Origin of the sequence: Undibacterium sp. Di26W (genome assembly GCF_049340265.1) — a bacterium.
Lineage (GTDB): Bacteria > Pseudomonadota > Gammaproteobacteria > Burkholderiales > Burkholderiaceae_D > Undibacterium.
In genome coordinates, this window is the sequence record NZ_JBMPOR010000004.1 from 172,058 (window position 1) to 229,105 (window position 57,048).

Here is a 57,048-nt window from a genome sequence, read left to right on the forward strand (position 1 = left end):
TTGAGCGCGGCAGTGTGGATGTCTGGGCCATCTGGGATCCGTATTGGGCGGCGATAGAACAAAACACCCCAGTCAGGGTGGTGGCCACCGGCAAGGGCCTGGTCAACAATCTTTCGCATTATCTGTCGTCGCGCAGCTTTGCCGACCGCTATCCGAAAGTGATACAGCTGCTGTTTGAAGAATTGACGCGCAGTGACAGCTTCGTGCAGAAAAACCGGGATGAAGCAGTTGCCATTATCGCTGCCAGCACCGGTCTGGACAAGCCGACTATTGCCAGTTTTCTGGAACGCAGGCCGCGTTCACCGGTGGTTTACCTGACGCAGAACATTATCGATGAACAACAACGCGTTGCCGACAATTTTTATCAGCAGAAATTGATACCCAAGGCGGTCAACGTCAGAGACGCCGTCTGGCTGCCACCGGCGGCCAAAATCGCAGTGAATCAGTAAGCACAAAGGAAGCAAGATGAGCTTGAACATATTCTGGTTTATTCCTACCCACGGCGACAGCCGTTATCTGGGCACGACCAAAGGGGCGCGCCAGATCAATTATGATTACCTGCGCCAAATCGCCGTGGCGGCTGACACCCAGGGCTATGACGGTGTGTTGCTGCCGACCGGACGTTCTTGCGAAGATGCATGGGTAGTCGCATCCAGCCTGATCAGCGCCACCACCAAATTGAAATTTTTGGTAGCGATACGCCCCGGCCTGAGTACACCGGGTCTGGCAGTACGCATGGCGTCGACTTTTGATCGTTTATCGAAAGGTCGCTTGCTGATCAATATCGTCACCGGCGGTGACCAGGGCGAACTGGAAGCAGACGGCCTGTTTGCCGACCATGAAAAACGCTATGAAATCACGGAAGAATTCTTGCGCGTCTGGCGCGCTTCCCTGGCGGGCGAAGGTGGTGATACCGGTTATGATTTTGAAGGCAGGCATATCACGGTCAAGGGGGCCAAGACCTTGTTCCCGCCTGTACAAAAGCCATATCCACCTTTGTACTTTGGCGGCTCATCCGAACCTGCACATGAACTGGCGGCTGAGCAGGTCGATGTCTACCTGACTTGGGGAGAGCCACCGGCCGCAGTGGCAGCCAAGATCGCCGATATGCGCGCCCGCGCCGCCCGGCATGGACGTACCTTGCGTTTTGGCATACGCCTGCATGTGATCGTGCGTGAAACCAATGATGAAGCCTGGCAGGCGGCAGAAGACCTGATCCGTTACGTCGATGATGATGTCATCGCCAGGGCGCAAAAAGCCTTCGCCAAGATGGATTCTGTCGGCCAGCAACGCATGGTGGCCCTGCACGGCGGCAAACGCGACAAGCTGGAAGTATCGCCTAACCTGTGGGCCGGTGTTGGCCTGGTGCGTGGCGGTGCCGGTACAGCCCTGGTGGGCGACCCGGAAACCGTGGCTGCGCGTATCAAGGAATATGCAGCGCTGGGTATCGACACCTTCATCTTCTCTGGCTATCCGCATCTGGAAGAGTCGTATCGTTTTTCCGAACTGGTATTTCCATTGATAGGCAAACAGGTACCTGACGTGTCCAGCAGCCTGACCGGGCCATTTGGCGAAGTCATGGCAAACGGTATCGTGCCCAAGGTGTCACAAAGCTAGGAGCGTATATGGGTCCCATCATCACCGAAGTCGCGCAATTTGCCGAGTTGCCGGGACATCCGCGCCAGGGTGGCGGCGCTGTGCCTGAAGGAATATTCAGCGGTATCGCATGGCGTCAGCTTGGTGTGCAACTGTTCAGTAAATTATTACCCTGGGCCCTGCCCCTGGCGCTGACACTGGTATGGCAGATTGCCGCCCAAACGGGTTATCTGTCCAGCCGTATTTTGCCTGAACCGCTGGCCGTGGCGCGGGCTTTCTGGACTCTGGGTGTGTCAGGTGAAATCTGGATCCACGCAAAAACCAGCCTGTGGCGTGCGATTTCCGGCTTTGCTGTTGGTGGCGGGCTGGGCTTGTTGCTGGGTTTGCTGACTGGCAGTTTCCGGTTTGCTGAAACCCTGCTTGATACCACGCTGCAAATGATCAGAAATATTCCGGCGCTGGCCCTGATACCGCTGGTGATCTTGTGGTTTGGCATTGATGAATCGGCGAAACTGTTTCTGGTATCGGTCGGTGTTTTTTTTCCGGTGTACCTGAATACCTTCCACGGCATCCGTACGGTCGATAAAGGCTTGATAGAAATGGCGCAAAGTTATGGCCTGTCTGGCTGGGCCCTGTACCGCGATGTGATCTTGCCAGGCGCATTGCCATCGATACTGGTAGGTGTACGCTTTTCGCTGGGTCTGGTGTGGGTATTGCTGATTGTTGCCGAAACCATTTCGGCACAGGCCGGTATAGGTTATATGACCATGAATGCCCGTGAATTTTTACAAACCGATGTGGTGCTGGTGGGAATATTGCTGTATGCCTTGCTGGGCAAGCTGGCAGATGTGTTGTCGCGGGCGCTTGAACATTATTGCCTGCGCTGGCATCCGTCTTATCAAAGGAGGGCATGAACATGTATCGGTTCCCTGAATTTCCACTGAGTGCCGTGGCAGAAATTGCTGCCTTGCGTGAAGAACTGGATGGCGGTTGGGAAACCACCGCTGCCGGCGAATGGGGTAGCGCGGCCAGCGACCAGGTCGAAGCCGGGCGCGGGGCTTCGCTGGACTTGCGTGTCATACAAAAATCCTATCAGGGGCGGCAGGTATTGAAAGCACTGAACCTGCAAGTGCAGGCTGGCGAATTCGTGGCCGTGATCGGTCGCAGCGGTTGTGGCAAAAGCACGCTGCTACGCCTGATTGCCGGTTTGGAGCAGGCCGATAGCGGCAGCCTGGAATTCAATGCAGATCAGACCCAGGGGCAGCCCGGTAAAAAACCGGATACCCGCGTAATGTTTCAGGATTCGCGCCTGCTGCCATGGAAAACCGTGATTGATAACGTGGCACTTGGCCTTGGCAGTGATCAGTCCGCCCGCCAGGCCTTGCAGAAAGTCGCGCTGGCAGAGCGCGCTGATGAGTGGCCATCTGTCCTGTCAGGTGGCCAGCGTCAGCGCGTTGCGCTGGCAAGGGCCCTGGTACATGAACCAGCCTTGCTATTGCTGGATGAACCTTTGGGTGCACTGGATGCCCTGACCCGTATAGAAATGCAGAACCTGATTGAAAACCTGTGGCAACAACGCGGCTTTACTGCTGTGCTGGTGACCCATGATGTACAGGAAGCGATAGCCCTGGCGGACCGTGTGATTCTGATAGAAGATGGTCAGATCACCCTGGACAGCAGGATCGATTTACCCAGACCACGTTCACGCGGCAACCCCAGGTTTGCCGAACTGGAAGAAAGCATATTAAGGCGGGTACTGCAAAAACCGCCTGCAGAACTGGATACCGAACTTGGTGATATATCACTGTTGAGAACCGTAAGCCAGGTCACCTGGGCGATTTAGAGGACTGCGACACATGCATATGCATATGCAGCGCGCATTGCAGGTAATTTATATTTTAATTTTTTAAAGGAAGCATCATGAGCATACAAGCCATCAACGTCCGCAACCAGTTCCGCGGCAAAATCAAAGCCATCATCGAAGGTTCAGTGGTATCTGAAGTCGATGTGGAAACACCGGCTGGTATCGTGACATCGGTTATTACCACCCGTTCCATCAAGGACCTGAACCTGGTCATTGGTTCTGAAGTTGTGGCACTGGTCAAGGCAACAGAAGTGTCGATTGCAAAATTGTAAAAACATGACTGTTATCGAAGTGTGAGGCCTGCATGCACTATCCCGCATTGCAAAACTATCTGAGCCGCCTGCAAAGTACGCTGGCCACCACCAATCTGTGGCTGGACGAGCAGGGGCGTGCCCGTGGGCGTTATTTTAATTCCACCCTGACCAGTGCTTTCCAGGCGATACGTTCCGGCGATGACGGCCGTGTTGTGGCCTATGAAGCCTATGCACGCAGTTATGCCAGCGATGACCAGGGCTTGAATATCTGGAAGCTGCTGGAAAACGCCGCCAACGATGATGAGTCGGTCGAACTGGACAGACTCTGCCGTCTGCTGCATACCCTGAATTTCTATCGCCAGCCTGAAAGCGCACATCTGGACCTGTACCTGAGTGTGCATAGTCGTCTGTTGGCCGCAGTGGAAGGAAATCACGGCATGGCTTTTCGCCGTATTCTGGATGTGCTGGAATTACCGCATCATCACATCATCCTGCAATTGCCGCAGATTACACCTAGCCAGCGCTGGGTATTTACCCATGTGGCAGAAAATTACCGTCGCAATGGCTTCCGCATCGGCCTGCATGCCGCCAGCCTGGAGCAGGCCGGTGATTTGCTGGACCGCATACGGCCTGATTCCATCAAGGTCGATATCAGTTTGGCCAATGATGCAGAAGCACAGATTCGTTTGCTGGAACAGGCTGATCGTGGCAATTGTCATGTGATTTTCCGCCGTATTGAAAATCAAAAAAGGCTGCAGGCATTGCGTGATGCCAACCAGACCGCCAGCCCTTATCTGATACAGGGTTTTCTGTTTGACTTGCCGAAAGCCGGTTTGCTGAGCCGGGCGGAACACCAGCAAGCAGTGGTGTTTGAAGATGCGGTCAAATTTGCATATTGATCAGTATATGTATGGTTAATTGCTAAAATATTACCAAAAAAATCGACAAAGGCGATAAAAAAAGCTGGTTTTTGCTGCTCCATATGCGAAAAACGAATTTAGGAATAAGAAAAAATTCGTTTTCTATATAACTAAAAACTGCCAATATTACTCATCAATAGTCGTATCTGTAATAAGGGCTGCATATGGCAAGGTTTTTTGGTAACAATCCACAAGTCAGGCGCGTCATCCCGGGGTTTCATCTTTCCCTGGGATTTACCGTGTTTTATCTGGGCCTGATCGTCCTGATACCGCTGTCGGCGGTTTTCCTGAAGACCTTTACCATGACCTGGGAGGCATTCTGGAATACAGTTACTTCTGACCGGGTTATCGCTTCCTACAAACTGACTTTCGGCGCTTCCCTGCTGGGTGCGCTGATCAATGTGTTTTTTGGCGGCATTGTCGCCTGGGTGCTGGTGCGTTATAAGTTCCCCGGCAAAAAACTGGTGGATGCCCTGGTCGATCTGCCATTTGCCCTGCCGACTGCGGTGGCTGGCATCACCCTGGCGACCTTGTATGCACCGAATGGCTGGCTGGGCAAATTGCTGACACCGCTGGGTATCAAGGTTGCTTACACGCCGCTGGGGGTACTGGTTGCCCTGACTTTTATTGGCCTGCCTTTTGTCGTGCGTACCGTGCAGCCGGTACTGGAAGAGGCTGAAAAAGAATTGGAAGAAGCCGCCGTCAGCCTGGGTGCCAGCCATTTCCAGACTTTTGCACGGGTCATCTTCCCTAGCATTTTGCCGGCCTTGATGACCGGTTTTGCGCTGGCGTTTGCCCGCGCCACCGGTGAATACGGCTCGGTCATTTTCATCGCTGGCAACATGCCCATGGTTTCTGAAATCACACCTCTGTTCATGATTACCAAACTCGAACAATACGATTACGCCGGTGCAACCGCGATAGCGGTGGTGATGCTGTTACTGTCCTTCAGCCTGTTGCTGTCCATTAATGCCTTGCAGGCATGGACCCGCAGCCGACAAAACGCAGGGAGAGAATAATGACTGCCATCACCATCAATGCACCTGTGGCAGCACGCCGGTATGAACCCGTCATCACCCCCGCTGCCACCATAGAACCTTTGTGGGTGCGCATCGTTTTATCGGTGACGGCACTGGCTTTCCTGACGCTGTTCCTGTTCGTGCCACTGGCTGCGGTGTTTTCTGAAGCGCTGAAAAAAGGCTGGCAAGTGTACCTGGCTGCCATCGTCGAGCCAGACGCCTTGTCCGCCATCAAGCTGACCCTGATTGCGGCTGGCATAGCCGTGCCGCTGAACCTGGTGTTTGGCGTGGCTGCGGCCTGGACCATCGCCAAATTTGAATTCCGTGGCAAGAATATCTTGCTGACGCTGATCGACCTGCCGTTTTCGGTATCGCCCGTCATTTCCGGTTTGATTTATGTATTGCTGTTTGGTGCCCAGGGCTGGTTTGGCGAATGGTTGCGCGATCATGAAATCAAGATACTGTTTGCCGTGCCGGGTATTGTACTGGCGACGATCTTCGTCACCTTTCCCTTTGTCGCGCGTGAACTGATACCCCTGATGCAGGCGCAGGGCAGTGAAGAGGAAGAAGCGGCGCTGGTGCTGGGTGCATCCGGCTGGAAGACTTTCTGGTATGTGACTCTGCCGAATATCAAATGGGGTTTGTTGTATGGCGTGATCTTGTGTAATGCCCGTGCCATGGGTGAATTTGGTGCGGTGTCGGTAGTGTCTGGCCATATCCGTGGCGAGACCAATACCATGCCCCTGCAAGTCGAGATTTTATATAACGAGTACAACTTCACTGCTGCCTTTGCGGTCGCTTCGCTGCTGACTTTGCTGGCTTTGCTGACGCTGGCACTCAAATCACTAGTCGAATGGCGTACCAATGAAAACCGTCAGTTGCCACAGGAATGAAGAGAAATAAGGGAGTTCACCGTGAGTATCGCTGTTAATCAATTACAAAAGCGCTTTGGCAATTTCACTGCACTGGATAAGGTATCGCTGGATTTCCCAAATGGCGAACTGACCGCCTTGCTGGGCCCGTCGGGTTGTGGAAAAACCACGTTGTTGCGCATCATCGCCGGTTTGGAATATGCCGATAGCGGGCAGGTCTTGCTGGATGGCCAGGATGCATCAGCCCAGCATGTGCGCGAACGCCAGGTTGGTTTCGTATTCCAGCACTATGCGCTGTTCAAGCATATGACCATCTTTGAAAACATCGCTTTTGGCCTGCGTGTCAAACCGCGTCATCTGCGCCCGAAAGAAAGCGAGATCAAGGAAAAAGTCACCAAGCTGCTGGAACTGGTGCAGCTTGACTGGCTGGCCGATCGTTATCCGCCGCAGTTGTCTGGTGGCCAGCGTCAGCGTATTGCGCTGGCGCGTGCGCTGGCGGTAGAACCGCGCGTATTATTGCTGGACGAACCCTTTGGTGCACTGGATGCCAAGGTGCGCAAGGAATTGCGCCGCTGGTTGCGTCGCCTGCATGATGAATTGCATGTGACCAGTATCTTCGTCACCCATGATCAGGAAGAAGCGCTGGAAGTGGCTGACAAGATCGTACTCATGAACCATGGCAAAGTGGAGCAGGTAGGGGCGCCGGCCGAGGTTTATCATCATCCTGCCACGCCTTTCGTGTATGGTTTCCTGGGTAATGTGAACCTGTTCCGTGGCCGTATCCATGAAGGCATACTGGATGCAGATGGCGTACCGTTTGAAGCACCAGGTCATGCCGATACGAGGGACGCCTTCGGTACCGGTTATGTGCGACCGCATGAGCTGGAAATTGACCGCTATTCACCGGGTGCTGCCGGGCTGGTCGTGCAATTGCGCCGTGTGCACAGCATAGGGCCACTGGCACAGCTGGAACTGGAACGGGATGACAACGGTGAACTGGTGGAAGCCATGATTTCCAGCGAACGCTATGAACAACTGAAACTCAAAGTCGGTGAAGCACTGGTAGTACGCCCCAAGCGCCTGCATGTATTCGTCGATACTCAATAAGGTAAGCCATGAATTTCCAACAATTACGCTCCATCCGTGAAGCTTCGCGCCGTGGTTATAACCTGACGGAAGTCGCCAATGTCTTGTTTACCTCACAGCCTGGCGTCAGTCGTCAGATTCGTGAACTGGAAGAAGAACTGGGCGTCGATATTTTTGAACGCAACGGTAAACGCCTGACCGGGCTGACCGAACCTGGCCGCGACATTCTGCCCATCATAGAACGTCTGTTGCTGGAAGCAGAAAACTTGCGCCAGGCAGGCGAAGATTATTCTGACCAGACCAAGGGCACGCTGACCATCGCCACTACCCATACCCAGGCCCGCTACGTCTTGCCGAAAGTGGTACAGGGTTTCCGTCAGGCTTTCCCGGATGTGCGCATCGCCCTGCAGCAAAGTTCACCTGAACACATTGCCGAATGGGTCTTGTCTGGCAAGGCGGACATTGGTATCGCGACGGAAGGTTTGTCGCAATTCAAAGACTTGGCCTCATTTGCCTGCTATGAATGGAACCACGTGGTGGTGGTTCCCGAAAATCATCCCCTGCTGAACAAGGACGTGCTGACGCTGGAAGACCTGTCGAATTACCCGCTGATTACCTATGACGTAGGATTTACCGGTCGTGGCCATATCGATGATGCCTTCCGTCTGGCCGGTCTGCGTACCGACATTGTGCTGACAGCCATGGATTCTGATGTGATCCAGCAATATGTGGCATTGGGTCTGGGCGTGGGTCTGGTTGCCTCGATGGCGATAGAAGTGCAGCGTGCACATGGTCTGCGGACGATAGAGGCGAGCCACCTGTTTGCGTCGAATGTAACGCGGCTGGCAGTCAGACGTGGCGCTTACCTGCGCAGTTATACCTTTGAATTCATACAGCAGTTTGCCCCGAATCTGGACCGTGAAGAGGTCAGGCAGGCAATCAGCGAAAATGACATCGGTTGAGCTAGTGAACTTGCACTGGAGCTACTTATTGGCAAAATAAGGCTTGTCGTGAAGCCGTCACATCTCTCTGGTAAAATTAGGTAAAAGATTCTAATTTTTGCTATATCTATCAGAGGTTCACCATGCTTTACCCTGAATTATTCAAGTCTCTGGAGCAAGTGCGCTGGAATATGGAGTCAGATATCCCCTGGGATAAATTTGACGCCAGCAAGTTGACGCCAGAGCAGGCACAAACCATCAAGATGAATGCCATCACTGAATGGTCGGCCTTGCCTGCGACGGAAATGTTTTTGCGCGACAATCGCGGTGACAGCGATTTTTGTGCCTTCATGTCAATCTGGTTTTTTGAAGAGCAAAAACACTCGCTGGTATTGATGGAGTATTTGCGCCGCTTTCATCCAGAACTGGTACCGACAGAAAAAGAACTTGATAACGTGCGTTTCGAGTTCGACCCGGCACCGCCACTGGAAACACTGATGCTGCATTTCTGTGGAGAGATACGTTTGAATCACTGGTATCGTTGCGCATCTGAATGGCATACCGAACCGGTGATTAAGCATATTTACAAGATCATCAGTCAGGATGAGGCAAGACATGGTGGTGCCTATCTGCGTTACATGAAAAAATCCCTGGCCGAAGCCGGCGATGTGGCACGTGCAGCGTTTTCCAAGATCGGTGTCCTGATGGCATCGGCCAGACGCACGGAAAAACCCTTGCATCCTACCAATCTGCATGTCAACCAGGCCCTGTTCCCGAACGACACCATACAGTCGCGCCTGCCAGACCCGGACTGGCTGGAACGCTGGCTGGATGGCCAGATCAAGTTTGACGGCGTATGGGAAAAGAAAGTCGTTGACCGCATCCTGCATAATATGTCGCTGTTGTTTGAACGTACATTTGAAACCGTGCAAGACTTGAACCGCTACCGCAAGGAAGTGGCGCAAAGGCTAATTATTCTGCCAGGCAGTTTGCCAAGCGCAGCATAAAGCTGGCTTGAACCTGTACAATCGCCGCTATTATTAGCGGCTTTTTTATTTCTTACATCAAGACCTCTCAACACAGAGGCACGGAGACACAGAGGAGCACAGAGAAAAGCATAGAGAAAACCGAAATCGTATTTTCTCGTAGGTTGGGCTACGTTTCATCAGCCCAACACTGTGCATTTGATAAGCAAATACCTTATTTAGATGCCGGGTGTTGGGCTGGTAATTCGTAGCCCAACCTACAAATTTGCAATCATTCGCGTTTATATACTCTTGCACTTCTCTGTGCTCCTCTGTGTCTCCGTGTCTCCGTGCCTCTGTGTTGAGAGGTCTTTTTCGTCAATCATCCATATTCATCATGCCAGAATTCGAAAAAAAAATTACTACACGCAGCGAATTGGCTGAGCGTGTTCTTGCGTTGCCGAAACCGGTGGTCATGACCAATGGCGTGTTTGACATTCTGCATCGCGGCCATGTCAGTTACCTGGCAGATGCGCGGGTGCTGGGGGCGTCGCTGGTGGTGGCGGTGAATACCGATGCCTCCGTCAAACGCCTGGGCAAGGGCGACGACCGTCCTGTGAATACTTGCGAAGACCGCATGGCAGTGCTGGCCGCGCTGGAAGCGGTCAGCTTGGTAGTTGAGTTTGATGAAGGCACCGCCTCGCAGGCAGTGTTGGCCGCACATCCGGATATCTATGTCAAAGGTGGTGACTACGATATGACTACCATACCCGAAGGCCAGGCCGTGCTGGCATATGGTGGGCAGGTAGCAGCGATTGAGTTTGAACATGACCGTTCCACCAGCAAATTGCTGGCCAAAGTCAGGTCAGCTGGCTGAGGATTTTTGTTGTTGCAGCAAGAGTTCAAATTCTTCTGGTGGCAGCGGTTTGGCAAACAGATAGCCTTGCGCAAAGTCGCAGGCAGCCTGTTCCAGCAACTGGCTTTGCTGTACCGTTTCCACCCCTTCTGCGACCACTCTCAACCCCAGTTTGTGAGCCATCATGATGATTGCTTCGGATAAGGCGATATCGCTGGAACCATGAGCCAGATTGCGGATGAAGGATTGGTCTATCTTCAGGTAATCGATATCGAATTTCTTCAGGTAAGACAGAGAAGAATAGCCGGTACCAAAATCATCCAGCGCCACCTGTATGCCAGCATCGCGGAACTGCAACAGCTTGCTGGTGATTGTATGGCTGGCATCCAGCAGCAGGCCTTCGGTAATTTCGACGATGATGGCCTGGCCCGGCAGGTCCTGGTTTGCCAGATGCTGTATCCAGTTCACATAGCGTTCCTGATCCCCCTGAAATTCCATCGGTGACTGGTTGACGCTGATCTGGAAGTCAGGATGGTAGTCGCGACGCCATTGCTTCACCCATTTGACTGATTCACGGAACACCAGGTCGCCGATCGCCAGGATCATGCCACTGGTTTCTGCAATCGGTATGAATTCCATGGGGCTGATGAAACCCAGTTGCGCATGCCGCCAGCGTACCAGCGCCTCGGCCTTTTGTATGCGGCCAGTGTGGAGGTCGACGATGGGCTGGAAATAAACTTGCAGATGTTGCTCGGCTATCGCCACCCGCAGATCATTGGTCATGCGCAAACGTGCCAGTGCCGCAGTCTGCAGACTGGGCGTGAAATAACTGAAGCGGTTGCGGCCCTGGTCTTTGGCGGCATACATGGCCTGATCGGCATGTTTGATCAGGTCATCCAGGTTGTCGGCATCACGCGGATAAATGGTGATACCCACGCTGGCCGACAGATAGATTTCTTCACCCGCAATCTGGAACGGGGTAGACATGGCGCGGATGAGATTTTGCGCGACGACCTCGGCCCTGTCCTGCTCCCGCATTTCTGGCAGGGAAACGGTGAATTCATCACCGCCCAGGCGGGCCACCGTATCACTTTCCCGTACGCAATTGCGCAGGCGCTGACCGGCTTCCACCAGCAGGATGTCACCAGTGGCATGGCCCAGGGTATCGTTGACTTCCTTGAAAAAATCCAGATCGATGAACAATACTGCCAGCGATAATTTGCGTCGCTTGCTGAGTTTCATGTCGTGGTCCAGCCTGTCATAAAACATGCGGCGGTTAGGCAGACCCGTGAGCGTATCGATATTCGCCTGTTGCCAGATCAGTGCTTCGCTTTTTTTCTTTTCCGTGATGTCGAGTACCGTGCCCAACATGCGAAGTGGCTTACCGTCGCTATCCCATTCGACAACGGCCCCGACTGAAAGTATCCAGCTCCAATCACCTGTTGCTGTTCTTTGCCTGAACTCGACACGATATTCCTTGGTCCGGCCTTCCAGGTGACTTCTGTAGGCGCGCTCAGCCACCGCGAAATCGCCTGGATGCAAACGGGCTTCCCAGTTATTCCTGTTTTCCTCGAAACCCTGGTGGGCATAGCCCAGCATATTTGCATATTCGGCGCTGACGATGGCTTCGCCAGTCTGTACATTCACGTCATACAGGCCCTGGTTGGTGGCCGACAAGGCCATGCGCAAGCGTTCTTCGCTTTCACGCAAGGCAACTTCAGCCTGTTTCCGTTCGGAGATATCGGTGTGGGTGCCAATTACGCGTGTGGGTTTGCCGGCAGCATCTCTTTCGATGACGGTACCACGCGTCAATATCCACTTCCAGCGCCCATCCTTGCATTGCACCCGGTGTTCATTGATATAGATAGGTGTCTGTCCGTCAAAATGTGCCTGCCGGTCACGTTGCATTTGCAGCCGGTCATGCGGATGTGTGCGACGATCCAGTTCTGCCGACAGGTCGGCAATGTCATCCTTGCCGTAACCATAGATTTCTTTCAGACGATCCGACAGAATTTCCACGCCGGTTTGTGGATACCAGTCCCAGACGCCATCGCCCGACCCTTCGAGTGCCAGTTTCCAGCGTTCTTCGTTGAGATGCAATTGCTCTTCATCCTGCTTGCGCTTACTGATGTCAACGACCATGGCATAGCAGCCACGCACCTCCCCCTGCTTGTCGAACACGGGAAATAACTGGGCCGCAATATCTTTGTTGCCATGTTTATAGGGAATGCTTGTTTCATAGGAGACGGCATGGCCGCTGAATGCCTGATCCAGGTGAGAGCGTACATGTGCAAAGGCATCCTTGCCGATGACATCGATGACATGCCGACCGAGAACTGCCGATCTGGGAAGTCCAAACCAGTCGATGTACACGGCATTGATGAACTGGTAGCGGTATTCCCTGTCCACAAAAGAAATGCACACCGGCAGGGCATCGATCAAATGCTGCAGTTGCTGAAGATCATCCCCAAATGCGTCGCCGGGAGAATTTGGCACGTTGTGGTCTTGGTTTTCCACGTTATTATAGGAATAGAAGGACGCTTTTTGAATCGTCCAGAATCAGGATGTGATATATGAATCCTAAAGGATGTTCTGGAGAATTAAATAAATTTCCATTGCTGATGTGGTAATTACGGTAATCGGACCTCCGCTGTATTGCTGTCTGCTGTGTCGTTTGTCGTGTTGTGCTTGGGGTGGTGCTTAGTGTGCTGCTCAACTACCGCCTGCAAAACCGTTTTGTCTCCATGCCTCATACACGACCACTGCCACGGTGTTGGACAGGTTCAGGCTGCGGTTGTCTGGCCGCATCGGTAGGCGTATACGCTGTCCAGGCGGGAATGATTCGCGCAATGCAGGTGCCAGGCCGCGTGTTTCAGCGCCAAACACAAAATAATCACCCGGCTGGAAAGCCAGGCTGGCAAAGGTCGAGGACCCATGCGTGGTCATGGCGAACATGCGTTGCGTGTCTGGTTGTTCCGCAGCCAGGAAGGCCTCCCAGTTTTTATGCACTTTCATGGTGGCATAGTCGTGGTAATCCAGACCCGCGCGCTTCATCTTGCTATCGTCCAGCGGAAAGCCGAGGGGCTCGATCAGGTGCAGTTGCACCCCGGTGTTGGCGCACAAACGTATGATATTGCCAGTATTTGGTGGGATTTCCGGTTCAACCAGGACGACGTGAAACAAGGTATTTCCTTCATTAAGTGTGGGGAAGGGTGCGGGCAAACACGTAAGTGCTGACTTTGGCCGCGCCAAAACGTTTCAGCATTGTAGCGATTTCATGCATGGTCATGCCAGTGGTCATGACATCATCGATGATGCCGATGTGCAAGTCCTTCACCGTATGCTGTGCATGTTCGTCAAGGCTGAAGGCTTGTCTGATATTGCGGGCGCGAGCATCAATCGGCAGGCTGCTCTGCCTGGCTGTCTCACGGCTGCGATGCAAAAGTTTCGTGTGCAGCGGTACACCCAACTGCCGTGATAGCGGGCGGGCAATTTCCAGCGCCTGGTTGAAGCCGCGCTCGGCCAGTCTTTGCGCACCCAGTGGCACGGCACACAGGTAATGGGGTAATTCAAAAGCGGGCCGACGCAGAATACTGTCGCGTAACATGGCAGCAAACCACGGGGCAAGTGCTAACTCATGGCCAAATTTAAGCGCCAGTATCAGTTGATCTTGCGGGGCGGCGTAGTCACAGACGGCGACCGTCATGTCAAACGCGGGCGGATTGCGCAGGCAATCGCCGCAACGCAGGCTGGCGGCATTGGCGGGCAGGGGCAGGGCACATTGCAGGCAGCGTTCCTGGTGTTGTTCAAAATAGGCGTGGCGACAGCCCGTGCAGACGGCCATGTCGGCCGGTTGCCGGCACAAGGCGCAACTGCCGGGGAGCAGTGTGCTGACACTATGTTTAAGGTGGCGCAACAGGGTGCCGGGTAAGCCTTGCATGAGTTTATCTGTGATGAGGGAGGCAAGCTGGTAAGCAAGCGTGTAAACTGCCAGCTTATCGCATGTTCAGTGTTGTTAAAATCATTATTTGCTTATGTTGAGTGCCCCCATAGATTTGCAACTGGTTCGTCGCCTGTTTGCCCAGCCAGAAAAAATCCGGCCATCCGCCTTCCTGCGACGTGAAATTGCCAGCCGCATGCGGGAAAAACTGGAACTGGTGAAAATTCAGCCGCACAGCCTGCTGGATGCAGGCTGTGGCGAAACCGATGATGTGGCCGAGTTGCAAAAAAATTATCCCGGCGCGCTTGCCTACGGCGTCGATGCTTCTTTATCGATGTTGCAGGCAGGCTTGCAAAAACAGCAAGCTGCTCTGTCTGCAGTTGGCCGTTTGCTGGCGAAATGGACACCGGGTGTATTGCGGCAAGAGGCAGCCCAGCAATTATTGTGCGCCGATTTCGCCCGCTTGCCACTGGCGAATGCGTCCATGGATCTGATCTGGTCGAACCTGGCCTTGCACTGGCATCCACAACCCGATCTGGTATTTGCTGAATGGCGTCGGGTATTGCGTACTGAAGGGTTGCTGATGTTTTCCTGCTTCGGCCCGGATACCCTGATCGAGTTGCGCCAGGCTTTCGCCGGTGTTGATGAATTGCCGCATACCATTCCTTTTGTCGATATGCATGATTTTGGCGATATGCTGGTGAATGCGGGATTTTCCACGCCGGTCATGGATATGGAAAAAATTACTTTGACCTATATGGATGCGAATAAACTCTTGCAGGATGTGCGTGCCATAGGCGGTAATCCTTTGATGACGCGCCGTCAGGGTCTGTTTGGTCGCAGTGCCTACCGCAAGTTGCTGAGCGGGCTGGAAAAGCAGCGCAATGCGCAGGGACAGTTAGTGCTGAGTTTTGAAATTGTGTATGGCCATGCATTCCGTCCGGTATCCAGAAAAACTGCAGCAGGCGAAGCCATTATCCGCTTCGATCCACACAAAAAAGGGCTTTAACTCACGTCAATGAATAGGTGGAAAGCTGGATTTCCTGGCATAAATCTTTGTGACATTTGAGCCAGATCATGGCTAGCCACTATGTATTCTGCTTGATATCACCCTGCTTTACGCCTTATACTCTCGCAGTTGTGGAAGTTGCCGGTACGCATTTGTAATTTTTGAATCTGTGTCCCTGGCGCTCTGTTAAAAGAATTCTAATCGGGTTTTGGGGAAATTCATGAAACATGCTAAGCGATTAAAGTCGTTCATGCTGGGTGCTTCGCTGTTGGCGGCTAGTCTGCCGTCTTGGGCGGTGGTGAATGGTCCGGCTGTTGACAGCCAGGGCGGGCCGGCGATAAAGCAGTTAAATCTGCAACCGCCTGTCACACAAATTGCAGAGCAAATCTATTCCATTCATAACCTGATGTTGGTTATCTGTCTGGTGATTTTTGTTGCAGTTTTCGGGGTGATGTTCTACTCCATATTGAAGCATCGCAAATCTGTTGGTCACAAGGCTGCCACTTTCCATGAAAGTACGGCAGTTGAAATTGCATGGACTATTGTTCCATTCATTATCGTTATCGTCATGGCTTTGCCTGCAACCAAAACGGTTGTGGCAATGAAAGACACGTCGAATGCCGACATCACCATTAAAGCCACCGGCATGCAATGGAAATGGGGCTATGACTACCTGAAGGGTGAAGGCGAAGGCATTTCCTTCCTGTCCACACTGTCTACTCCTCGTACGCAAGTGGGTGCGCCAGGTGTTGAGCCGACTGAAAAACGCGGTGACAACTATCTGCTGGAAGTGGATAACGAAGTGATCGTGCCGGTCAATAAGAAAGTCCGCATCATCACGACAGCGAATGACGTCATCCATTCCTGGACTATTCCGGCTTTCGGCGTCAAGCAAGATGCGATCCCTGGTTTTGTGCGTGATACCTGGTTCAAGGCTGAGAAAATCGGTACTTACCGTGGTCAATGCGTGGAATTGTGCGGTAAAGAACATGCTTTCATGCCTATCGTGGTCAAAGTGGTTTCTGATGACGACTACAAAAAATGGGTAGACGTCAAGAAAAAGGAAATGGCTGCCAAGGCAGATGATCCTAGCAAAGTCTGGACGATAGACGAGTTGAAACAGCGCGGCGAAAAAGTGTATGCAGCGAACTGCGTGGCCTGCCATCAACCAACGGGTAAAGGTTTGCCTGGTGCTTTCCCTGCACTCGATGGTTCTGCTGTTGTCACCGGACCAAAAGAAGCGCAGATTGGTATTGTGCTCAATGGTAAAGGTGGTATGCCAGCCTGGAAGGCAACTTTGTCGGATACTGAAATTGCAGCGGTAATTACTTACACACGCAATAGCTGGTCCAATAAAGCCGAACAAAACATCGTCCAACCGGCTGAAGTTTTGGCTGCGCGTAAGTAATAAACAGGAAGAACAGGAGAAAAGATGAGCACTACTACAGCTGATCACGCTCACGACCACGCGCATGACCATCCCCATGGTTGGCAGCGCTGGTTGTTTGCAACCAACCATAAAGATATCGGTAGCCTGTATCTGTGGTTCGCTTTCACTATGTTGCTGGCCGGTGGTGTCATGGCTTTGGGCATTCGTAGCGAATTGTTCCAGCCAGGCTTGCAACTCATGCAGCCTGAGTTCTTTAACCAGTTGACCACCATGCATGGTCTGATCATGGTGTTTGGCGCGATCATGCCGGCTTTCGTTGGCTTTGCCAACTGGATGATCCCGCTGCAAATCGGCGCGTCCGATATGGCATTTGCCCGCATGAACAACTTCTCGTTCTGGCTCATGCCACCGGCAGCGCTGTTGCTGTTGGGTTCCTTCTGGGTACCTGGCGGCGCTACTGCTGCCGGCTGGACTCTGTATGCGCCATTGTCGACACAGATGGGCCCTGGTATGGACATGGCGATTTTCGCTGTCCACATCATGGGTGCATCTTCCATCATGGGTTCGATCAACATCATCACCACCATCCTGAACATGCGCGCTCCTGGCATGACACTGATGAAGATGCCGATGTTCTGCTGGACCTGGTTGATTACAGCTTACCTGCTGATCGCTGTGATGCCGGTTCTGGCTGGTGCGATCACCATGACTTTGACTGACCGTCATTTCGGTACGTCCTTCTTCAATGCTGCAGGTGGCGGTGACCCTGTCATGTATCAACACATTTTCTGGTTCTTCGGACATCCAGAGGTGTACATCATGATTTTGCCGGCCTTCGGTATTGTTTCACAGATCGTTCCTGCATTTTCCCGCAAGCCTTTGTTTGGTTATGCATCGATGGTGTATGCAACAGCATCCATCGCGATCCTGTCCTTCATCGTCTGGGCGCATCACATGTTTACAACCGGTATGCCAGTGACGGCACAGTTGTTCTTCATGTATGCCACCATGCTGATCTCGGTACCTACCGGTGTGAAAGTGTTTAACTGGGTAGCAACAATGTGGAAAGGTTCGATGACTTTCGAGACACCTATGCTGTTTGCTGTCGGCTTCATCTTCGTATTCACCATGGGTGGTTTCACAGGCCTGATCCTGGCGGTGACACCGATTGATATCCAGTTGCAAGATACTTACTACGTGGTTGCTCACTTCCACTATGTATTGGTGGCGGGTTCCCTGTTTGCTCTGTTCGCCGGTTATTACTACTGGAGTCCGAAGTGGACTGGTTTCATGTACAACGAACTGCGTGGCAAGATCCACTTCTGGGGTTCGCTGATCTTCTTCAACGTGACCTTCTTCCCTATGCATTTCCTGGGTCTGGCAGGTATGCCACGTCGTTATGCCGACTACCCTGCGCAGTTCACTGATTTCAATCAGCTTGCAACGATAGGTGCATTTGGTTTTGGCTTGATACAGGTGTACTTCATCCTGGCAGTGGTGATCCCGTCCATCAAAGGTGGCCAGCCAGCACCTGCGAAACCGTGGGATGGCGCTGAAGGTCTGGAATGGACAGTGCCTAGCCCTGCACCTTTCCATACGTTTGAAGAACCACCAGAATTCAAATAATAGCAGTACGGCTTAGGCTTGCTCCGGGTATACCGGAGCAAGACAAAAAATGAGTAATCAAAAAAAACCGAACAACTTGCGAACAGCCATCATTTTGTTTTCTGTGGCGCTGGTGTTTTTTGCCGGCGTCATCATCAAGCAGACCTGGTTACGCTGATAGGGATAGTGCATGTTGCAAGATGAACCCGACGCAGGCGGCAGGCGCAAGCTGAATGCAAAAATGCTGGGCAAGTTGCTGGTGATTGCAGTCTTGATGTTCGGTTTCGGGTATGCGCTGGTGCCTGTCTATAAACAGATTTGTGAATTGACAGGGGTAAATATTCTGACCCCCAAGGATATTTCGGTAAAAGAAATATCGAATTCACAGATCGACAGAAGTCGTGAAGTCACCATAGAGTTTGATGCGAATACGCAAGGTCCATGGCGTTTTCGCCCAACCGTGGCAAGCATGAAAGTGCATCCCGGTGAGATGACGCAAGTCGTCTACGAAGTAGTCAACAAGCAGGCTTACAAGATGGATGCGCAGGCAATACCAAGCTACGCACCACAACAGGCCAGCGGTTACTTCAAGAAAATGGAATGTTTTTGCTTCAAGCAGCAAACGCTGGGGCCGAATGAAGCGCGGCAAATGCCGGTGGTGTTTTATATAGACCCGGCCTTGCCCAAGGATGTAAAGACGATTACCTTGTCTTACACCTTCTTCGAAGTCGGCGGTAAACCGCAGGCGGCAGCGGGAGAAGGACAGGGCAAGTCATGACAGATTTAAAAGAAGCAAGCAAGCGCAAGGCTTCGTTTTTAGCAACAATGAAAGCCGTATTCTGGTCTTTTTTAGGGATACGCAAGAAAAATGATTATGAACAGGATGCAGCGCAGTTGAATCCTGTTCACGTGATAATTGCCGGTATCATAGGCGCGTTGATTTTTATCGCAACGCTGATTGTGATCGTGAAGCATGTTGTCGCCAAATAACAATTCAAGTAGTAAATTAAATTGCATCGGGAGATGGAAATGAGTTCTCAACACGCTAAAGTGCCCTATTATTTTGTGCCAGGCCCATCCAAATGGCCTGTTCTCGCTGGCACCACCTTATTGCTGACCATGCTTGGCGCGTCGGCCTGGGTCAATGGTCAGGCATGGGGTTCTTATCTGAACTTTGCCGGTATCATCCTGACGCTGGTCGTGTTGTACAACTGGTTTGGTGATGCGATTGCCGAATCCGAAGGCGGTAAATACAGCGCACGTATTGACGTATCCTTCCGCTGGAGCATGAGTTGGTTCATCTTCTCTGAAGTGATGTTCTTTGCAGCTTTCTTCGGCGCCCTGTTTTATGCACGCAGCATCAGTATGCCTTGGCTGGCTGATCTGGATCACAAGGTATTGTGGCCTGATTTTGCTGCCAACTGGGGTAACACCGGTCCGGCTGGCACCATCGAAGCCTTCAAGACCATGGGCCCTTTCCCTATCCCTACCATCAATACAGCACTGTTGCTGACTTCTGGTGTAACGCTGACGATTTCCCATCATGCACTGCGTGAAGGCCATCGCGCGAAAACAGCAATCTGGTTGTTTGCTACCGTATTGCTGGGCGCCGTGTTCATGGGCTTCCAGGCTTACGAATATATCCATGCTTACCATGAACTGAACCTGAAGCTGACTTCCGGCATCTACGGTTCCACATTCTTCATGCTGACTGGTTTCCATGGCTTCCATGTGACCATGGGTGCGATCATGTTGTCCGTGGTACTGTACCGTGTGTTGAAGGGCCATTTCACACCTGAACACCATTTCGCATTTGAAGGTGCCGCCTGGTACTGGCACTTTGTCGACGTGGTCTGGCTCGGTCTGTACGTGGTGGTATACTGGCTGTAAGCGTTCATAGCCACTTGGTAGCTATGGCATAAAAAAGCCGCACAGATAGTGCGGCTTTTTTACATATATAAATAAGACTTACGCAAGCCGGCACTGGCTGCGTTGCAGCCTATCTGCCGGGTGCCGCATATTAAGGTACGGTCACCGCGGACACCTTGCCAGGACGATTTTGCGTAGTCCTCAAAGTGCTTTATTGTTTGGATTGGATTCAAGGATTCGCTGGGCAGAATTGCTGTAGCCAGATTCACCTGATGCCGGTCGGCTGTATCAAGCCAAAATGATTGGCCAGCAGGATCAGCAAAAACAGGGTGATGGAAAATCCGACACGAAATGCCAGTGCTTTGACGGTGCGATTACTTTTTCCCTTGTCTTTCATCAGATAGACCAGGGCAGATCCCAGGCTGAAGAGGATGAGGAAAAACGCGATGGCGACAAGAATTTTCATACTGAGCTATTGTTGATGCTGGTTTAACTGATGTTCTCATTGTAATACCTTAATACCTGAATGCCTATTTCCTTCCGTTTTCGCCCCATCCCTTTCATTGCCTGCCTGCTGTTGGTCAGCCTGGGCATTGCGTTGGCACAATGGCAGACGCGACGCGCGCAAGAAAAGGAATTGATTGCCGCGCAGATGGCCGAGCGCCTGCACTTGCCAGCGCTGGCATTGACGGCAGCGACACCGGCAACACAGATATTGCCATTTCGCACATTGCAGTTGCGCGGCCAGTTCATCAATGAATGGCCGGTTTACCTGGATAATCGCCCCTTGCAGGGCAAGGCCGGTCTGTATGTGCTGATGCCCTTCAAGCTGGCAGGCGGTAACCGTTATGTGCTGGTGGCCCGGGGCTGGCAGCAACGCGATGCACGTGATCGCATGCATGTGTCAGCCGCACCTGCGCCGACAGGCGAGCTGGTGCTGGAAGGCATAGTCAGGGATCAATTGGACCGCGTCATGCAACTTGGCGCAGTGGAAACCGTCAAACCTGGCAGTATCGTGCAGAACCTGGAGCTGGACGGACTGGCGCAGCAGACTGGATGGAATTTCTATCCTTTCGTACTGGAACAAACCTCCGCCACTCAGGATAACTTGTCACGTGACTGGCCTTTACCATCTGCCGGTGCCGACAAGCACAGAGGCTATGCTTTTCAATGGTATGCCCTGGCCCTGATGGCTTTTGTATTTTTTGTTGTTACTGGATTTCGTCGTGGAAAAAATAGATAAACAAACTTCGGGTGGTCGCTGGAAATTACTGACGGTGCTGGCAGTCTGTGCGGCCCCCATGGTTTTTTCTTACCTGGCTTACTACGTCATCAAGCCTGGCGGTCGTACCAATTATGGCAGCATACTTGATCCGCGCAATTACCCCATGCCGAAAATAGCCGGCCATCCACTAGGCGCTTCCGCGACGGATCCTGTGGTGGGGCTGGATGCCTACAAAGGTAAATGGATCATGTTGCAAGTCGACAGTGGTGCCTGTGCTGAAGCATGTCAAAAGAAAATGTATGACATCCGCCAGTTGCGTGTGGCACAAGGCAAGGAAATGGACCGGATAGAACGGGTCTGGCTGATCACGGATGACGTCGCCATCGATACCGCATTGATACGCCAGCACGATGGTGCGCGCATGCTGAAAGTGGATCCGGCAGTGCTCAAGTCCTGGTTGCCGACCGAAAGTGCTACCCAGATCAGCGATCATATCTACATGATTGATCCGCTCGGTAACCTGATGATGCGTTTCCCCAAAGATGCAGACCCGAACAAGATCAAGAAAGACCTCAGCAAATTATTGCGTGCTTCAGCGATAGGGTGATGTATGTGGTTGCAACTTGTACTGACAGGTTTGATGGTGGCGGTGATCCCGCTGACTCTGGTGGTTTTTTCCAGGGAAAAAAATAAATACCGCAAACTGATCGCGGTCACCGTGGCGCTGACCTTTGAGTTGATCATGTTTGGTGCCTTCACACGCCTGACCGATTCCGGCCTTGGCTGTCCGGACTGGCCGGGTTGCTATGGCCAGGCTAATCCCCTGCAATCACATGCAGCCATCAAGGCGGCAGAAATTGCCATGCCCACCGGGCCGGTAACTTTGCAAAAAGCCTGGATAGAAATGGTCCATCGCTATCTGGCCATGAGCGTCGGTGTGCTGATCGTGGCGCAAATGGCAATTGCCTGGGCGCGCAGGCAACGACTGAACACAGCACCCTGGTTATCCACCTTCCTGCTGTTCTTCGTCTGTCTGCAAGGGGCGTTTGGTGCCTGGACAGTGACGCTCAAGCTGCAACCTGCCATAGTGACTACTCACTTAATTCTCGGCATGGGCTTATTGGCCTTGCTGAGTGCCAGCCTGGAACAGCAAAGTCATCAGGATCAGGGTGAGGCGCTGCGACAGGTGGATGCCAGCCGCCTGTTGTGGCCCGCCAGCCTGGCCTTGCTGCTGCTTTTCATGCAGATCGCTTTGGGTGGGTGGGTAAGTACCAACTATGCTGCCTTGGCCTGTCACGACTATCCATCATGCAATGGCGAAATGATGCCAGCAATGGATTTTGAACATGGTTTCAGCCTGTGGCGGCAACTGGGGCAGACCGTGAATGGCGATTACCTACCTTTCAATGCCCTGGTGGCCATACAATGGGTGCACCGCAATTTTGCGCTGCTGGTGGTTGCCGTCTGTCTGTGGGCAGGCTGGAAAACCCGCCAGACTCCCGGTCTGGAAACACTGGGCAGAAATATCCTGCTGGCGATTGTTGCCCAGTTCCTGATCGGCGTCTCCACCGTGTTTTTTTCCTGGCCCTTGTTACTGGCAGTTTTGCACAATGGTGGCGCAGCGACCCTTGTGCTGTTGCTGACCATGTTAAACTACCGCATAAGGCATGTGAGCCTTGCCGCTGCCGAAGATAGATCATGACCACTTTAAGTTTGCCCTTCAATCGTTTTGCCCAATACTGGGCTTTGACCAAACCCCGTGTCACCCAGTTAGCCGTGTTTTGTGCGGTGATAGGCATGTTTCTGGCAACGCCGGATTTGCCTGACTGGCGTATCGTTGTTGCTGCCACTATTGGTATCTGGCTGCTGGCGGGTGCCGCCTTTGCAGTTAATTGCCTGGTAGAAAAGGAAATTGATTCGCGCATGGCAAGGACTGCGCGCCGTGCCACGGCCCAGGGTGAAATCAGCGTTCTGCAGACACTGGTATTTTCCGGTGTCATTGGCGGCATGGGTATGTGGATACTGTACACCATGGTCAATCCACTGACGATGTGGCTGACCTTTGTCACCTTTGTCGGTTATGCCGTGGTCTACACCATTATCCTGAAACCGGCGACACCACAGAATATCGTCATCGGTGGACTGTCTGGTGCCATGCCACCGGCGTTGGGCTGGGCTGCGGTGGCCAATGATGTACCCATGCAGGCCTGGCTACTGGTCCTGATTATCTTTGTCTGGACGCCGCCACATTTCTGGGCGCTGGCCATGTATCGCCGCGATGATTATGCCCGCTCCGGCTTGCCGATGCTGCCCATCACCCATGGCCTGGAATTTACCCGTTTCCATATCTGGCTGTACACCATTGCCTTGTTCGCCACCACCATGTTGCCGTATGCGGTACATATGAGCGGCCTGATTTACCTGGTCAGTGCAGTGATACTGGGTGCTATTTTCCTCTGGTATGCATGGCGTATCTACAAACACTATGATGATGCGCTGGCCCGCAAGACCTTTGCCTTTTCCATCATCTACCTGTCCCTGCTGTTTGCGGCCTTGTTGATCGACCACTACATCAAGCTATGAAGATATCCAGTGTATTCAAAGTGTTGACGGCTACCATGCTTGCAGTGTCGCTGCTGGCTTGCCAGAAGCCGGCAGAAAAATTCGTCAATACCGATTTGACCGGCCTCGATTACGCCAAGGACTTTGCCCTGACCGACCATAACGGCAAACCACGCACTCTGGCCGATTTTCGTGGCAAGGCGGTGGTGATTTTCTTTGGCTATACCCAGTGCCCGGATGTATGTCCGACCACCATGGTGGAAATGGCGAACGTCATGAAAGCCCTGGGACCGCTGGCGCAAAAAGTGCAGGTCCTGTTTGTGACGATAGACCCGGAAAGGGATACCCAGGCCCTGCTGGCCAATTATGTACCGAATTTTGACCCCAGCTTCCTTGGCTTATATGGTGACGCCGCCGCGACTGCCAAAGTCGGCAAGGACTTCAAGGTGTTTTATCAAAAGGTTGCCGGCAAAACGCCTGGCAGCTACACCATGGACCACACAGCGGGCAGCTACGTATTTGATCCCGAAGGCCGTATACGCCTGTTCTTGCGGCATGGTCAGGGGCCAGAACCAATCGCGCATGATTTGAAGATGCTGCTGCAGTAAGCGCACAGATAGCGCGACAGAAAAAACAGCGCAAAACCAGGTAGTAACCAGATAGCAAAAAGTAAAAAAGGCACTCATCGAGTGTTTTTTTTATGCAGTGCCGGTTTCAGGAAGTGAAACTGGCGAGGCTGCCTTTCATTTTCTTCAGTGCCGCGCTTTCGATCTGGCGTATGCGTTCGGCAGATACACCGTATTCATCTGCCAGCTCATGCAGGGTTGCGCCGGTACCATCATCATTTTTCAACCAGCGTGCTTCGATGATGTGACGTGAACGTGCATCCAGCTTGGACAAGGCTGATTCCAGGCCTTCGCTTTGCAGACGATCATACTGGCGTGTTTCCAGCACACGGGTAGGCTCGTCAGATTCTGTTTTCAGATAGGCGATAGGAGCAAATTTTTCATCATCGTCATCGGTAGGCGCATCCAGGGCAATATCATGACCGGATAAGCGCATTTCCATTTCGATGACTTCTTCACGTTTGACATCCAGCGTCGATGCCAGGGCATCAATCTGCTTGGGCGTCATGGCATCCAGGCCTTCTTTATGGCTGCGCAGGTTAAAGAACAACTTGCGTTGTGCCTTGGTCGTTGCCACTTTAACCAGGCGCCAGTTTTTCAGGATGTATTCATGCATCTCTGCCTTGATCCAGTGCATGGCATAGGACACCAGACGCACACCTTGATCAGGGTCGAAACGCTTAACGGCTTTCATCAGGCCGATATTGCCTTCCTGGATCAGGTCAGCGTGGGGCAGGCCGTAACCGAGGTAGCCGCGTGCAATCGAGACAACCAGGCGCAGATGCGACATAACCAGTTGTTGCGCTGCTGCGAGATCATTGTCATTACGCAATTTTTTTGCATAATCAATTTCTTCTTCATGCGTGAGCATGGGCAGGCGATTGACTGCCGAGATATAGGCATCAATATTTCCCAGCGTGCCGCTAAAGCCAAGGGCCAGTGCAGTGCTGTCAGTAGCAGGGACTAATTGTGTCGTAGTTGTTGCCATTTTTCCTCCTCATTGCTGCCATCCTGAGTATCAATTACCCGATCTGGCACGTTCAAGTTCCTATATTAGCACTCTCTTGAGAAGAGTGCTAATACTGTGATTCTATGAATCCCATCAAAAAAATCTATCGAAAAACTTGTATTAATATGAAGTACTTATAAGGCTTTGATGCCCACCCGCCCTGAAAGTTGCAATCGCTGAGGTAAATTTTGCCTTTACAAGACTATCTGTATGTAATGAGCAAGGCGTACTGACATGAAAATTTAACTGGCGCGTGCCAATTGTCGTCTGACAGATAGCCACACCCCGATCAGCCCCAGCAACATGCTAATAGCCAGCAAGAACAAACTGGGCAGCATCCCCAGAGGTACCAGATGGAACTCGGACGCATATAGTTTGGCAAATTCGGCAATGGCCAGGTTCAAGGGTTGCAGGGCTGCTGCAATCAAACCAAGCGCAATACCGCCTGCCAGCAAGCCCAGCAGGCCGCCAGTATAGTAATACGGCTTGTGAATAAAACTATTGGTCGCCCCCAGCAGGCGGGTGACCGCAATTGCTGACTGATGGGATATAACTTGTAGCCGGGTGGCATTAAATACTACCACCACAACCACGACAGAAAGTGTTGCCGCCAGGAATAATAAACCCAACTGCATGATTTGCACCAATGCCGCCAGCCGTTTGACCCAGGCCGAATCCAGTTGCACCACATCGACGTCAGGCATGTGCTTGATTTCTTCCACCAGCATGTCGAGCTTGTCAGCATCGTTGTTGGACAGCGACAGGATATAGGCATCCGGCAAAGGGTTGCCACCCAGCGTGGACAGCACTTCGGCCAGATTGGATGACTGTTCCAGGCTGGCCAGTGCCTTGTCCTTAGGGACGAAATTCAGGCTGGCCGTAATATTTTTTTCTTTAAGCAACTTTTTGATCGGAATCGACAAGGCCGTCGCCGTTGGCCGTGGCGTATCCGGGCTGACAAAGATACTGATCTCAGGTTCTATCGACAATTGTGAAGAAATGGGCCGGATATTTTCTATCAGCGTCAAACCAGCGATGGGCAATGCCAGCGCAATGGCGACCACCAGCACATTGAACAGAAAATTACCGGGGCTGCCGCGTAAATGTGTCAGGGCGCTTTTTAAGGCAAACAGATGCTGGCGAAACCAGATGGTCATGAATTCTTCCTCTGTGGGCAGCTACTATAGGGCAACAATAATAATCAGGCGGCGAGTGAGGATTTCCAGGTATCGACGACCTGGCCCTGGCTCAGATAAATCACACGGCTGGCCTGGTCCAGAAACTGTTCATCATGGCTGGAAATAATGCAGGTAACGCCCGCACTCTGGAAAGCCCTCAGTGCGCCCAGAACCTTGTTGGCATTCTCGCGATCCAGAAAAGCGCTTGGCTCATCCGCCAATATGATCTGGGGGCGATTCACGATGGCGCGGGCAATCGCCACCCTTTGCTGTTCACCACCAGACAATGCCATGGGCAAGGCAGTGGCCTTGTCTGGCAAGCCGACTTTTTCCAGGGCGATGCGGGCACGCTGCTCTGCTTCAGCAGATGAGGCGCCAGTGACGATCAGTGGCAGCATCACATTCGCCAGCACGCTGCGGTCTGTCAGCAATTTCTGGTCTTGTAATATCAGGCCGAGCTTACGGCGCAGATACGGCAGGCTACTGGTCTTGAGTTTGCTGATGTCCTGGCCATTGACGCTGACCCGGCCGCTGCTGGGTTTTTCTATGCCGGCGATCATTTTCAACAGGGTGGATTTGCCGGCTCCGGAAGGGCCAGCCAGAAAAATCAGTTCACCATCTGCAATCGACAATGACACATCTTTCAGTGCATAGGCATCTTGCGAATATTGTTTGCTGACGTGTTCAAAGACTATCATGGCCGGCCAATTCAGAGTAAGCGAAAGAAGTGGAAGTGAGCATTCAAATTCTGTTTTATTTAGGACTTACGCAAAATTGCCCCAGCTGCGTTACAGATCCTCGCCGTACTATTCGTACTGTCTTCGTCGCTGTGCCTTGCTGGGACAATTTTGCGTATGTCCTAATATTAATATAGTAGTGCCGAAGCAAAACTACAGTAGTCGCGTAAGTTCGGCACCGCTGTGATGGCTATAAAGCTTAAGCCGCAACAACCCAGTTCAACTCAGCAGGGCATCCACAAACTCCTGCGCATTGAAGGGTTGCAAATCTTCAATCTGCTCACCTATGCCAATGAAATACACAGGTACCGGGCGGTTTTTGGCAATCGCTGCCAAGACGCCACCTTTTGCCGTGCCATCCAGTTTGGTGATCACCAGGCCGGTAAGTTGCAAGGCATCGTCAAAAGCCTTGACCTGCGCCAGGGCATTTTGGCCGGTATTGCCATCGATGATCAGCAAGATTTCTTGCGGTGCGCCGTCCATACCCTTGCCTATTACGCGCTTGATTTTCTTTAACTCTTCCATCAGGTGCAACTGGGTAGGCAGGCGTCCGGCGGTATCTACCATCACGATATCCGTGCCGCGTGCGCGGGCCGATGCGACCGCATCAAATGCCACCGCTGCCGGGTCACCGGATTCCTGCGAAATGACGGTGACATTATTGCGTTCGCCCCAGATCGTCAGTTGTTCACGCGCCGCTGCACGGAAAGTATCACCCGCTGCCAGCAACACTGATTGCTGATGACTTTGCATATGCTTGGCCAGTTTGCCTATGGTCGTGGTCTTGCCGGCACCGTTGACGCCGGTAATCATCATGACCAGTGGTTGATAGCGTCCCAGTTCCAGCGGTTTTTGCAGGGGGGTAAGCAAATCCAGCAGTAATACTTTCAATGCAGATTTGACTTGTTCGGCTTCGGTCAGTTTTTCTTCCTTGACCTTTTTCTTCAGCCCGTCCAGCAGAAACTGTGTGGCTTCCACCCCGGTATCGGCGGTCAGCAGGGCCGCTTCCAGCTCTTCATACAAATCATCATCGATACGAGCGCCGATGAAGAGGGTGGTAAGATTCGTGGATGTCTTGGCCAGACCCGCTTTCAGGCGGCTCAGCCATGAGCGTTTTGGTTCTGCCTGGGTTACTTCAGCAATGGCTGCTGCTGGCGTGGCCGCAGCGGGGCCAGCAGGCTCGACAGGCGCAATAACAGGTACTTCAGCAGGCACAACAGTAGGCACAACAACGGGTGCTTCTTCTTTGGGCTTCTTTTTAAAAAAACTAAACATCGGGAGTGATTTACCGGAATGCGGATGGCCAGAATGCCCATCCTGATATGAGAATGCTGCCATTCTAACAGACAGCGCCCGGTAAACTTATGCTCTGGTGTCAAGCATGCAATGAAAACGAATAGTAAAAAAATTACAACAATCAAACGTCCCAGTCATCAGGTCAGGATCATCGGTGGCCAGTGGAAGCGCACCATCCTCAGTGTCATAGAAGCAGAGGGCCTGCGCCCTACGCCTGACCGTGTGCGTGAAACTGTATTTAACTGGTTAAATCATTTGCTGGACAATGCCTGGAATAACAAGACTTGCCTGGATTTGTTTGCCGGTAGCGGTGCCCTGGGTTTTGAGGCAGCCAGTCGAGGTGCCTCGCAGGTATATATGGTGGAATCACATACACCGGCCTTCCGCCAACTGGAACAGATCAAAGAAAAGTTGCAGGCCAGTCAATGCAATCTGATACGTGGTGATGCCGCCAAGGCGCTACAGGTATTTGCTGACAAACAACAGGCCATGGATGTTGTTTTTCTGGATCCACCTTTTGGACAAGACTGGCTGGCCCGTATCCTGCCTTTGTGTAGTCAGGTGATGCATGCCAGGTCAGTTTTATATGTGGAGGCAGAATTCTCGCTGGCAGAGCCGCAGAACGATGAAAACCTGGCAAAAATACTTTCCGAATGGAAAATTGTCAGGGCGGACAAGGCAGGTAGTGTGTTCTTTCATATACTGCAACGCAACATCTTGCCGCATGAGGCGCACGAAAATCAGGCATAATGCCTGCTCAACTTGGTGCATATCCTTATGCATATTGCGAAAAAGGGAGTGAAGATGGTCACAGCCGTTTATCCGGGAACATTTGATCCGTTGACGCGTGGTCACGAAGATCTGGTGCGTCGCGCCTCGGGTCTTTTTGATACTTTGGTGGTGGGTGTGGCAGATAGCAAGAGTAAAAAACCTTTTTTCTCTCTGGAAGAACGCCTGACGATTGCCAATGAAGTGTTGGGACATTATCCGAATGTGAAGGTCGAGAGTTTTTCCGGCTTGCTGAAAGACTTTGTCCGTAAGAATGATGCGCGTGTGATTGTGCGCGGCTTGCGTGCCGTATCCGATTTTGAATATGAATTCCAGATGGCTGGCATGAATCGTTACCTGCTGCCAGATGTCGAAACCCTGTTCCTGACGCCATCGGACCAGTACCAGTTCATTTCTGGCACCATCGTGCGCGAGATTGCCATGTTTGGTGGTGATGTATCAAAATTTGTATTCCCTTCCGTCGATCGCTGGCTCAAACAAAAAGTGGCCGCGCTGGGCGACAGGAATTGATCGCTATTTGCTGGTAGTGGCAGTAATAACGGTTTGACATAAACCGCTTGAATGAGAAGTGAGTTGGTATGGCCCTGATGATTACAGATGATTGCATCAATTGCGATGTCTGCGAACCTGAATGCCCGAATGATGCGATTTACATGGGCCCGGAAATTTATGAGATTGATCCTCATAAATGCACCGAGTGCGTGGGTCATTACAAAGAACCGCAATGCCAGCAAGTGTGCCCGGTGAGCTGTATCCCCTTCAATCCGGAATGGCGTGAGACACCGGCACAATTGCAGGCGAAATATGAAAGCCTGCAGGCCGATTCATAAGCTGATTCGTAAGCCGAATCATAAGTCGAATCGTAAGCTATTCAATAAGTGAAAATTGGTGTGGGGATTGCTGTTTCAGCAGTCCCTTGCCGCTTCAATAGCAGCGTACCTGATTGCGCCCGCTGTTTTTAGCCTGATATAAAGCCCGGTCTGCGCGTTGCAGCATGTCGCGCGACACGACACTGGCATTGTCCTGGTTGGACTTTTCATCGATGGTCGTCAGGCCTATGGAAATCGTGGCCTGGCAAGTGCCTGCTGCCGTCAATGTGAATACCTGGTCGGCGATACTCTTGCGTATGCGTTCTGCTACCTGGATGGCATCATGCAGATTGGTGTTGACCAGCACCACCACAAATTCCTCGCCACCAAAGCGCCCCAGTGTGTCGCTCAGGCGCAGTTCGGCCTTGATACGCCTTGCCACTTCCTTCAGCACATCATCACCACCTTCGTGACCATAGCGGTCATTGATCTGTTTGAAAAAATCAATATCCAGATACATGCAGGCGATGCTGTAACGCTGCCGGCGCGCACGGCCTATTTCTTCCAGTGCGCGCTGTTCTACATAGCGACGGTTGCTGACATTGGTCAGCGGATCGGTCATGCCTATATAGGTCAGCCGTTCATTATTGATGACATTTTCCAGACAGATGGCGATGATGGAACCCAGGCGCTCGATAAAATCGGTGGCCATATTCGGCTGGAACCGGTCAGCCCGGAAGCTGCCCACATTCAGGCAACCGATCAGCCTGCCCTGGCGGCGCATGGGGATGATGGCGATGCTTGCCGGTTTTTTGTTGAAACTGGTGAAATACGATGCATACGCCAGACTCTGGTACAGGCCCAACTGCGGTTTGCGCAAGGCTGATTCGGGCTGGCTTAATTCAACTTCATGTCGCAGAAACAGCAGGTGAGGGAATTCATTGAGATCGATTTTCAGGTCGGTCAGCATTTGTTGCAGGTCGCCGTATTTATCGAACAACACCAGTGACACCACATCCAGTTCGGAAGTAATCGCCAATGCACTGAAAATATTGGTGATCAGTTCACGGAAGCTGTTGGCACCGATGATTTTTAAATCAAAACTTTGATGGCGCGCCATGATGCTTTGATTGCGGTGTGCCAGCTCCAGCAGGTTTTCCAGTCGCGCACGCAAGGCCTGATTTTCGCGCTGCAATTCATGCAGCGCATCCTGAGCATCAAGCTCCAGGGTATCGTCGTCGGGTGTGGGGATGGGGCTATCCATATTGAAGCTTGTGCTTTTAAAAGGCAATCTGCATATTCACTTCATCACCAAGTCGCAAGGTCTGCCCGGTGCCACTGCCCAGAATCACGTTCATGCCAAAAGTAATGCCGCCATCCACCAGCGGGTTGGCGCGGTAAGTCTGCAAGATGTCCAAAGGATCGGGACCGACTGCGCCGGTCAACTGATCAATCGACGGTATCGGGCAGCGCGGGCAGGGTTTGACCGGGCGCAACTGTATGTCCGTACCGATTTCAAAGCATGCAGCATAGTCTTCTTCAAAGGCTTCCATCTCATCCAGCACTACATTCGGACGAAAACGATTCATTGGTAAAGCGTCACGGCCCTGTTGTTGCAGGCGCTCATTCAAATCATCCAGCGATGCCGTGCCTGTCAACAAAATAGGGTAGCCGTCAGAAAAACGCGTGGGTACGAGTTTATTTCCGGTCCATTTCTGATTGGCAAAACGCCGGGTTTGCGGACTTGAACGTACCAGCCGACAACTGACACCCAGTGCCTGGGTGAACCAGGCTGCCGCTGCATCACCCGCATCCACGGCAGAAAAATTTTCTTCCCAGATCGTCACCTGCACCGTTGCGCTAGCCGGCATTTGCAGGCTTAGTTGCAAAGCGGGCATGCCAGGTGCGTGTACCAGCAAATGGCTGTTACCCAGTTCCGGGCGTATCGTTACCATCAGCGGATATTCCCTTTGCGTCAGGAACAGGCCCTGTTCATCGACCAGCATCCATTCCCTGTCATGCACACCACCCGCGCTCAGGCCGGTATCGGTCAGGACGGCCGTGCTCAGCCGTATGCCCGCACAGGATTTGATCGGATAAATGTTCAGTTCAGCGATGCTAGGCATGGTAATCGGATAAATTGAGGGCCAGAGATACGGTAGCAGCTATTTTAAAGGGGATCATGGCATTCATGCAGGCATATTTTGTGCCCGCTCGCAGGAAAAGGGCCAGCGCTCAGTCTTCACCGCGAAATGCACGTCGGTAAGCCGAGGGGGAAATCCCGAATTCGCGGGCAAAATAACGTCGCAGCAACAAAGCAGAACCAAAGCCGCTATCCATGGCGATATCGTCAATAGAGCGTTTACCAGCTTCCAGTTGCCGTTGGGCAAACACCAGGCGCTGGTTCAGCAGCCATTTGCCGACGGTGGTACCGGTTTGCTGCTGGAAATGGCGGGTAAAGCTGCGCCTGCTCATCAATGCCCTGGCAGCCAATTCATCCAGGTGCTGGGCGTCTGCCAGATGCGCCAGCATCCATTCCAGCACTTGGGCCAGACGTTCATCCGTGGCCAGCACCGCCAGCGGCTGCTCTATGTATTGTGCCTGGCCACCCTGGCGATGTGGGGCCACCACCATGCGGCGCGCCACATGCGCCGCTGCTTCTGCCCCATAGCTGGTGCGCAAGACATGCAGGCAGCAATCAATGCCAGCCGCCGTACCGGCAGAAGTGATCACGTCACCATGGTCGACATACAGCACATTCGGGTCCAGCCTGATCTGTGGATAACGCTCGGCGAATTCTTTTGCCAATGCCCAGTGCGTGCTGGCGCTGCGCTGGTCCAGCAAGCCGGCTTCTGCCAGCACAAACGCACCCAGACACAAGCCTATGATACGTGCCCCGGCCTGGTGGGCACGCCGTATCGCTTTCAACAGTTCAGGTGAAGCCGGACGCAAATCATCATGCCAGGACGGTATCACCACCATGTCGGCGCGTGCCAGTACGTGCAGGCCATGTCGCGTCTGTATGCTGAAACCGGCATTGGTGCGTACGGTACGCAACTTGTCAGCCCTGGCGCTGCTGCCGGATGTGGGGGGTGTGCATACGCTGAGATGAAACTGTGGCAAGCCAGCAGCGCCATGGTGTTCACCAAACACCATGCAGGGTACAGACAGATGAAACGGGCTGATGCCGTCAAAGGCCAGCACAGCCACATTCACACGATTGACAGGCTTAATTGTACGCATGGCCCAATTGTATCGAATATTGGCAATCGGGTCACTTATTCAATATAACATTTTCACCGAGAATGATGCACATGGACAGCACACAACTGATTATTTTTGATCAACCCCAACAACAGGAAGCAACCATGACTACCGCTACAGCTAACCAAAAAGTAAAACGTGCCCTGATCGTCATCGATGTGCAAAACGAATATTTCACCGGCAATATGTTGATTGAATACCCTGACCCTCAGGTATCTTTGCGCAATATCGGCAGGGCGATGGATGCAGCCAAAGAGGCCGGCGTTTCCGTACTGGTAGTCCAGCATTCTGCGCCAGAAAATTCGCCCATTTTTGCGCGTGGCTCGCAAAGCTGGCAATTGCATGAAGTCGTTGCCAGCCGTCATGCTGACCATCGCATAGAAAAAAATATGGCCAGCGTATTTACCGGTACCGATGCGGCTGCCTGGCTACAGGAAAATGCGATCACAACCATCAGCGTGGTGGGCTACATGACCCACAACTGCAATGCCAGCACCATCTATGAAGCTGCGCACAACGGCTATGCAGTAGAAGTGCTGACCGATGCCAGCGGCGCCTTGCCCTATGCAAATGCAGCGGGCTTTGCCAGCGCGGAAGAAATCCATCGCATCTACAGTGTGGTATTCCATTCGAATTTTGCTGCAGTGACTGGCACGGATGACTGGATAAAAGCAGTGCAGGCGGGCACTCCGATTGCCAAAAGCAATGTACTGGAATCACATCTGGCTGGCCGCCAGCATCGCGATGGCGAAAATACTACGCAATAATCCTGCTATTTCATACTGTTATTTCATACTACTGATGAGGTAAGCAATAACATCCTATGCCGGCTGGAGGGTTTCCGAATGCAAGGCAACCCGATTGCGCCCGGCATTTTTTGCCCGGTAAAGGGCATGGTCTGCTGCACCAACCAGGGCGGTCAGATCAGCACCTACAGTTAGCGAATCCGAGACTCCGGCACTCAAAGTGCTTTGCAGGATATCGTTTTTCCAATCGATGTGTAGCTCTGCATATAACAGGCGCACGCGTTCGGCCAACTGTGCTGCCCCTCGCTCAACGGTACCGACCAGTAAAATACAAAACTCTTCACCACCGTAACGGGCCAGGCAATCTTCACTTCGGATGACCGCATGCAGCAACCTGGCAAGACGACGCAAGACTTCATCGCCCGCCTGATGGCCATAATGGTCATTGACGCGTTTAAAGAAATCCACGTCGATCATGATCACAGACAGGGGTTCACCGGTTCTGACTGCACGCGCCAGTAAACGACTTGCTTCATCTTCAAACCGACGTCGGTTCATTGCACCTGTCAGACTGTCATAGGAGGCTTGTTCATGTAAGTCTCTGACCAGACGGAAAGTAATTAACAGTACCAGCGAGAGCGTGATGGCAAGTTGCGACAGACCGCCAAGGATAAGGAAGACAGGATTGATATCGCCTTGTGCAAATAGCCTGATGCCTTCAGCAGGTGTCAGGTAAATATTCATTGCCCTGAGCAGACTCATCAGTGCAATAAATGAAAAGGAAGCAGCAGCCAGACCATATGCTGTTTTAAGTGGCTGCGTGGTTTTCACCCTCAGGTTCAGTGCGCAAGCCGCAAATACACAACCGGCCAACAGGGAGTTGACCAACAGCATGGTCCGCATGTCATTTTGTGCAACACTAAACCAAATGCTTTGCACTGTCATTTGCAAACCTATCCATGCGGTTATCCAGTAGTTGCAGCGCTTTCCATTGAAGGCTTGAATGCCATTGTAGATAAAACCAAAACCGCAGCCTGTGACGAGCGGTATGGTGGCGAGAATCCACAATGGCCAATCCGGCGATAGTTGCGTACTGGTGAAAATACCTATGAACATGCAGCAATGCCCCAGTGCCCACTGGCGCACGCCTCTGACATTATTTGCATGAAAACTGATGAGCGCCATCATCCCCGCACCCAGGAGGTTGATCCCGCTCAGCATTAGCATGATGGTTCGAACATCAAGTTTCATGTCGAACTCGCATCGATGATGTGTGGGGGATTCTTGTCAGGCAAATTTTCTCCGTGATGGGGACGCAGTCGAATAGCGCAGGATAGCCAGAATAGCGCAAGCTCAAATTATTATATCTTAGAGGTCGCCGCAAACTGAACCTGGCGTTGTTGCCTTGCCTCAATATGTTGTTTGTACTGCGGTACTGTTTATAACGGCCGTGTTTAGCTGACGAATAGCTAATTAGCTTTGCTGCAATCTCTCAGCGCTCGCCAATAAAAAAGCTGCGGATGTCGCAGCTTTTTGTGAAACTTTCTCAACACGTCGAGTTACGTCAAACGTTGAACAAGAAGTTCAGTACATCACCATCCTTGACCACATATTCCTTGCCCTCGGCGCGCATCTTGCCTGCTTCCTTGGCACCGGCTTCACCTTTGTAAGTGATGTAATCGTCGAATGCAATGGTCTGGGCGCGGATGAAGCCGCGTTCAAAATCGGTGTGGATGACGCCCGCAGCTTGCGGTGCCGTGTCACCGACATGAATGGTCCAGGCGCGGACTTCCTTGACGCCGGCGGTGAAGTAAGTCTGCAAGCCCAGCAATGTGAAAGCGGCACGTATCAGGCGATCGAGACCTGGTTCCTGCATGCCCATGTCGGCCAGGAAGTCGGCTTTGTCGGCGTCGTCCAGATCTGCGATTTCAGATTCTATGGATGCACAAATCGCCACGATAGGGGCTTTCTGTGAATTGGCATAGGTGGTCAGTTGATCCAGCAAGGGGTTATTGGTAAAACCCGTGTCGGACACGTTGGCCACATACATCGCCGGTTTGGCTGTGATCAGGCACAATGGCTTGATCAGTAACATTTCTTCTGCATCCAGGCCTAGCGCACGCACAGGCTTGGCATCGTTCAGGGCAGGCATGATGCGTTCTAATACGGCCACCAGTTTGGCCGCGTCCTTGTCGCCGGAACGGGCTTTCTTGTTTTCGCGATGGATGGCTTTTTCTACCGTACCCATGTCGGCCAGCGCCAGTTCAGTCTGGATAACTTCGATATCATCCAGCGGGCTGACCTTGCCTGCTACGTGGATGACGTTGTCATCTTCAAAGCAGCGCACCACATTGACGATGGCGTCGGTTTCACGGATGTGCGCCAGGAACTGATTGCCCAGGCCTTCACCTTTGGAGGCACCAGCCACCAGGCCAGCGATATCGACGAACTCAACGATAGCATTCTGGATGCGCTCAGGCTTGACGATGTCGGACAGTTGTTTCAAACGTGGATCAGGCACTTCAACCACACCCACATTTGGCTCTATCGTGCAGAAAGGATAATTTTCTGCCGGTATGCCTGCCTTGGTCAGCGCATTGAACAGTGTGGATTTGCCGACGTTAGGCAGGCCGACGATGCCGCATTTGAGACTCATGATGTTTTGCCAGTTGGATTTGATTAACCCGCTATTTTACCGGAACTGGCCGCCTTGCTGACTGATTCCGCAATGAATACCCCGAAATAGAATCAGCTGTCGCATCCCGATGAGGCACAAAGCTCCCTGTTTTAGACGCGAGTAAGGGCGTTCGCCATATTTTGAGGCGATTTTTATCAAAAAAACAGGTATGAAATTTGCTCTAAGCTAGATGAAACCAACAAATGTACAGGAGCAACAATATGGACAGACGTGGATTTATAGGCAAAAGCGTGTTGGCGGTGGGCAATCTGGCGGTCATTACCTATGCCATTGCCCAAGTCATCAACCTGAACGAAGCCATCAACAAGTCGGGCAAGCAGCGCATGTTGTCACAGCGTCTGGCCAAGGCCTATTTGCAAATGGGGCAGGGCATCGAGGTCGAGCAGTCAAAAAAGATACTCGATACATCCCTGGCCAGTTTCGAGCGGCAATTGGGGGAATTGAAAACCTTTGCGCCCACTCCCGACAACCGGCACATGCTGGGAGAAGTGGAAAAAAACTGGCTGCTGTATAAAAAGGTATTGCTGGAAAAAGCCCCTAATCAACAGGATGCCAAAGTCATCATGGTGTTGAATGAAGAAGTGCTCAGCCTCGCGAACAAGGCCACTGTGCAGCTGGAAGCCTTTTCTGGCACGGTCATGGGACAGTTGGTGAATGTATCTGGCCGGCAGCGCATGCTGTCGCAAAGGATGGCCAAGTTTTACCAGGCACAGCAATGGGGGGTGGCACCACCGGATGTCATGGCCAAGCTGGAGGCAGCACGCAAGGACTTCGTTGCCGGCATGGCGACCCTGCAAGCGGCATCTTCCAATACTGCACGCATTAAGGATGAGTTGGCCCTGGCGCAACAGCAATGGATGTTTTTTGATGATGCATTGCGCCAGATTGCAGAACCCAAAAATGCGCGTCAATATGCCGTCAATGTGGCCACGACCAGCGAAAGAATTCTCAGCACCATGGATGGCATTACCAGCCTGTATCAGCAACTGAGCTGACGCACTTTGTGTCTGAGCAGCGGACGTATCCAGCTGAACTGCGCATGAGCACCGATCACGTGCGCGCAGTAAGATTGTAAACACGTTCTGAGATAAAGCTTCATGCAGCTTGCTGGATGCGTCTGCTGCTCAGGCGTTGCAGGAACAGGGTCAGCAAGATACCGGCAATGGTCAGGCCGAGTACCAGGCCTATCCAGAAGCCGCGTGCTTCCATTGCCTGTTGTGGATGCCCTGGCATCCATTCCGGTGCCAGGCCTAGCAGGCAGCCTAGCGGCAATGCAAAGCCGTAAAAAGCCATGAGGTGTATCAGCATTGGTGTGCGTGTCACCTTGTAGCCGCGTATCGCGCAAGATGCAGTGACCTGTGCAGCATCCGACAACTGGAAAATCGCGGCATACAATAACAGCTCTGATGCCAGTGCCTGCACTGCCAGATCCGACGTGTAGGCGGCGGCAATCTGGTCGCGCATCAACATGATGCCCAGCGCCGACAAGACCGCAAAGGCCATGGACAGCGCAAAACCTACCCAGGACACAAAGCGTGCCCGCGTCGGGTCCCCCTCACCCAGTGCCTGACCAACACGGGTGGTCAGGGCGATACCCAGACTCAATGGCACCATGAATACCAAAGAAGAAAAATTCAGGGCGATCTGGTTGGCAGAAACCGGCACCACACCGAAGCGGGCAATCAGCAGGCCGACCGCACCAAAGGCAGATACCTCGGCAAAATAGGTGATGCCTATCGGCAGGCCCAGCTGCAGGGTGGAACGTATTTCTGTCCAGTTGGGCGCTTCAAAATGGGTGAAGGGGAAGGTGCTGTGATACACCTCGGAACGACGCATCCAAAAGATCATCGCACCCAGCATCAGCCACAGCCCGACACCGGTCGCCAGTGCACAGCCGGTAGAACCCAGTTTCGGGAAACCCAGGTGACCATAGATGAACAGCCAGTTGACTACAATGTTAAAAGACAGGCCACCCAGTGCAATCATCATCACCGGCTTGGTCTGGTTCAGACTGGTGGTGTAACCATACAGCGCGCGATACATGGCCAGGGCTGGCATGCCGATGCTGATGACATGGACGAATTGCGATGCCTTGGCATTGATGGCGTCATCCAGTTGCAGGTAATTGAAAATCAGGGTGGAAATATTCAGCAGCAGGCAGGCAATCAGGCCCACGCCCAGCCCCAGCCACAAAGACTGGCGCACCATATGCGGTACACGCTCATGATTTTCTGCGCCGACTTCATGTGCAATCACGGTGTTGACTGCCATCATGATACCCATGACGGTCACCAGTATGATGGCCCAGACATTGGCACCCAGCGAAACCGAAGCCAGGGCATCCGCACTCAGGTGGCCGGTCATGGCCACATCTGCCACACCCATACCCACGGTCGCAAGCTGGCCTATCAAGACAGGCCAGGCAATATTCCAGAGAGCGGCAGTTTCAGTACGGATACGGGTTTTCATGCGGGGACAAGCAAATCAAATAAGAATGCGGACCAGCATCTTACCGTAGAAAAGAAAGATGCTGCTTTACACCTTCGCTTGAGCTGGCTGAGTTGGTAATAAGTGCTAAGTTGTACTCTGGTAAGTATTCAGATAATATCCGCCGTTAGATAAATTCAGTATTTTGAGCTGGAAAAAATAATCCGGCCGTCACTGGAATGGGAAGCTGTAGTTTTACCCGGTGTTATGGGAAAACTAACTGTATTAAAAGTGTTATATCAATATAAACTTAATATGGAGACTTCTTATGAATACGTTTTTATCAATGAAAAGATCTTGTTTTAGCCTTCTGGCGAACTTGTTCTTGCTACTACTCAGCGTCAATGCGGTTGCACAAACCGTCGATATCAATCCCAATACCAACTATCAAACCATGCGTGGATTTGGTGGATTCAACGGTGCGGGGTGGATAGACGATCTCACCAGTGCCCAGGTTGACAGTGCTTTTGGTACTGGCACAGGGCAGATTGGTTTATCGATCATGCGCATGCGGATAGATTCTTCAAACAGCAACTGGCAAAGACAGGTGCCCACCGCGCAGTTGGCCAAGGCCAAAGGCGTGACCCTGTTTGCGACACCCTGGTCGCCGCCAGCCTATATGAAGACCAATAATAATCTTGTTTCGGGCAGGCTATCGCCGACTTACTATCCGGATTATGCGACGCATCTCTTGAATTTTGCGTCCTATATGGAATCGAGTAGCGCCGCCTTATACGGAATTTCTGTTCAAAATGAGCCTGATTGGGATCCCACCTATGAAGGTTGCCAATGGAATTCTACAGAGTTCATTAATTTCCTGAAGGCGCAAGGTTCACGTTTCGGCGCGCTGAAAGTCATGACACCAGAGTCTTTGAACTTCAGTAAAACACTGGCGGACCCGATTCTCAATGATGCGAATGCAGCACCGCAGTTTGACATTGTTGCCGGCCATCTGTACGGCGTCAGCCCCAGCGATTATCCACTCGCGCGCAGCAAAGGGAAAGAGCTATGGATGACCGAGCATTTCACTGACAATTCTGATGCCAATGATTGGACCAAAGCCATGCCTGCCGCGCTGGAATTACATAACAGCATGGTCGCCAATTACAGTGCTTATGTGTGGTGGTATATTCGCCGTTCCTACGGTCTGATCACTGAAGATGGCAACGTCAGCAAGCGCGGCTATATCATGTCGCAATACGCAAAATATGTACGCCCTGGATATACGCGTATTTCTGCGACGGAAAAACCTTACTCGGATGTGTTCGTCACCGCTTACAAAAATAGTAGTGGAAAAATAGTAGTGGTGGCAATCAATAACGGTACTTCGCAAAGACAGGTCAAACTGCAATTGAGTGCAGGAAGCGCAGCTTCTTTCGTGAAATACAGAACATCGTCCAGCTTCAATAATGAATACGCTGGTCAATATACGGTTACCAGTGGTTTGGCTACTGCTTATATTGATCCTGGTAGCGTCAATACATTTGTCAGCCAGTAAGCATTAAAGCCTTTTCTGAAGAAGCTTGTACTGGTTTTTTCATACTTTCTTCAGCATTTTTTTAGCACTGCGCCACGATCCATAGCTTGCGGTCGTGGTGCTTTTATTGATGGCATGAGTTCTACTGTCTAAGCCACATTTCATCGAACGAAACAAAGCCAAATGGCGTCATCCTGACACCGGCCACATGCGGGGCAATGCGGACCTGCTGGTTTTCGTGTGAAATGGGTATCAGCCAACCTTCCTGCACCAGGCGTTTTCCTATGCGGGCATAGGCCAGCATGCGACGTTTGCTGTCGGCAAGTGTCTTGATTTTCATCAGATCAATGTCTATCGGTTTCAGGGCGGATTCCGGCATCCAGCGACGGAACACACTGTCAGCGGCAAACCATTCATAGCAACCAAAATCCTGATCGTCGTGCATGACTTCACGGGTGATCACCAGGTCGGCATCTTTCATCCAGTCACGCGCAAGCAATTGATCAAACGGCAGGCTGGTCCAGATAACATGCACCCCGCCTGCTTCCAGTCTTTGCTTGATAGTCGCTGCAAGGTCCAGCATTTCCGGGGTCTGGCCACTGACCATGCGTAATTTGCAGCCGGCTTTGAAACTGCTGCACCTGGTTTTTTTCGCGACACGGTGTTTCCAGATCGCCAGCAAACCGGATGCGGCTTTTCTGCTGCGCTCATTCGTGTCAATCAGCGTGTCAGGTGACAGCCAGTCGGCCAGTGCCAGCCTTTGTTCCACTGTCTTGAAAACGCTGCGCGAAGGATTGCAGATAATATAGGTGCAGCCAGACTCTGCGCCCGCGACGGTTTGCTTTTTTGTGCAGTCTTCATTGGTATAACCAAACTGCAAATCAAAGCCTGATGGGCCGGATGGCGGTGGCAGCATCCACAAATCGATTTCATCCAGCAGAGGGCGTTCGCGATAATAATCCTTGAATGCCTGCAAGGTCAGTTGGTAAGCGTTGTGGCGTATCAGGCGGAATGCGCCGCTGCCTATGGGAAAGCGGCCAAAGTCGGCAGCGCGCTGGCGCGGCACGATGGATGAATTGGCGGTCGCCATGCAATGTGGCCACAGCTGGTCACTGTGATCAAGGTAAAAGCTGACACGCTGGCTGCTGCCGGTTTGTATCTCGCGCAAATGCCGGTACAGCGACTGGTAAATGGCTGACTGCTCACGCAATCGCAAGAAGCTGGCGCGCACGTCTTCAACTCCCAATTCGCTGCCATCATGAAAGCTCAGGCCCGGGCGTAGCCAGAAATGCCAGACAGTCGCATTTTTCTCGCTTTCCCAATGATGGGCAATGGCGGGCATCAAAGCATTTTGTTGATGATCGAAGGTGGTCAGGCGTGAAAAAATCTGGCGCACCAGATGCGCTTCCAGACGCCCGTGTACTTTTAGCGGGTCCAGGCTTTCCACCTTGCGAAACAGCGGCATGCGCAGGCTGCGGCAGGCACTGTCTGGCACACCCAGATAGTCTGGCAAGCGTGTTGCCAGTTGCTGCCGCTGGTTATCATCCAGGCTGGCAAACGCCTGTTCCAGATCACCGCGCGCCAGAAAGTGTGACAGGTGATCCAGCGCCAGACTATCTGGTGTTTGCAAAAACTGTAGATGTGAATGGTTGCCACGTCCGCGCCCTGCCTGCCAGTCTAGCCAACCACGCTGCTGCATTTTCGCCAGCAGATTGCGCATATTGCGTTCACTGCAATGCATAGCTAGCGCCAGGGATGGCAGGCCTGGTTGCTGGTCATGGTGCTGGAGGAAAGCATGCAATTTGCGGTATTGATCGAGTAATTTCATGGCGGAGAGTCTATCTGGATGCCGGCGCAATAAAAGAGGAAAAATTTTTTTAAATTATATCCATTTTTTGTTTCATCTTTTTTTACCATACTCGTGGATGTCAGCAATTCCCCGGTTTTGAACGCTCAAAAAAGGAAGATGATGTCCCGCTTTCCCGTTGCCGTGATACGGCTTTTATTCAGTTCATTTGTCTTTGTCATGGGGCGTGCAGTCGCTTTGCCTTTCATGGCGCTGTATTTGAATGAGCATTTGGGTATCAATCCGCAAATGATAGGCTGGGTCCTCGGCGGCAGCATTTTCTGTTCAACGCTATTCAGCCTGTATGCAGGTTATCTGGCGGACCGGCTCAGCAAGAATTTTCTGATGAAACTGGCTGGCATCGTGGTTGCAGTGTGTACGGCTTCCTTGACGATTGCACCGAATGCATTTGCTGCTTTGCTGGTCCTGATATGCATAGAGTCGGCGTTGACACTGCGTAGTATTTCCCTGAAGGCGATGTTGGCCGATTTATTGCCGCCAGAGCAAAGGCCGAAAGCATTCTCGCTCAACTATATGCTGATCAACGTGGCTTTTGCCCTTGGCCCTTTGCTGGGTGCGTGGCTGTTTGCCATCAAGATATCTGGCCCTTTATGGCTTGCTGCGAGTTTTTCTTTGCTGGCATCACAGGTACTGGGCAGGCAAGCCATGGCAGCCACGACGGCCACAACAGCATCAGAAGCCAAACCCAATCCTGCCGGGTTCAAGGCGACCATGCAGGTGTTGCGAAGTGACCGCCGCCTGATACTGTTCACCATGGGCAGCGTACTGACATCGTTCGTGTTTGGCCGTTTTGTCTCAGGTTATCTGTCGCAATACCTGATAATCGGTCAGGGTACACAGGCGACCGCACAGTTGTTGCCATTTATTCTCATTACCAATGCGGTAACCGTGGTGAGCTTGCAATATCCCGTGGGCAAACTCATGCAGCAAAAAAACCTGTTTCGCTGGGTAAGTCTGGGTGCCATGTTATATGCCGTCGGTTTGCTGGGTTTCATGCATGCCAGCAGCATTGTGAGCTGGGTGCTGGCAACGCTGGTATTCACCGTTGGTGAAGTCATCGTTATCCCGTGTGAATACATGTTCATCGATATGATAGCTCCAGCTGACAAACGCGGAAGCTACTATGGGGCGCAAAGCCTGGCCATGTTTGGTGCGGCACTCAATCCAGTGGTCTGTGGATACCTTTTGGTGCATTTTCATAGTGACGTCATGTTCTGGGTATTGATATCGGCCAGCATGTTGGGTGTACTGATGTATTTTGCCGGCACGCGCAGCAAACCTGTTGCGAAACCATTACCTGAAGTGGAAGCCGGGCCAGAAGCTTGCGCGCAGCAAGCTGGTCTTTCAGCACTGGCTGCCAGCAAGCATTTTGGTAGCAACCGGGTGAAAAACCTGTTCCCCCTGAGCTGAATCAAGCCGACACGCCCAGGTCTTTAAAAGGCGACCCGTATGCCGGGTAGCCTTTTTGTCATTTCCTGGCAATTTCCACTTTTCCTTGACATTCTCATGACCGCACCCTAAAGTGATATCACTTTGATTTCAAAGTGCCATCTATCAGGAGAAAGTATGAGTACTACCTCAGTGTCAGCGACTGCTAAAAAATTAATACAAGAGCGCTCCCGCCCATCGCTAGACGGTTATTTCATGATTATTGTTGGTCTGCTAGATGTGGCAGGCGGTGTCTATAGCTTTTTCGGCCTGGTTGGTGTGGGCGGCGACCCCAGTGTTCCGGGGGTATTGCTACGTCTGGCTATTGTGGTGGTGGGCATTTTCATATTGACCGGTTTGTACATGCTGCAACCAAATGAAGCAGCTTTATTGTCACTGTTTGGACAATACAAGGGAACAGATCGCAGCGAAGGCCTGCGCTGGGTGAATCCTTTTTATTCCAAACGCAAACTCAGTCTGCGCGCCCGCACGCTGAATACGGCCGCTTTGAAGGTGAATGACAAACGCGGTAACCCGGTCGAAATCGGTGCTGCCATCATCTGGCGCGTGCAGGATACGGCGCTGGCCATTTACAATGTCGATGATTTTGAACGCTTCGTCTACATACAGGCGGAAGCAGCAATACGTCATCTGGCGACGCAGTATGCCTATGATGATGGCGAAGATCTTGCCGAAGGCGAGACTACCCTGCGGGCGGGCATGGATGTGGTTGCCACTGCCATGCGTGACGAATTGCATAAGCGCTTCACTGCTGCCGGTATTGATGTGGAAGATGCCAAGCTGACCCATCTGGCCTATGCAGCAGAAATTGCCCAGGTAATGTTGCGTCGCCAGCAGGCAGAGGCCATCATCAGCGCCCGTAAGAAAATTGTGCATGGCGCAGTCAGTATGGTAGAAGCCGCATTGCAAGGCCTGTCAGAACGCAAAATATGTGAACTGGATGATGAAAGAAAAGCGGCCATGGTCAGCAATTTGCTGGTGGTGCTGTGTTCCGACAAGGAGACCCAGCCTGTCATCAATACCGGCACTTTATACAATTAAAAGCTAATGGACCAAGCATATGCAACACCCTATTTATGTGGAAAGACAGTTATTCAAGTTTTTATGGATATTCATGCCATTGATGAGCTTGTTTAACCTGTGGATGGAGATACATGCGATAACCCCCCGGGGATCATTGCTGCCATTCATTGTGCTGCTGATTAATTTGCTGGCATTGCTGGCACTGGGTAGTCTGACCATACGGGTGGATGCTACCCATCTGTCCTGGTGTTTTGGCTGGCTTGGTTGGCCGGTGTGGAAGGTCGCACTGGCTGACATCGAGGTGGCGGGGCCGACCAATACCAGCTTTCTGGATGGCTGGGGCATACAAAGGACCAGGGAGGGCATGCTGTATAACGCCCACGGCAAACAGGCGATACGGCTTGGCATGCGTAATGGCAAAAGCATACGCCTGGGTACACAAGACCCGCAACGCCTGCTCAGTTACCTGACCCCGCGTCTGAACGGCAGATAATGGCTAGCCCCGGGAAAAAATCCTTCCCCCTGCGTATCGATCCCGTGTTGTGGAACGAGATCGAACGCATGGCGGCCCAGGAACTGCGCAGCGCCAATGCGCAGGTTGAATATCTGCTAAGGCAAGCCCTGCAACAGCGTGGCAGGCATGTCCCTTTGCCGGGCAGGGCTGATGATGACGACGATACAGCCCAGGCCGATACCGAAGGGCCGTAAGCTGACGCTGCCGCCGCTGTTCGGCAGCTTTGTCCAAAGCGGGGTAAACTCCGCTTGACCCTATGAACTATCTCGCCCACATCTTCCTGGCACAACAAAGCGACCAAGCCATGCTTGGTGCCTTGCTGGGTGACTTCGTCAAAGCTGGTGATACGGCACGCTATGCACTGCCGATACAGGCCGATATCATCCTGCACCGCAAGATAGACAGCTATACCGACAGCCATCCGCTGGTGCTGGATGCCAGGCGGCTATTCCAGCCACAGCACCGGCGCTATGCCGGTATCTTGCTGGATGTGTTTTATGACCATGTACTGAGCCAGCACTGGTCGCGTTATTCTGACGCGCCCATGCAAGATCTGATCGCCCGCTTCTACACTGCCTTGCAGGCGCATGAAAACATCTTGCCAGACAGGTTGCAACGCGCATTACCGTATATGGTCAGCCAGGACTGGCTGGGCTCTTACCAGGACTTTGCCGGCGTCGATATCGCCTTGCGCCGGGTGTCGCAAAGACTGTCAAAGAATGGCCATCTTTTGCGTGAAGGTATCGCTGACCTGGAAACCCATCATGCAGCCTTGTCAGCCGGTTTCCTGGAGTTTTTTCCTGAGCTGATTGCCTATGTGGCAGAGCAACGGCAGAACATGGCCCTGGTCTTGCCACCATCTGCCGTGATGTAGAACTTAAAAGTTGAGCGGTATGACCTGGCCCATATCTGGCTTGGCTACAAATGCAGCAAAGTCGTCGCGTATGCGGCTGCTTTCTGAAATCGCGAGTTTCCAGTTCAGTATGCGGAAATCGTGGTCGGTGCCATAGTAAAAAAAGTCTTTGCGGTCAGGCAGTTTGCTGCGTGACAGGGTTCTCAAGAATGCCGGTGACGGTGCGATCATCAGCACATTGTCCAGCCATTCGCGGTTTCTGCCCAGGCCAGCGCGGCGCCAGGGCAGGGGCTTGTCCAGCCAGCCGGGTACGATATGGTCAGTGAAATGCGGGTACAGCACCAGACCACCATCCTTGTCACCGGCAACACGTGAATACGGCAGCGCCAGGTGGTAATCGATAATGCCACCATCCCAATAATTGCCGGCTGGTGCGTGTGGAATATGCTCTACCGGCTCCATGATCAGCGGTAGTGTGCCAGAAGCCAGCAGGGCAGGGGCCAGATTGTCTTCTGTCAGTTGGCAGAAATGCGTGTCAAAACTGTCAAAGCGCGCCTTCAGCCAGAACAGCGGGTCGCGCATATCACCGACCACCACTCTGTCCAAATGCTTTGCAAGGCGCGAGCGTGAAGCCAGATTGGCAAAACTGGCGGCCACAAAACCGGCCTTGGCCTTGTGCCGGGATTTGGGCGCATTCAGCAAGCCGCGACCACGTCCGGCCAGCAAATGTAATCTGTGCAGGGGCTGATGCACGATGTGCGATTCATGACCACCGATAAAGGCATGCAGCAGTTGTTGTATTTCGCGGGTGACGTATTGGGCCGTCGGCTTTTCTGGATAACGCTGTTCACAATACAAATCGCCCAGGCGGGCAAAGGCGGCCACCGGGTCTGCCTGGCTGGCCGCTGCCATGCGCCAGGCACCGATGGATGCACCTATCAGCGTGCGTTCACGCGGGGCGGTTGGCAACCATTCACCAAAAATCCATTGATCCAGCGCTTGCAGTATCAAGCCCTTGGGGCCACCTGCTGCAGCGGGAATGATGGCCACATCCTGCGCCCGCAAGCCATGCTCGCGCAGATGGTCAAAGGCCTTGCGACCTGCATGAATTTGGATGGCCGAGTTCATTTTGTGGTGTGTAGTTGCATCATCGCTTCCGGGAATTTTCCGTCTATCAGCAAGGGTAATACATCCAGGCTCCTGGCGATCGCTTCATCGATCAGGCTTTGTTCTTCCTTGCGCGGACGATGCAGTACAAAGTCTGCCACACCCTGTTGCAGGTTCAGGCTGCGCGGGTGGCCTATGCCTATGCGCAAGCGCCAGTAATCCTGGGTACCAAGCACGGCAGTAATATCCTTGAGGCCATTGTGCCCGCCGGAAGAACCACCCTGTTTAAGTTTTGCAACACCCGGCAGCATATCCAGTTCATCATGCACCACCAGTATCTGGTCTGGCGTGATTTTGTAAAAGCGGCAGAGTGCACCTACTGATTGGCCAGAACGGTTCATGAAAGTCTGTGGTTCCAGCAACCAGACTTCATGACCGGCGATACGGGTCTTGCCAACCAGCGCATTAAAATTCTTGTCCCTTTGCAGGTTGACCGGCAACTGGTCGACCAGCCAAAAACCCGCATTGTGGCGGGTTTGTTCATATTCGGGGCCGGGGTTTCCCAGGCCAACTATTAGACGTATGCTCATGGTTGCGGCAGATTCTTTTATTGTGTTTTGCTGCGGCATGCCGCGACGGATTAAATTCTATTATAACCAAGCACTGTTGCGTATCCGCAAATATGGATTTGGGGCAGCTCTTTGTGAACTGCTACACCCATTAAAAAGCCGTATTTCCCGCTAAGGAAATACGGCTTTTCACCTAAGGCAGAGAATGACTACTTTGATTTTTTCAGCAAGGGCAATAAATACTTACCAGTGACGCTGTCCGGATTGGCCGCCACTTCTTCCGGTGTACCGGTTGCAATAATCTTCCCGCCGCCAGCACCGCCTTCAGGGCCAAGATCGATCAGCCAGTCAGCCGTTTTAATCACGTCCAGATTGTGTTCAATGATGACCAGTGTATTGCCCTGGTCACGCAGCTTGTGTATCACCTTCAGCAGCAGGGCGATATCATGGAAATGCAGGCCCGTGGTCGGTTCATCCAGAATGTACAGGGTGCGACCTGTGTCACGCTTCGACAATTCCAGCGACAGCTTGACGCGTTGTGCTTCACCGCCCGACAGCGTGGTCGCACTTTGCCCCAGGCGTATATAACCCAGACCCACATCCAGCAGGGTTTGCAATTTGCGGGCGATGATGGGGACCACCTTGAAGAATTCAAACGCATCTTCCACCGTCATGCCCAGCACTTCATTGATGTTCTTGCCCTTGTAATGCACTTCCAGGGTTTCGCGGTTATAGCGTTTGCCGTGGCAGACATCGCAAGGCACATACACGTCCGGCAAAAAATGCATCTCGACCTTGATGACGCCATCGCCCTGACAGGCTTCACAACGGCCACCCTTCACATTGAATGAGAAACGGCCTGCACTATAACCACGTTCTTTTGCCGTCGGTACCGTGGCAAACAGATCGCGTATCGGTGTGAACAAACCAGTGTAAGTGGCCGGGTTGGAGCGCGGGGTACGACCAATAGGTGCCTGGTCGACAGAAATGACTTTATCAAAATGCTCCAGACCGCTGACATGGTCAAACACTGCCGGTTCGGTTTGTGAACCATACAAGTGGCGCGCAGCCACGTGGTACAGCGTGTCATTCACCAGCGTTGATTTGCCGGAACCAGACACACCTGTCACGCAAGTCAGCAAGCCCACCGGCAGTTTCATCGAGACTTTTTTCAGGTTATTGCCACGCGCACCGGCAATCAACAATTGCTTGGCAGGGTCAGCCTTGGTACGCTTTTTAGGCACAGCAATTTCCAGCGCGCCACTCAGGTATTGCGCTGTCAGCGAACGTTTGTTGCTCATGATGTCTTCCAGCGTACCCTGGGCAATAATTTCACCACCATGTACACCCGCACCAATGCCCATGTCGACCACAAAATCGGCGCAACGTATGGCATCTTCATCATGTTCCACCACCAGCACGCTGTTGCCGATATCGCGCAAATGCTTGAGCGTATCGATCAGTCTGTCATTGTCGCGCTGATGCAGACCAATCGAGGGTTCATCCAGCACATACATGACGCCAGTCAGGCCAGAGCCAATCTGCGATGCCAGACGTATGCGCTGGGCTTCGCCGCCGGACAGGGTATCGGCACTGCGTTCCAGCGACAGGTAATCCAGACCGACATTGTTGAGGAAAGTCAGGCGGGCCGTGATTTCCTTGATGATGCGGTCGGCGATGTCGCGTTTGGCACCAGTCAGTTTCAGATGTTCAAAGAAATGCAGGGTTTCACGCAGCGGCATGGCGCTGATATCGTAAATTGCTTTCTCTTGCTTGCCGGTGCCGACCTTGACGTAACGTGCTTCTATGCGCAGGCGTGCACCGTCACAGGACGGGCATTGCTTTTCATTGATGAACTTGGCCAGCTCTTCCTTGACGGCCATCGAATCGGTTTCGCGATACCGGCGTTGCAGGTTGGTGACCACGCCTTCAAAGCTATGTTCCTTGATGACGGTGCGACCTTTTTCATTGATATAGGTAAACGGTATCTGCTGCTTGCCCGAACCATACAAAATGATTTGCTGCGCGGATTCCGGCAATTGCTCGAAAGCTGTGTCGATATCAAATTCATAGAAGGCTGCCAGGTTGGACAGCATCTGGAAATAAAACTGATTGCGCCTGTCCCAACCCTTGACGGCACCACTGGCCAGCGACAGGTTAGGGAAAGCGACAATGCGCTTGGGATCAAAAAATTCTATATGTCCAAGGCCATCACATTCCGGGCAGGCCCCCATGGGGTTATTGAAAGAGAACAGGCGTGGTTCCAGCTCTTGCAATGAATAGCCGCAGATAGGGCAGGCAAATTTGTTCGAGAACAATTGCTCGTGATTGCTATCCATATCCACAATCAGGGCGCGGCCATTTGCCAGGCGCAAGCAAGTCTCGAAAGACTCTGCCAGACGCTGTTTGATATCCGCCTTGACCTTGACGCGGTCTACCACGACATCAATCGTATGCTTCTCGGTCTTCTTCAGTTTGGGCAGGTTATCGACTTCATATATTTTGGCGTCATGCGTGCCGCTCTGCACGCGAAAGCGCACAAAACCCTGGGCCTGCATCTGCTCAAACAAATCCATGTGTTCGCCCTTGCGGTTGGCAACTACCGGTGCAAGGATCATCAGCTTGGTATCTTCCGGCATGGCCAGCACGGCATCCACCATTTGGGATACCGATTGTGCTGCCAGCGGGTTTTCAGGGTGGTCAGGGCAATACGGCGTGCCCACGCGGGCATACAACAGCCGCAGGTAATCATGGATCTCGGTGACGGTACCGACAGTGGAACGCGGATTATGCGACGTGGCTTTTTGTTCGATGGAAATGGCTGGTGACAGACCTTCGATCAAGTCCACGTCCGGTTTTTCCATCAACTGCAAAAACTGGCGCGCATAGGCTGACAGTGACTCCACATAACGACGCTGGCCTTCGGCATACAGCGTATCAAACGCCAATGAAGACTTGCCCGAACCCGATAGACCAGTGATCACCACCAGCTTGTTGCGCGGCAGGTCAAGGCTGATATTTTTCAGGTTGTGCGTGCGGGCGCCGCGTACGCGTATCAAGTCCCGCTTTTGCGCCAACTGAATATCAGTGGCATCAAAATCGATTTCTGCGGGTTTAGCCGCTTTTGCTGCTTTTGTACGTGTGGTCATGGTATTGGAGCTGAATTTGGGCCGAATTGGAAGAAGTAGGCGTGCAACCTGATACTATAACGGGTTTTGAAAATTACCGTGGGCTCGTCTTTGCTTTATGTAAGCTAAATTGATTAGGCGGGTTTTGAATATGACTATTGCAACACCTTCAGATGCTTCTGCGCTGAATGAAATGGACCCTGTCGGCATGAGCCGGCAAGAGATCAGTGCCAGTACCTCGCTGGCATCCATCTTTGCACTGCGCATGCTGGGTCTGTTCCTGATCTTGCCGGTTTTTGCCATCCACGCCAAGACTTTGCCGGATGGCGATAACGCCAGCCTGATCGGCCTGGCCATGGGTATCTATGGATTGAGCCAGGCATTTGGGCAAATACCGTTTGGCATCGCCTCAGACAAGTTCGGGCGCAAGCGCATTATCGTGATTGGCCTGCTGCTGTTTGCCATTGGCGCTTTTGTTGCCGCATCGGCAAGCACCGTAGTTGGCGTCATCATTGGACGGGCCATCCAGGGGGCAGGGGCGATTTCTGCCGCCATTACCGCTCTGATCGCCGATTCTACGCGCGAAGAACACCGTACCAAGGCCATGGCCATGGTCGGCGGCTCTATCGGGCTGACCTTTGCGTTTTCGCTGGTGGCCGCACCCCTGTTATACCAACGCATAGGCATGGGTGGTATTTTTGCCATGACCGGTGTGCTGGCCCTGGTCGGGATTGCCGTCGTGGTGTTTGTGACACCAGATGCACCCGCCATCCGCCACGCGCCTGTACCGTTCTCTGTCATTCTTAAAAACCGCGAGCTGATGCGCCTCAATTACGGCGTGTTCGCCCTGCACATGACACAGATGGCCATGTTTGTCGTGGTGCCTTCTGCGCTGGTGCAATATGCCGACTTGCCGGTGGCAACCCACTGGAAAGTCTATCTGCCGGTGATGTTTGCCTCATTCATCGCCATGCTGCCCGCCATTTTTATCGGTGAAAAATTTGGCAAGATGAAACAGGTTTTCGTCGCAGCGATTGCTTTATTGCTGGTGGTAGAGCTTGGCTTATGGCAATACTTGCAATCTCCAGCCATGCTGGTAGGCTTGCTGTTTGCATTTTTTATTGCCTTTAATATCCTGGAAGCCTGCCAGCCTTCACTGGTGTCACGCATTGCACCGCCTTCAGCCAAAGGGGCGGCGCTGGGCGTGTACAACACCTTGCAGGCGATTGGCCTGTTTTGTGGTGGGGCAATCGGCGGATGGCTCAAGCAAAGTGTCAACCCGTCATCAGTTTTTATTGTTAGCGCCGTGTTGACCGCAGCCTGGCTTATAATCGCTGTCTACATGCCGAATATACCGAAACGCAGCAAGGCTGCCGCGTCGGTACAGGCTTAAAGCTTAATAGGCCGGGTCAGCCAGGGTTGACCAAGTCAGTGCCTTACATATTGAATCAGGAAAAATAGGAGAACTACATGGCATCCGTGAATAAAGTCATCATCGTCGGCAACCTGGGGCGCGACCCCGAAACACGTTATATGCCAAGTGGTGACGCCATGACCAGCATCACCGTGGCCACCACCGACAGTTGGAAAGACAAGACCAGCGGCGAAAAGAAAGAACAAACCGAATGGCACCGCATCACCTTTTTCGGCAAGCTGGCAGAAATCGCTGGCCAGTACCTGAAAAAAGGCTCGCAAGTCTATGTCGAAGGCAGCCTGCGCACCCGTAAATACACCGACAAAGATGGCGTAGAAAAATACGCAACCGACATCAAGGCCGACAGCATGCAAATGCTGGGCAGCCGCCAGGGCATGGGCGGCGGCGCACCGATGGATGAAGGCTACGGTGGTGGTGGCGGTGGAGGCGGCGGTGGCGCACCAGCACCGCGCCCACAGGCAGCACCACAACAACGCCAGGCACCAGCATCACGCCCGGCACCGAATTTCTCGGATATGGATGATGATATTCCGTTTTAACGAATCGATAAATTGAAGAAGTAATCAAATTGTCTTGAGCCCGCATGCGGGCTCATTTTTTTGGTGGCAGGATATTTTTCTTTGAAAATGAATAAATTTATCTTGCTACGTAAAAACCTAATCACAAAAAAGCTGTATTGCCTATATGACCGAGCTTCGTTTTTTCTGCGAGGTGCAAGATTTCGCTATCGGGATTAGTCTATAGAGCCCACAAGCTATTTGAGATACTGAATGACACGATCGATACTTACTCAATTACCTACCCGAAAGAACATATTTTGTTCCGTGCCGGCCTCTGCAGGAATCCATTCGTTGTCATGAGGTTCGATTTTGTAATGATATTCTGTAGTAGAAAAAATTACTTGGATACCCTTGAAGCACCGACATGGGTATCGGCTAATTCATCGCGTGACCTGTAGCCTCGTTTTAGCGGCGTGGAATACGCGATGTTCGCCAGTGCTCGACGTAGTGAGTGAATAATTATGTGCATGTAGGGCCTGCAGGGCGCGCTTGATAGTTCACACAGTCTTTGGTTGTGCTGTGGGATTGCCGTAGGTTGCAATGCAACGCGTTCTGAGTTTGTTCTTCGTTCCAGGTACAAACGGTATCTCTTGACGATATCTTGCCATCGAGATAATATTGCCCCCGAAATTTAATCCTGCTGATTGATGAGCATTGGCGCAATCTTAGTCTCACTACCACCTTCAAGGCAATTCCGTGACAAATACATTGACGCATACAAGACCAATCATCTGGTTATGTTGCCTGATTAGCTCTTTGCTGCTTAGTGTCTTCAACACCGTGATCTGGCGCTGGACCGGGGTTAATCTTTTTTCCTTCTCTTACCTGGTAGTTCTGCCGATAGGTGCCGTTGTCATGGGTTTTATCGCCATGAGTGGTTTTTACTTTGCGGCGAATTTCTTCAAGTTCCAGGCAAAGCGAATCGATTTTGCCTTTTTGCTGGTGGTTGCAGTCGCATTTACGGTGCAAATTTTCCTGGGTATCTATGTGTGTTTCTATTTGATGGGCAGGGTTGCGCATCTTTCACCAGACTCATTCATGGATTTCATTTCACTTTACGTGACCAAAGTCAAGCACACCATGCACCTGGACAACCATACCAGTGATTCCGTTGCTGCGGGCGAAGCCGGGTGGTATCTGTTGATGGTGCAAGTGATGGGTTTATGCGCCGTCGCCCGTACTATTTACGGCGCTACCGATAAAAGCGGCAATGCGCAGTGGGAATCGACGTTCTAATCGACACATCGCCCGCAGATTTCATTCATGCATGACAAATGCGGGGGATACCAATCTGCATCCCTAGCCTTATCGGAAGTAAAGTCACGTATTTCCGAATAGCTGGGGCCAAGGGTTACGACGTATGAATTGTCTTCAACATTTCCTGCTTTCATGCGGCAACTGGCGATGTGTCTCCGGGGCGCGACCGTACTTATATATATGCAGTGCAATGTGAACCACGTTTACTGCGAGACTGGTTCCGGCAAACTCTCCAGCACCATGGCAATACGCTCCGCCAAAGGCAAGATGCCGGGTTCATAGTTGGACAGCACAACTACCGTATAAGCCTTGTCCAGATACATGTCTAGCTTGCTATAAGCGCCTGGCATTTGTCCACTATGGCCTGCGACTTTGCCCAGTGTGCCGGTACCCAATTCAAAACCATACCCATAGCTACCCTTGTCTGCGCGGCCAGCGGTGTGGTCTTGCCAAAACAAGTTACGCGTTGCTGGCTTTAATAGCATGCCCATTTGCAGTGCCTGCGCAAAGCGCAACAGGTCATGCACGGTTGAATAGCCAGCTCCGTAAGGGGCGCCGCGCAATAGCATCAGGAAGGTATTTTCTTTTTTGCCTGCTGTTCTGTCTTTTTTGTCCATATAGCCGGTAGCAATGTTTTCTGTCCCCTCGTCTCTGACATAGTTATCGGTGCTGTTCATACCTGCGGGTAAAAACACATGCTGGCGCACATAGTCATAGTAACTTTGCCCGGATACCTTTTCTATAATTGCTCCCAGCAAAAGCATACCTATATTGCTGTAAAAATAATTGCTGCCGGGTTCAAAAACGGGGGTGGCATCACGCGTAAATATCTTGTAGCCATCCAGGTCTTTTAGTGTCGCCAATTGTATGTAAGGGCCGTTAAGAAATTGGGCGTTAAAAATATCCCCCAGGCCCGATGTGTGGGACAGTAACTGGCCTACCGTAATTTTCTTTGCCACGGCTGGCGCCAGCCAGCTTGCATCGAGGTATTTGCTCACTGGGGCGCTATATGACAAACGCCCGGCTTCTGCGAGCTGGCCTATGCCAACGGCGGTAAACATTTTGCCGACCGAGGCAACGTTGAATCGTGTATCGATAGTATTGGCGACGTGATAGCGCTTGCTGGCTTCACCGCATGCTGCCTCGCTGATGATCTGATTGCCCTTGGCGACAAGGTAGGCACCAGAAAATTCATCCCTGCTGCAGGCTGTGTTGAACATGGCTTGCAGTTTGTCCTTCAGTGCTCCCGAACCGTTATCAGTGTTAACAGAGGTGATGGGAGCAGTTTTTTCCACGGCTATCTCAGGTGTTGCAGGTACGCTGGTTTGCCCGGCTACATGGGATGAAAGAAGTAAACTCAGTATGGCTGGAAATATATGGACGGTAGGCATTCGCTCCCCCTATTTATTGCCAGTATCGAAATCGATGCTGGTAAAAATTCTGTTACCATTTAGTTGATGTCATTGCAGATTTTATATGAATATGATGTTGAAAAAAGTAGATGAATAACTATTTTTAATTGATCATTTGTGCGCTATCAGCCATATACAACACTCCTTCCAATCAATGAGACCACTACAAAGATACAGAAATAATCGTGACGTATGGCTAGAGTTGGCTCCGGATTTTGTTCATGCTGTAACTACAGATGATGAGACTATCGATATCAATGCGAAACAACGATACTTTACATTGATCGGGATACAGTATGATTTTCAAGAGTGTGACAAAGAGCTGGTCCGCTATCTGTTTCAGCAAGAGATAAGCTCTCTCATCAATGATGATTCAACCGGCACCACAGATGCGTTATTGTTGGGAGCCTATTTACTGGCACGCTACCAGGATCCGATTGACATTCCTTTGCTCCATGAAGCAAAACATATAGACATGGATACAGGAAGTGGATTCGATATTGAATTCATGTATTGGGCATTAAAAAGCCAGACCCATGATTATGTTCGTGCCCACTTTCCTGATCTCTATGAAGACATCAAGGACCAGAAAGAAACGGATCTATTTTATGAGAACCTGGATAGCTGGTGGCTAGAGCGTTGCTCACAGCATCCGGCCAACCCTACAGAAGAATCTGACTATGCAATGTATGAACGCCATTTGTATTTTGGCGATCTAAACCAGGCGCGCAAGCACGTAGAAAACTGGGCGAGAAACGAAGTAAATGCAAAAAGCACCTTGGTGA

58 protein-coding genes (2 of these 58 only partly in view) are annotated in these 57,048 nt (G+C 52.2%); 39 read left to right on the top strand and 19 right to left on the bottom strand.

What is annotated here, in order from left to right:
• From ACO0LM_RS06940 to rfaE2, 12 genes are all read left to right on the top strand, one after another.
• Positions 1-449, top strand: the end of a protein-coding gene (locus tag ACO0LM_RS06940) for a sulfonate ABC transporter substrate-binding protein (protein WP_423035573.1). Its footprint begins 550 nt before the window's first position; 449 of the gene's 999 nt are visible here — the last part of the coding sequence; its start codon lies off the left edge, out of view; the stop codon is at positions 447-449.
• Between the two features lie 22 nt (positions 450-471).
• A complete protein-coding gene (gene ssuD, locus ACO0LM_RS06945) occupies positions 472-1,617 on the top strand; it encodes an FMNH2-dependent alkanesulfonate monooxygenase (RefSeq protein ID WP_423035858.1) in 1,146 nt (381 codons plus the stop codon).
• A gap of 8 nt (positions 1,618-1,625) precedes the next feature.
• Complete coding sequence (ssuC, locus tag ACO0LM_RS06950; protein ID WP_423035575.1) at positions 1,626-2,510, top strand: aliphatic sulfonate ABC transporter permease SsuC; 885 nt, start codon at positions 1,626-1,628, stop codon at positions 2,508-2,510.
• Between the two features lie 2 nt (positions 2,511-2,512).
• Positions 2,513-3,439, top strand: coding sequence for an ATP-binding cassette domain-containing protein (locus tag ACO0LM_RS06955; protein WP_423035860.1), 927 nt, complete (start codon positions 2,513-2,515; stop codon positions 3,437-3,439).
• A gap of 77 nt (positions 3,440-3,516) precedes the next feature.
• On the top strand, positions 3,517-3,732 hold the full coding sequence (locus ACO0LM_RS06960; protein WP_110256421.1) for a TOBE domain-containing protein: 216 nt from the start codon (positions 3,517-3,519) through the stop codon (positions 3,730-3,732).
• Positions 3,733-3,764: 32 nt separating this feature from the next.
• Positions 3,765-4,613: an EAL domain-containing protein gene (locus tag ACO0LM_RS06965; RefSeq protein WP_423035577.1), complete on the top strand. Its 849-nt coding sequence runs from the start codon at positions 3,765-3,767 to the stop codon at positions 4,611-4,613.
• A 185-nt stretch (positions 4,614-4,798) separates the two neighbouring features.
• Complete coding sequence (gene cysT, locus ACO0LM_RS06970; protein ID WP_422983473.1) at positions 4,799-5,653, top strand: sulfate ABC transporter permease subunit CysT; 855 nt, start codon at positions 4,799-4,801, stop codon at positions 5,651-5,653.
• A complete protein-coding gene (gene cysW / locus ACO0LM_RS06975; protein ID WP_423035579.1) occupies positions 5,653-6,546 on the top strand; it encodes a sulfate ABC transporter permease subunit CysW in 894 nt (297 codons plus the stop codon). Before cysT ends, cysW begins: the two co-directional genes overlap by 1 nt.
• A 21-nt stretch (positions 6,547-6,567) precedes the next feature.
• The gene (locus ACO0LM_RS06980; RefSeq protein WP_423035581.1) at positions 6,568-7,632 is read left to right on the top strand and encodes a sulfate/molybdate ABC transporter ATP-binding protein; all 1,065 of its coding nucleotides are present in this window, start codon (positions 6,568-6,570) and stop codon (positions 7,630-7,632) included.
• 8 nt (positions 7,633-7,640) lie between these two features.
• The gene (locus ACO0LM_RS06985) at positions 7,641-8,573 is read left to right on the top strand and encodes a CysB family HTH-type transcriptional regulator (protein WP_423035583.1); all 933 of its coding nucleotides are present in this window, start codon (positions 7,641-7,643) and stop codon (positions 8,571-8,573) included.
• Between the two features lie 122 nt (positions 8,574-8,695).
• Complete coding sequence (locus tag ACO0LM_RS06990) at positions 8,696-9,559, top strand: ferritin-like domain-containing protein (RefSeq protein ID WP_423035585.1); 864 nt, start codon at positions 8,696-8,698, stop codon at positions 9,557-9,559.
• A 355-nt stretch (positions 9,560-9,914) separates the two neighbouring features.
• Complete coding sequence (rfaE2, locus tag ACO0LM_RS06995) at positions 9,915-10,394, top strand: D-glycero-beta-D-manno-heptose 1-phosphate adenylyltransferase (RefSeq protein WP_423035587.1); 480 nt, start codon at positions 9,915-9,917, stop codon at positions 10,392-10,394.
• Here rfaE2 and ACO0LM_RS07000 read toward each other — a convergent pair.
• The 3 genes from ACO0LM_RS07000 to ACO0LM_RS07010 all read right to left on the bottom strand — a co-directional run bounded on the left by ACO0LM_RS07000 (position 10,383) and on the right by ACO0LM_RS07010 (position 14,313).
• Positions 10,383-12,869 (bottom strand): sensor domain-containing protein, encoded by a 2,487-nt coding sequence (locus tag ACO0LM_RS07000; protein ID WP_423035589.1) that lies wholly within the window; start codon positions 12,867-12,869, stop codon positions 10,383-10,385. The two genes, rfaE2 and ACO0LM_RS07000, sit on opposite strands and share 12 nt — an antisense overlap.
• A gap of 216 nt (positions 12,870-13,085) precedes the next feature.
• Complete coding sequence (gene trmL / locus ACO0LM_RS07005) at positions 13,086-13,556, bottom strand: tRNA (uridine(34)/cytosine(34)/5-carboxymethylaminomethyluridine(34)-2'-O)-methyltransferase TrmL (protein WP_423035591.1); 471 nt, start codon at positions 13,554-13,556, stop codon at positions 13,086-13,088.
• Between the two features lie 13 nt (positions 13,557-13,569).
• Positions 13,570-14,313 (bottom strand): phosphoribosyltransferase family protein, encoded by a 744-nt coding sequence (locus ACO0LM_RS07010; protein WP_423035593.1) that lies wholly within the window; start codon positions 14,311-14,313, stop codon positions 13,570-13,572.
• Positions 14,314-14,407: 94 nt separating this feature from the next.
• On the opposite strand from ACO0LM_RS07010, the gene ACO0LM_RS07015 reads away from it, so the two are divergent.
• The 7 genes from ACO0LM_RS07015 to ACO0LM_RS07045 all read left to right on the top strand — a co-directional run bounded on the left by ACO0LM_RS07015 (position 14,408) and on the right by ACO0LM_RS07045 (position 20,207).
• Positions 14,408-15,322 (top strand): methyltransferase domain-containing protein, encoded by a 915-nt coding sequence (locus ACO0LM_RS07015; protein ID WP_423035595.1) that lies wholly within the window; start codon positions 14,408-14,410, stop codon positions 15,320-15,322.
• Positions 15,323-15,542: 220 nt separating this feature from the next.
• Positions 15,543-16,730 carry a cytochrome c oxidase subunit II gene (gene coxB, locus ACO0LM_RS07020; RefSeq protein ID WP_423035597.1) on the top strand — a complete coding sequence of 396 codons (1,188 nt, stop codon included), beginning with the start codon at positions 15,543-15,545 and terminating at the stop codon, positions 16,728-16,730.
• A gap of 24 nt (positions 16,731-16,754) precedes the next feature.
• Positions 16,755-18,338 carry a cytochrome c oxidase subunit I gene (gene ctaD, locus ACO0LM_RS07025; RefSeq protein WP_423035599.1) on the top strand — a complete coding sequence of 528 codons (1,584 nt, stop codon included), beginning with the start codon at positions 16,755-16,757 and terminating at the stop codon, positions 18,336-18,338.
• A 49-nt stretch (positions 18,339-18,387) separates the two neighbouring features.
• On the top strand, positions 18,388-18,495 hold the full coding sequence (locus ACO0LM_RS07030; protein WP_222619350.1) for a cytochrome oxidase small assembly protein: 108 nt from the start codon (positions 18,388-18,390) through the stop codon (positions 18,493-18,495).
• Positions 18,496-18,507: 12 nt separating this feature from the next.
• Entirely contained in the window at positions 18,508-19,095 is a 588-nt protein-coding gene (locus ACO0LM_RS07035) for a cytochrome c oxidase assembly protein (protein ID WP_423035601.1), read from the top strand.
• Positions 19,092-19,307 carry a DUF2970 domain-containing protein gene (locus tag ACO0LM_RS07040; protein ID WP_422983446.1) on the top strand — a complete coding sequence of 72 codons (216 nt, stop codon included), beginning with the start codon at positions 19,092-19,094 and terminating at the stop codon, positions 19,305-19,307. Before ACO0LM_RS07035 ends, ACO0LM_RS07040 begins: the two co-directional genes overlap by 4 nt.
• A 39-nt stretch (positions 19,308-19,346) precedes the next feature.
• Entirely contained in the window at positions 19,347-20,207 is an 861-nt protein-coding gene (locus ACO0LM_RS07045; RefSeq protein ID WP_423035603.1) for a cytochrome c oxidase subunit 3, read from the top strand.
• A 244-nt stretch (positions 20,208-20,451) separates the two neighbouring features.
• Here ACO0LM_RS07045 and ACO0LM_RS07050 read toward each other — a convergent pair whose 3' ends face one another.
• A complete protein-coding gene (locus tag ACO0LM_RS07050; protein WP_110256438.1) occupies positions 20,452-20,652 on the bottom strand; it encodes a twin transmembrane helix small protein in 201 nt (66 codons plus the stop codon).
• Between the two features lie 60 nt (positions 20,653-20,712).
• Between ACO0LM_RS07050 and ACO0LM_RS07055 the strand changes: the two genes are divergently transcribed.
• The 5 genes from ACO0LM_RS07055 to ACO0LM_RS07075 are packed head-to-tail and all read left to right on the top strand — an operon-like array spanning position 20,713 to position 24,581.
• Positions 20,713-21,429: an SURF1 family protein gene (locus ACO0LM_RS07055; protein ID WP_423035605.1), complete on the top strand. Its 717-nt coding sequence runs from the start codon at positions 20,713-20,715 to the stop codon at positions 21,427-21,429.
• On the top strand, positions 21,422-22,018 hold the full coding sequence (locus ACO0LM_RS07060; protein ID WP_423035862.1) for an SCO family protein: 597 nt from the start codon (positions 21,422-21,424) through the stop codon (positions 22,016-22,018). Before ACO0LM_RS07055 ends, ACO0LM_RS07060 begins: the two co-directional genes overlap by 8 nt.
• Positions 22,019-22,021: 3 nt before the next feature.
• Positions 22,022-23,113, top strand: coding sequence for a COX15/CtaA family protein (locus ACO0LM_RS07065; protein WP_423035607.1), 1,092 nt, complete (start codon positions 22,022-22,024; stop codon positions 23,111-23,113).
• A complete protein-coding gene (cyoE, locus tag ACO0LM_RS07070; protein WP_423035609.1) occupies positions 23,110-23,994 on the top strand; it encodes a heme o synthase in 885 nt (294 codons plus the stop codon). The genes ACO0LM_RS07065 and cyoE overlap by 4 nt, the downstream gene beginning before the upstream one ends.
• Positions 23,991-24,581, top strand: coding sequence for an SCO family protein (locus ACO0LM_RS07075; RefSeq protein WP_423035611.1), 591 nt, complete (start codon positions 23,991-23,993; stop codon positions 24,579-24,581). Before cyoE ends, ACO0LM_RS07075 begins: the two co-directional genes overlap by 4 nt.
• A gap of 106 nt (positions 24,582-24,687) precedes the next feature.
• Here the strand turns inward: ACO0LM_RS07075 and rpoH are convergent, their stop codons facing one another.
• From rpoH to ftsY, 4 genes are all read right to left on the bottom strand, one after another.
• Positions 24,688-25,587 carry an RNA polymerase sigma factor RpoH gene (gene rpoH / locus ACO0LM_RS07080; RefSeq protein ID WP_422983433.1) on the bottom strand — a complete coding sequence of 300 codons (900 nt, stop codon included), beginning with the start codon at positions 25,585-25,587 and terminating at the stop codon, positions 24,688-24,690.
• Between the two features lie 263 nt (positions 25,588-25,850).
• Positions 25,851-26,765, bottom strand: coding sequence for a cell division protein FtsX (locus tag ACO0LM_RS07085; protein WP_423035613.1), 915 nt, complete (start codon positions 26,763-26,765; stop codon positions 25,851-25,853).
• A 44-nt stretch (positions 26,766-26,809) separates the two neighbouring features.
• Positions 26,810-27,484, bottom strand: a complete 675-nt coding sequence (locus ACO0LM_RS07090) for a cell division ATP-binding protein FtsE (RefSeq protein ID WP_423035615.1) — start codon at positions 27,482-27,484, stop codon at positions 26,810-26,812.
• 258 nt (positions 27,485-27,742) lie between these two features.
• Positions 27,743-28,798 (bottom strand): signal recognition particle-docking protein FtsY, encoded by a 1,056-nt coding sequence (gene ftsY, locus ACO0LM_RS07095; RefSeq protein ID WP_423035864.1) that lies wholly within the window; start codon positions 28,796-28,798, stop codon positions 27,743-27,745.
• 111 nt (positions 28,799-28,909) lie between these two features.
• On the opposite strand from ftsY, the gene rsmD reads away from it, so the two are divergent.
• From rsmD to ACO0LM_RS07110, 3 genes are all read left to right on the top strand, one after another.
• Positions 28,910-29,569, top strand: a complete 660-nt coding sequence (rsmD, locus tag ACO0LM_RS07100) for a 16S rRNA (guanine(966)-N(2))-methyltransferase RsmD (RefSeq protein ID WP_423035617.1) — start codon at positions 28,910-28,912, stop codon at positions 29,567-29,569.
• Positions 29,570-29,623: 54 nt separating this feature from the next.
• Positions 29,624-30,118: a pantetheine-phosphate adenylyltransferase gene (gene coaD, locus ACO0LM_RS07105; RefSeq protein ID WP_422983423.1), complete on the top strand. Its 495-nt coding sequence runs from the start codon at positions 29,624-29,626 to the stop codon at positions 30,116-30,118.
• 68 nt (positions 30,119-30,186) lie between these two features.
• Positions 30,187-30,438 carry a YfhL family 4Fe-4S dicluster ferredoxin gene (locus ACO0LM_RS07110; protein WP_422983421.1) on the top strand — a complete coding sequence of 84 codons (252 nt, stop codon included), beginning with the start codon at positions 30,187-30,189 and terminating at the stop codon, positions 30,436-30,438.
• A gap of 94 nt (positions 30,439-30,532) precedes the next feature.
• On the opposite strand, the gene ACO0LM_RS07115 is transcribed toward ACO0LM_RS07110, so the two are convergent.
• The 3 genes from ACO0LM_RS07115 to ACO0LM_RS07125 form a co-directional block, all read right to left on the bottom strand.
• Entirely contained in the window at positions 30,533-31,681 is a 1,149-nt protein-coding gene (locus tag ACO0LM_RS07115; protein ID WP_423035619.1) for a DUF484 family protein, read from the bottom strand.
• 16 nt (positions 31,682-31,697) lie between these two features.
• Positions 31,698-32,543 carry an MOSC domain-containing protein gene (locus ACO0LM_RS07120; protein ID WP_423035621.1) on the bottom strand — a complete coding sequence of 282 codons (846 nt, stop codon included), beginning with the start codon at positions 32,541-32,543 and terminating at the stop codon, positions 31,698-31,700.
• A gap of 109 nt (positions 32,544-32,652) precedes the next feature.
• A complete protein-coding gene (locus ACO0LM_RS07125) occupies positions 32,653-33,660 on the bottom strand; it encodes a GlxA family transcriptional regulator (RefSeq protein ID WP_423035623.1) in 1,008 nt (335 codons plus the stop codon).
• Between the two features lie 125 nt (positions 33,661-33,785).
• Between ACO0LM_RS07125 and ACO0LM_RS07130 the strand changes: the two genes are divergently transcribed.
• Positions 33,786-34,448 (top strand): cysteine hydrolase family protein, encoded by a 663-nt coding sequence (locus ACO0LM_RS07130; protein ID WP_423035625.1) that lies wholly within the window; start codon positions 33,786-33,788, stop codon positions 34,446-34,448.
• A gap of 54 nt (positions 34,449-34,502) precedes the next feature.
• Here ACO0LM_RS07130 and ACO0LM_RS07135 read toward each other — a convergent pair whose 3' ends face one another.
• On the bottom strand, positions 34,503-35,678 hold the full coding sequence (locus ACO0LM_RS07135; RefSeq protein WP_423035627.1) for a GGDEF domain-containing protein: 1,176 nt from the start codon (positions 35,676-35,678) through the stop codon (positions 34,503-34,505).
• A 313-nt stretch (positions 35,679-35,991) separates the two neighbouring features.
• Positions 35,992-37,083: a redox-regulated ATPase YchF gene (gene ychF / locus ACO0LM_RS07140; protein ID WP_423035629.1), complete on the bottom strand. Its 1,092-nt coding sequence runs from the start codon at positions 37,081-37,083 to the stop codon at positions 35,992-35,994.
• Positions 37,084-37,325: 242 nt separating this feature from the next.
• On the opposite strand from ychF, the gene ACO0LM_RS07145 reads away from it, so the two are divergent.
• Positions 37,326-38,120, top strand: coding sequence for a type IV pili methyl-accepting chemotaxis transducer N-terminal domain-containing protein (locus tag ACO0LM_RS07145; RefSeq protein WP_423035631.1), 795 nt, complete (start codon positions 37,326-37,328; stop codon positions 38,118-38,120).
• Positions 38,121-38,220: 100 nt separating this feature from the next.
• Here ACO0LM_RS07145 and ACO0LM_RS07150 read toward each other — a convergent pair whose 3' ends face one another.
• On the bottom strand, positions 38,221-39,594 hold the full coding sequence (locus ACO0LM_RS07150; protein ID WP_423035633.1) for an MATE family efflux transporter: 1,374 nt from the start codon (positions 39,592-39,594) through the stop codon (positions 38,221-38,223).
• 343 nt (positions 39,595-39,937) lie between these two features.
• On the opposite strand from ACO0LM_RS07150, the gene ACO0LM_RS07155 reads away from it, so the two are divergent.
• Positions 39,938-41,110: a glycoside hydrolase family 30 protein gene (locus tag ACO0LM_RS07155; RefSeq protein WP_423035635.1), complete on the top strand. Its 1,173-nt coding sequence runs from the start codon at positions 39,938-39,940 to the stop codon at positions 41,108-41,110.
• Positions 41,111-41,231: 121 nt separating this feature from the next.
• Here ACO0LM_RS07155 and ACO0LM_RS07160 read toward each other — a convergent pair whose 3' ends face one another.
• Complete coding sequence (locus ACO0LM_RS07160; RefSeq protein ID WP_423035637.1) at positions 41,232-42,917, bottom strand: SgrR family transcriptional regulator; 1,686 nt, start codon at positions 42,915-42,917, stop codon at positions 41,232-41,234.
• A 138-nt stretch (positions 42,918-43,055) separates the two neighbouring features.
• Between ACO0LM_RS07160 and ACO0LM_RS07165 the strand changes: the two genes are divergently transcribed.
• The 5 genes from ACO0LM_RS07165 to ACO0LM_RS07185 all read left to right on the top strand — a co-directional run bounded on the left by ACO0LM_RS07165 (position 43,056) and on the right by ACO0LM_RS07185 (position 46,816).
• Positions 43,056-44,366 (top strand): MFS transporter, encoded by a 1,311-nt coding sequence (locus ACO0LM_RS07165; protein WP_423035639.1) that lies wholly within the window; start codon positions 43,056-43,058, stop codon positions 44,364-44,366.
• A 156-nt stretch (positions 44,367-44,522) separates the two neighbouring features.
• Entirely contained in the window at positions 44,523-45,446 is a 924-nt protein-coding gene (locus ACO0LM_RS07170) for an SPFH domain-containing protein (protein ID WP_423035641.1), read from the top strand.
• A gap of 19 nt (positions 45,447-45,465) precedes the next feature.
• Positions 45,466-45,921 (top strand): hypothetical protein, encoded by a 456-nt coding sequence (locus ACO0LM_RS07175; RefSeq protein ID WP_423035643.1) that lies wholly within the window; start codon positions 45,466-45,468, stop codon positions 45,919-45,921.
• A complete protein-coding gene (locus ACO0LM_RS07180; protein WP_423035645.1) occupies positions 45,921-46,136 on the top strand; it encodes a hypothetical protein in 216 nt (71 codons plus the stop codon). Before ACO0LM_RS07175 ends, ACO0LM_RS07180 begins: the two co-directional genes overlap by 1 nt.
• A 62-nt stretch (positions 46,137-46,198) precedes the next feature.
• A complete protein-coding gene (locus ACO0LM_RS07185) occupies positions 46,199-46,816 on the top strand; it encodes an ACP phosphodiesterase (protein ID WP_423035647.1) in 618 nt (205 codons plus the stop codon).
• 3 nt (positions 46,817-46,819) lie between these two features.
• On the opposite strand, the gene ACO0LM_RS07190 is transcribed toward ACO0LM_RS07185, so the two are convergent.
• The 3 genes from ACO0LM_RS07190 to uvrA form a co-directional block, all read right to left on the bottom strand.
• Positions 46,820-47,923: a patatin-like phospholipase family protein gene (locus tag ACO0LM_RS07190; RefSeq protein ID WP_422983385.1), complete on the bottom strand. Its 1,104-nt coding sequence runs from the start codon at positions 47,921-47,923 to the stop codon at positions 46,820-46,822.
• Positions 47,920-48,492: an aminoacyl-tRNA hydrolase gene (pth, locus tag ACO0LM_RS07195; RefSeq protein WP_423035649.1), complete on the bottom strand. Its 573-nt coding sequence runs from the start codon at positions 48,490-48,492 to the stop codon at positions 47,920-47,922. The genes ACO0LM_RS07190 and pth overlap by 4 nt, the downstream gene beginning before the upstream one ends.
• Positions 48,493-48,680: 188 nt before the next feature.
• Complete coding sequence (gene uvrA / locus ACO0LM_RS07200) at positions 48,681-51,620, bottom strand: excinuclease ABC subunit UvrA (protein WP_423035651.1); 2,940 nt, start codon at positions 51,618-51,620, stop codon at positions 48,681-48,683.
• A 187-nt stretch (positions 51,621-51,807) separates the two neighbouring features.
• Between uvrA and ACO0LM_RS07205 the strand changes: the two genes are divergently transcribed.
• The 3 genes from ACO0LM_RS07205 (at position 51,808) to ACO0LM_RS07215 (ending at position 54,830) form a co-directional block, all read left to right on the top strand.
• Positions 51,808-52,992, top strand: coding sequence for an MFS transporter (locus ACO0LM_RS07205; RefSeq protein ID WP_423035866.1), 1,185 nt, complete (start codon positions 51,808-51,810; stop codon positions 52,990-52,992).
• A gap of 77 nt (positions 52,993-53,069) precedes the next feature.
• The gene (gene ssb / locus ACO0LM_RS07210; RefSeq protein ID WP_423035653.1) at positions 53,070-53,573 is read left to right on the top strand and encodes a single-stranded DNA-binding protein; all 504 of its coding nucleotides are present in this window, start codon (positions 53,070-53,072) and stop codon (positions 53,571-53,573) included.
• 717 nt (positions 53,574-54,290) lie between these two features.
• Positions 54,291-54,830 carry a hypothetical protein gene (locus ACO0LM_RS07215; protein WP_423035655.1) on the top strand — a complete coding sequence of 180 codons (540 nt, stop codon included), beginning with the start codon at positions 54,291-54,293 and terminating at the stop codon, positions 54,828-54,830.
• Positions 54,831-55,054: 224 nt separating this feature from the next.
• Here ACO0LM_RS07215 and ACO0LM_RS07220 read toward each other — a convergent pair whose 3' ends face one another.
• Positions 55,055-56,242: a serine hydrolase domain-containing protein gene (locus ACO0LM_RS07220; RefSeq protein WP_423035657.1), complete on the bottom strand. Its 1,188-nt coding sequence runs from the start codon at positions 56,240-56,242 to the stop codon at positions 55,055-55,057.
• Between the two features lie 175 nt (positions 56,243-56,417).
• On the opposite strand from ACO0LM_RS07220, the gene ACO0LM_RS07225 reads away from it, so the two are divergent.
• Positions 56,418-57,048, top strand: the 5' portion of a protein-coding gene (locus ACO0LM_RS07225; protein ID WP_423035659.1) for a hypothetical protein. Its footprint extends 449 nt past the window's final position; only the first 631 of its 1,080 coding nucleotides appear in the window; the start codon lies at positions 56,418-56,420; its stop codon lies beyond the right edge, outside the window.

Coding starts and splice junctions, on each gene's coding strand:
- ACO0LM_RS07030 (WP_222619350.1), top strand. CDS start 18,388: ATGAGTAATCAAAAAAAACCGAACAACTTGCGAACAGCCATCATTTTG.
- ACO0LM_RS07135 (WP_423035627.1), bottom strand. CDS start 35,678: ATGAAACTTGATGTTCGAACCATCATGCTAATGCTGAGCGGGATCAAC.
- ACO0LM_RS07050 (WP_110256438.1), bottom strand. CDS start 20,652: ATGAAAATTCTTGTCGCCATCGCGTTTTTCCTCATCCTCTTCAGCCTG.
- pth (WP_423035649.1), bottom strand. CDS start 48,492: ATGAGCATACGTCTAATAGTTGGCCTGGGAAACCCCGGCCCCGAATAT.
- ACO0LM_RS07045 (WP_423035603.1), top strand. CDS start 19,347: ATGAGTTCTCAACACGCTAAAGTGCCCTATTATTTTGTGCCAGGCCCA.
- ssuC (WP_423035575.1), top strand. CDS start 1,626: ATGGGTCCCATCATCACCGAAGTCGCGCAATTTGCCGAGTTGCCGGGA.
- coxB (WP_423035597.1), top strand. CDS start 15,543: ATGAAACATGCTAAGCGATTAAAGTCGTTCATGCTGGGTGCTTCGCTG.
- ACO0LM_RS06955 (WP_423035860.1), top strand. CDS start 2,513: ATGTATCGGTTCCCTGAATTTCCACTGAGTGCCGTGGCAGAAATTGCT.
- ACO0LM_RS07115 (WP_423035619.1), bottom strand. CDS start 31,681: ATGGATAGCCCCATCCCCACACCCGACGACGATACCCTGGAGCTTGAT.
- ACO0LM_RS07180 (WP_423035645.1), top strand. CDS start 45,921: ATGGCTAGCCCCGGGAAAAAATCCTTCCCCCTGCGTATCGATCCCGTG.
- rpoH (WP_422983433.1), bottom strand. CDS start 25,587: ATGGCAACAACTACGACACAATTAGTCCCTGCTACTGACAGCACTGCA.
- ACO0LM_RS07150 (WP_423035633.1), bottom strand. CDS start 39,594: ATGAAAACCCGTATCCGTACTGAAACTGCCGCTCTCTGGAATATTGCC.
- cysW (WP_423035579.1), top strand. CDS start 5,653: ATGACTGCCATCACCATCAATGCACCTGTGGCAGCACGCCGGTATGAA.
- ssb (WP_423035653.1), top strand. CDS start 53,070: ATGGCATCCGTGAATAAAGTCATCATCGTCGGCAACCTGGGGCGCGAC.
- ACO0LM_RS07090 (WP_423035615.1), bottom strand. CDS start 27,484: ATGATAGTCTTTGAACACGTCAGCAAACAATATTCGCAAGATGCCTAT.
- ftsY (WP_423035864.1), bottom strand. CDS start 28,798: ATGTTTAGTTTTTTTAAAAAGAAGCCCAAAGAAGAAGCACCCGTTGTT.
- ACO0LM_RS07145 (WP_423035631.1), top strand. CDS start 37,326: ATGGACAGACGTGGATTTATAGGCAAAAGCGTGTTGGCGGTGGGCAAT.
- ACO0LM_RS07160 (WP_423035637.1), bottom strand. CDS start 42,917: ATGAAATTACTCGATCAATACCGCAAATTGCATGCTTTCCTCCAGCAC.
- ctaD (WP_423035599.1), top strand. CDS start 16,755: ATGAGCACTACTACAGCTGATCACGCTCACGACCACGCGCATGACCAT.
- ACO0LM_RS07010 (WP_423035593.1), bottom strand. CDS start 14,313: ATGCAAGGCTTACCCGGCACCCTGTTGCGCCACCTTAAACATAGTGTC.
- ACO0LM_RS07205 (WP_423035866.1), top strand. CDS start 51,808: ATGAGCCGGCAAGAGATCAGTGCCAGTACCTCGCTGGCATCCATCTTT.
- ACO0LM_RS07175 (WP_423035643.1), top strand. CDS start 45,466: ATGCAACACCCTATTTATGTGGAAAGACAGTTATTCAAGTTTTTATGG.
- ACO0LM_RS07130 (WP_423035625.1), top strand. CDS start 33,786: ATGACTACCGCTACAGCTAACCAAAAAGTAAAACGTGCCCTGATCGTC.
- ACO0LM_RS07120 (WP_423035621.1), bottom strand. CDS start 32,543: ATGCCTAGCATCGCTGAACTGAACATTTATCCGATCAAATCCTGTGCG.
- ACO0LM_RS07170 (WP_423035641.1), top strand. CDS start 44,523: ATGAGTACTACCTCAGTGTCAGCGACTGCTAAAAAATTAATACAAGAG.
- ACO0LM_RS07190 (WP_422983385.1), bottom strand. CDS start 47,923: ATGAACTCGGCCATCCAAATTCATGCAGGTCGCAAGGCCTTTGACCAT.
- ACO0LM_RS07035 (WP_423035601.1), top strand. CDS start 18,508: ATGTTGCAAGATGAACCCGACGCAGGCGGCAGGCGCAAGCTGAATGCA.
- coaD (WP_422983423.1), top strand. CDS start 29,624: ATGGTCACAGCCGTTTATCCGGGAACATTTGATCCGTTGACGCGTGGT.
- ACO0LM_RS07040 (WP_422983446.1), top strand. CDS start 19,092: ATGACAGATTTAAAAGAAGCAAGCAAGCGCAAGGCTTCGTTTTTAGCA.
- ychF (WP_423035629.1), bottom strand. CDS start 37,083: ATGAGTCTCAAATGCGGCATCGTCGGCCTGCCTAACGTCGGCAAATCC.
- cyoE (WP_423035609.1), top strand. CDS start 23,110: ATGACCACTTTAAGTTTGCCCTTCAATCGTTTTGCCCAATACTGGGCT.
- ACO0LM_RS06985 (WP_423035583.1), top strand. CDS start 7,641: ATGAATTTCCAACAATTACGCTCCATCCGTGAAGCTTCGCGCCGTGGT.
- ACO0LM_RS07125 (WP_423035623.1), bottom strand. CDS start 33,660: ATGCGTACAATTAAGCCTGTCAATCGTGTGAATGTGGCTGTGCTGGCC.
- ACO0LM_RS07055 (WP_423035605.1), top strand. CDS start 20,713: ATGCCTATTTCCTTCCGTTTTCGCCCCATCCCTTTCATTGCCTGCCTG.
- rsmD (WP_423035617.1), top strand. CDS start 28,910: ATGAAAACGAATAGTAAAAAAATTACAACAATCAAACGTCCCAGTCAT.
- ACO0LM_RS07015 (WP_423035595.1), top strand. CDS start 14,408: ATGTTGAGTGCCCCCATAGATTTGCAACTGGTTCGTCGCCTGTTTGCC.
- cysT (WP_422983473.1), top strand. CDS start 4,799: ATGGCAAGGTTTTTTGGTAACAATCCACAAGTCAGGCGCGTCATCCCG.
- ACO0LM_RS07085 (WP_423035613.1), bottom strand. CDS start 26,765: ATGACCATCTGGTTTCGCCAGCATCTGTTTGCCTTAAAAAGCGCCCTG.
- ACO0LM_RS07185 (WP_423035647.1), top strand. CDS start 46,199: ATGAACTATCTCGCCCACATCTTCCTGGCACAACAAAGCGACCAAGCC.
- rfaE2 (WP_423035587.1), top strand. CDS start 9,915: ATGCCAGAATTCGAAAAAAAAATTACTACACGCAGCGAATTGGCTGAG.
- ACO0LM_RS07110 (WP_422983421.1), top strand. CDS start 30,187: ATGGCCCTGATGATTACAGATGATTGCATCAATTGCGATGTCTGCGAA.
- ACO0LM_RS06960 (WP_110256421.1), top strand. CDS start 3,517: ATGAGCATACAAGCCATCAACGTCCGCAACCAGTTCCGCGGCAAAATC.
- ACO0LM_RS07075 (WP_423035611.1), top strand. CDS start 23,991: ATGAAGATATCCAGTGTATTCAAAGTGTTGACGGCTACCATGCTTGCA.
- ACO0LM_RS07065 (WP_423035607.1), top strand. CDS start 22,022: ATGTGGTTGCAACTTGTACTGACAGGTTTGATGGTGGCGGTGATCCCG.
- ACO0LM_RS07165 (WP_423035639.1), top strand. CDS start 43,056: ATGATGTCCCGCTTTCCCGTTGCCGTGATACGGCTTTTATTCAGTTCA.
- ACO0LM_RS06990 (WP_423035585.1), top strand. CDS start 8,696: ATGCTTTACCCTGAATTATTCAAGTCTCTGGAGCAAGTGCGCTGGAAT.
- ACO0LM_RS07220 (WP_423035657.1), bottom strand. CDS start 56,242: ATGCCTACCGTCCATATATTTCCAGCCATACTGAGTTTACTTCTTTCA.
- ACO0LM_RS06965 (WP_423035577.1), top strand. CDS start 3,765: ATGCACTATCCCGCATTGCAAAACTATCTGAGCCGCCTGCAAAGTACG.
- uvrA (WP_423035651.1), bottom strand. CDS start 51,620: ATGACCACACGTACAAAAGCAGCAAAAGCGGCTAAACCCGCAGAAATC.